This is a genomic window from Adhaeribacter rhizoryzae (assembly GCF_008629685.1).
In the GTDB taxonomy this organism is placed as follows: domain Bacteria; phylum Bacteroidota; class Bacteroidia; order Cytophagales; family Hymenobacteraceae; genus Adhaeribacter; species Adhaeribacter rhizoryzae.
This window is the reverse complement of the sequence record NZ_VWSF01000005.1, coordinates 230685-288355: the sequence shown is the minus strand read 5'-3', so window position 1 is coordinate 288355 and position 57671 is coordinate 230685. Positions and strand designations below refer to the sequence as shown.

Below are 57671 nucleotides of genomic sequence, written 5' to 3'. Positions count from 1 at the left end.
CCGCATAATCCAGGATTTTACCGCTTTTACGCAAGAGCAAATCACGTTATTCGGCGAGTTCCCGGTTAAAGATTATTACTTCCTGAACCAAATATTACCTTATAAGCACTACCACGGTGTAGAACACGGCAATTCTACGGTTATTACTTTGGGGCCCGGCGAATTACTGATGTACAATAGTTTGTATAAAGATTTTGTGGGCGTAAGTTCGCATGAGCTTTTCCATACCTGGAATATTAAAAAAATCAGGCCCGCCGGAATGATGCCCTACGATTACAGCCAGGAAAATTACTTCCGGACCGGTTTTGTAGCCGAAGGCATTACTACCTATTACGGCGATTATATTTTGGCCCGCTCCGGCGTATATACCGCCGAAGAATATTTTGAAGAACTAAACGGCGTTTTAAGCAAACACTTCAACGATTACGGCCACCTAAATTATTCCGTCACCGATTCTTCTTTCGATTTGTGGCTCGATGGCTATAAACCCGGCGTACCCGACCGCAAAGTTTCTATTTACCACAAAGGTGCGCTAGCGGCCATTATTTTGGATCTGGAAATCCGGCGCAGCAGCAATAATTTTTACAGCTTAGATACCGTAATGCAACGCCTGTGGGAAAACTTCGGAAAAAAAGGCGTAGGTTATACCGATGCCGATTACCAGCAACTGGTTCAGGAAATTGCCGGCACCGGCACCGAAAAATATTTTACCGAGATTATTTACGGCACCGCTCCTATTCAGCAATATTTAGATAAAGCTTTAAACTATGTAGGCTGCACCTTAATAAAAGAAGACAACCTAAATGCAACCGAAGCGCGTTGGGGATTTAAAACTAATTTCTCCAATAATTCGGCTTTAACCGTTAGTGCCATCGCCCCCGAATCGCCGGCCTATAACAGCCTTAGCCTGGACGATGAATTAATTGCCCTGAACGGCCGTAAAATAGAAGGTAATATTTCGGGTTTGCTGGCGAGCCAATCCGAAATTAGCTTAACACTTTTCCGGAATAAACAGCTCCGGGAAATAAAGCTACAGGCCGATGGCAAAAGCTACTTTCAAGAATATACCGTCCGGAAATTACCCGATGCCAAACTGGTAGATAAGGCAAACTTTTATTTGTGGCTGAAACAACGCTTTTAAAAACAATTTTAAAACAAAAGAGCCGGTACATAAATACCGGCTCTTTTGTTTTAAAACTAATCTTAGTTATGATTTTTATCGCTGGGCGGTTTGCTGCGGGCATTATTGCCTTGCAACGATTTACCACCCGAAACGGAATTATGCTGGGAAGAATCCCGCCCTACCGGGTTACCACCTTGCGGTAAAGCCCGGTTTACATCCTGTACTTTGGTATCGTCGGCTTGTGTAGTCGGACCTTCGGTATGAATTTTTATTTTTCCATCTTCACCCTTTTCTATATTCTTATTGCCAGATGCTGGAATATGATGATCTTCTACGCCTCTTTTATTACTACTCATAAAATATCCTCCTATTAAAGTTTATTTATTTGCTTCTATACGGGTGCCTTGGCCCGAAAGATTAATAAAATGAATATTTTATCCAGCGGTACTAGCAGCGTATCTTTTCTTTCAGGCCAATTCTAGTTATTTTTGATTTAACCCAAACCCTTTTGGAGCCAGGCATGTAGTTTATAAAAATATTCCTGCACCTTACCCCAGCAACAGCAAGTATGGCAGCACAGGCAACACAAAACCGTATTAATGTAAATTCCGAAATTGGTGATTTAAAGCGCATTCTTATTCACCGGCCGGATATTGGCATTGGCAAAATTATTCCGACCAAGTTTCAGGATTGGATGTACGACGATATTGTGCACCTGAACTCCATGAAAAAAGAATACGACGAATACATAAAAATTCTGCTGTACTTTCTGGACCCCGAAAAAATTAAAGAAATTGACGAACTGGAAGCAGCCTATAAGCATTTGCCCGAAGGCAGCGATTGCCTGAACCCCAGTAACCCGGAATATTTTAACTCCGATAAAGTACTGGATGTACAAAAGGTTTTAAGCAGTTTATTAAACAAAGAAACGTCCGATGGTCAGCCCAATCAAATTCGCAACCGCATCATCTCGGCCATTTGTGCCATTGAGGAATGCAGCTTCGAAACCGAGCAGTTGTTGCACCAACTCGAACCAAATCAATTATCTAAAACTTTGATAACCGGCTTGCTGCCGCAGGATTTAAGCCAACCCGATTTAAATAAATTTTTGTTCCCGCCCGTACCCAACCTGGTTTTTACCCGCGATATTGGCGCTGTAATTGGCGATAAATATTTACTGAGTAAAGCCTGCAAAAAGGCCCGTAAACGCGAATCGCTGCTGATTAAATTTATTGCGTACTACCATTTCTTTGCCGAAGATCACAATCAGGTACTGGAAATTATAGAAGACAGCGCTTACTTTTTGTTAAACGAAAACGATCAGCGGAAAAACAAAGTGACCCTGGAGGGCGGCGATGTGATGATACCCAGCCCGCGCCACGTACTTATCGGGTGCAGCGAGCGCACTTCGGCCAGCGCCGTAAACGGCTTTATTCACAAAATATTCTCCTTGGCCAATTCAGAGGTAGAACAAATAACGGTAGTAAAAATACCGCAACGGCGCGAGCAAATGCACATCGATACGGTTTTCACGCAGGTAAAACTGAATATATGGGTGCTGTACGGGAAGTTTTCGGAAGCCCTGCAAGAATTAAAAGAATCGAAACAAGTTGATTACCTCGATAAATTATATCACCACAAAGAAGATTCTTTTCTGGAGGAAACCGAAATTTATCAGTTCTATAAAAATAAATATCAGCAGCCTTACCACCCCGAACACAATTATTTATTGCAAACCGAAAAAGATTACGCCATTCTGAACCAAGGCTTGGCAGCCCAGAATTTACCGGCCGTTGCCCAGAAACCCAAAGGTCTGGAACACCTCTTGCGGCAGCTAAGCATCATAGAATTTAAGGTAGCGCCCGAAGATGTAATTATTATTTATTGCGGCGGCGGCAACTTCCCCGACGACGACCGGGAACAATGGACCGATGGTTGTAATTTACTGGCTTTGCGCGAAGGCGTGGTAATTGGCTACGACCGCAATACCATTACCAACCAGGAATTTCGGCAGGCTTACTTTAACCATTATAAACGGCGGGGCGAAGCATTACCGGCCGGTATGGCCGCGGGTTTCGAAGTAATTTCGGCCGGCGAATTGCTGCGGCGCTTTAAGGCTGGCGAAGCTACACCGGCTACCGTAAAAGACACGTTAATTGAGCTTTCGTCCGATGAATTATCGCGGGCCCGAGGCGGTTCGCGTTGTATGAGTCAGCCTTTACTACGCGCTCCTTTTAATTTTTAGGCACCAACTTTTTAATCTTTTGGGCTGAATTACATCTCCTGAGATAAACAATTTAAATTTATCCCGTACTTATTGCCAATTGTGAATTAATAATCGGTAATTACAGCCGGTAACTAAAATCAGCATGCAAACCACCAGCTCTATATTAATGGTAAGGCCCGTTTCTTTTGGTTTTAATCCCGAAACGGCGTCTACCAATGCCTTCCAAAACGAATTGCAGCACCACTCTCCTGCCGAAATAAGACAGCAGGCCATTGCGGAATTTGACAAGTTTGTAGCGATTTTACAGGAAAAAGGCATTAACGTAACCGTTATAAACGATACCGAAGTGCCGGCTAAACCCGACGCCATTTTCCCGAATAACTGGATTACCCTGCATCGCAACGGCACTATTGCGCTTTATCCCATGCATGCGCCCAGCCGGCGGCCGGAACGTCGCCAGGATATTTTAGATACTTTGGGCCAAGCATATCAGGTTAAAAAAGTAGTAGATTTTAGTCAGCACGAAGAAAAAGATAAATTTCTGGAAGGCACCGGCAGCATGATTCTGGACCACGACAACCGAATAGTTTACGCTTGTCTTTCTCCGCGCACCGATGCCGATTTACTCGAAGAATTCTGTCAGCATTTTGGGTATCAGCCCATTGTTTTTCATGCTTACGATCACAAAGGCAGCCTGGTGTACCATACCAACGTTATGCTTTCCATCGGCCACCGGTTTGCTATTTTATGTGCTGCTGCCATTCAAGACGAAGCTGATCGCCAGTTTGTAATTACAACGCTCACCCGCACGGGCCACGAAGTAATAGAAATTACCCCCGAACAACTGCGCCAATACGCCGGCAATGCACTGGAAGTAAGCAACAAAGCAGGCCAGCATTTTTTAGTTATTTCGGAACAGGCTTATCAATCGCTCCGCCCCGACCAGGTACAGGCTATTCAGAAATACGCCGAAATATTAGCCGTACCTATTAATACCATTGAGCACGTAGGCGGCGGCAGTGTCCGCTGCATGATGGCCGAAATATTCCTGCCCGAGAAAGCACAAGGTTAAGGCTTCAGTTAGCGGCAATAAATAATCCTTTTTTTCTCCGGAAGGATTTATTTGCCCATAGCATATTTAATGCCGGCTAACAGATGCTGCAGAAAGAGCGGTTCGCGATAACTTTCCGGGGTATGGCCGCCGGCGGTATAAAAAGCCCGGCCACCATCAAATTCGTGGTACCAGATTACCGGGTGATTAGTGCCGTTTTTACCGCCCTTATAACTGTTTTCGTCGAGCGTGGCTAATACTTTAACCTTTGGGTTAATATTTTTAAAGTTATACCATTCATCTACCCGCTCCCATTTATCCTGCAGAAAGGCCGTGGACGGATGCGTTTTATCTTTCACCAGAATGTTGGCTTTCTGCACAGCCGGGTGGCCATCAAAGTAAGCGCCCACCAGTTGGTTATACCAGGGCCAATCGTACTCCGTGTCGGTAGCGGCATGAATGCCCACAAAACCGCCACCCTTTTTAATATATCCTTCAAAAGCAATTTGCTCCTGCGGGTTCAGTACATCCTGCGTCGTACTCAGGAAAACAACAGCTTTATACTTTTTCAGATTATTTTCTGAGAATACCGAGGCATCTTTACTGGTTTCAACGGCAATATTATTTTCCTGCCCCAATTTTTGAATAGCCGCAATCCCGTCCGGAATTGATTCGTGGTAAAAGCCGGCTGTTTTGTAAAAAACCAAAATGGTGGGCTTTGCCGGATCAGTTTGGGCCTTGGCTTCCTCCTGTTGCATAGAGCAGCCAATCAACAGCATGGCTATTATTAATATTTCTCTAAAAAAAAGAACCCTGTTTTTCATAACCTTAATATTTTGGTTTAATTCTTTTGTATCCGCTCAATATTAATTTACGATATTCTGGATAAATAAGTAGCAGGCCCGTAAGTTAGCACCTCATTTCTACGGAGGCATAAAAAAAGCCCATCTTGTCGGATGAGCTTTTTTCTGAAAGAATAAATTATTTATTGCTGGCCATTAGCTGCTTTGGGACTTATAAGATTCCGTTCCAGGAAATCCGTCATTAGGGTAAAGCGGTGCATTAAAGTATTGCCGCCGCTGATGCCATGCGACCGGTTGGGATAGTAAAAGCTTTCGAACTGTTTGTTCGCGCTGATTAAAGCATCTTGCATGGCAACGGCATTCTGGAAATGCACATTGTCGTCGCCGGTACCGTGAATGAGCAACAGTTCTCCCTGCATTTTATCGGCAAAAAACAATGGCGAATTTTGGTCGTAGCCGGCGGCATTATCCTGCGGCGTTTTGAGGTAACGCTCGGTATAAACAGAATCGTAAAAGCGCCAGTTGGTAACCGGAGCTACCGAAACACCCGCTTTAAAAACGCCGTTGCCTTTGGTCAGGGCCAGCAACGTCATATAGCCGCCAAAACTATGACCATACATGCCAATACGGGTTTTATCTACGTAAGGTAAATTACCTAAATATTGAGCTCCTTCTATCTGGTCGGCAATTTCGTATTTGCCCAAGTTGGCGTAAGTAGCTTTCTTAAAAGCTGCGCCGCGTCCGCCGGTTCCGCGGTTGTCAATACAAGCTACTATTAAACCTTTGCTGGCCAAATACTGAAACCACAAATAATTCCGGGGCATCATATTCATTACTTCCTGCGAGCCGGGTCCGCCGTAAACGTACATCAGCACCGGATATTTTTTATTCTGGTCGAAATTGGCCGGTTTAATTAAGAAGCCATTAAGTTGAGTATTATCGGCGGTTTTAAAAGTAAAAAACTCCTGCTCCGTAATATTGTAGTTGGCTAGTTTATTTTTTAAAGCCGCATTATTTTCCAAAACTTTAATGAGCTTACCCCCGGGGGCGCCAAACAAGCTAACTACCGGCACTTCATTGGCTGCCGCAGCGTAATCGAGATAATATTTAAAATCCTGGCTCATGTTTATGGTGTGGTTGCCAGCAGCAGCCGTGAGCCGTTTTTTATCTTTACCAGTTAAGCTAATGCGGTACAAGTGGCGTTCCAGCGGCGAGACTTCGGTAGAAACGTAGTACAACGTATTGCTTTTTTCGTCGAGGCCAACAAACCGGCTAATTTCCCAGTTGCCTTTGGTAATTTGCCGCACCAGTTTGCCTTGCATGTTGTAATAATTCAAATGGTTATAGCCGTCTTTTTCCGAAGAAAAAATAAAGCCTTTGCCATTATTTAAGTAAGTCAGGTCGTCGGTAATATCAACGTAAGCTTTGTCTACTTCTTTCTGGACTACCTGGGCTTGGCCGGTGGTGGCGTTGGCGTGCAATATTTCTAAAGTATTCTGTAACCGGTTTAGCCGCTGAATAGATAATAAATTGGCATTTTGCGTCCACTTTACCCGCGGAATATAAATATCTTTCTCCGAGCCGGTATCCATGCGGGTTGTTTTCTTACCGGCCAAATCATACACCGAAATCGAAACTGCGGAATTAGCTTCGCCGGCCTTGGGATATTTAAACCGGTAATCCTGCGGATAAAGTTTGCCCCATAGTTGCATGTTGTATTCCGGCACATTGCTTTCATCAAAGGTGTAAAAAGCAATTTTAGCTCCGTCCGGCGACCAGAAAAAGCCCTGTGCAAAGCTGAATTCTTCTTCGTAAACCCAATCGGCAAAACCATTAATAATTTGGTTGTAACGGCCATTTTGAGTAACCTGGGTTTCCTTCATGGTAGCTAAATCTACGTAAAACAGGTTGTTGTCGCGGGCAAAAGCAACTTTGCGGCCATCCGGCGAAAAACTGGCGTACATTTGCTTGCCGCCTTTGCTTAGTTGGGTCAGTTTTTTGGTAGCCACTTCATACACAAAGAAATCCGCTTTAGACGACCGGCGGTATAGCTGCTCGCGCTCCGTAGAGAATAAAACTTTCTTTTCGTCGGAACTAAAGGTATATTCATCAAAAGCAATGGGTTTGGTTGAGCCGGCTATTTTCAGGTCTTCACCTTCTATAATGGTAGCAACCGGTTTACCCGTGGTAACATCAAACTTAAAAACATCTGTTACCTTATTTTTCTCGTCGGCTACTTCGGCGGTATAAAACTGGCCGTTTTTCATCCAATTTACACCGCTAACGGTTTTAGTAGCAAAGGTCTGGTTGCGGTAAATATCTTCGAGGGTAATGTCTTTTTTCTGCTGGGCTACAGCCGTCACTGTGTAAAAACAGAGCAACAATGCCACCAAGCCGGCTTTGGGTTTATAATACATGCTTCGATTTAGATTAAATCCTAAAATTACCTATTTTCTACACAAACTAAAGAGAAATAATTCCGCTTCTCATCAACTCTTATAATTCAATCCAAAAATATGCTGTCACTTCTGCCTACAGGTATTATAATCGGTTATAGATAATAGTTGAACAGATTTAAGCTTAATTCCCAAAAAGAATATTTCAAATGGCGCTTTATAATATTTTAATCCGGAGGTTATAACTTCGCTTATGGATTTAAGAGAAGCTTTGCTGCAAGAATATTCTAAAGCCCAGGTTTTAAAAATTGCAGCTTATATAGATAATAATCCCGAGCGATTCCGGAACTTGATGCAACTGTTTCTGGGAGAAGATTACCGCCTGACGCAGCGGGCGGCTTGGGTGCTTTCGCATTGCGCCGACCAACATCCGGCGTTGCTATTGCCGCATTTACCCGATTTAATTAACAATCTGCAGCAAACTAACCTGGCTGCCGTTAAGCGAAATACCGTACGGGTGCTGCAAAATATTCTTATTCCGGAAGCATTACAGGGTTTACTGGCCGATATTTGCTTTAAATATTTAGCTACCGATGAACCGGTGGCGATAAAAGTATTTGCGATGACGGTATTGGCTAACCTGGCCCAACAAGAACCCGACCTAAAAAATGAATTGCGTTTGCTAATAGAAGACCAGTTACCTTACGCCTCCCCGGCTTTTATGGCACGGGCCAATAAATTACTGCCACAATTAAAGGAAAATACCCCACCAATTACGCGTTTTACCAATAAGACCAATAAGTAACTAAATGAATGATAGATTAATATTAGGCACTTAAGGGTTAAAATTTAGAATTTGCCAACGAATTAGCAGCAATATTGGCGCAAGCACGTAAAACCGGTAAAGCACAACCAAATTATGAGTAAAGTATTTAAAATTCCGCAGCAGGTAATTTATGTTTGCGTCGGCGATAAGTGCAAAAAAAGGGGCGGTAAAGAAATAGGCAAGCTTTTCAGGAGCATGGCCAAAGCAGCGGGCTTAAAAGATACGGTTGTAGAAATAATTAAAACCGATTGTACCGACCGCTGCAAATTTGCGCCGGTTATGAGCATTCAGCCCCAGAATATTTGGCTGCACGATGTTACTGAAATCCAGGCTACCCAAATATTTAACCAGTATATTGGTATAAATAAAACCCCTAAAACAATAACTCCTTCAGATCCGGAAATCTGAAGGAGTTATTAATTTAAAAGAGTGTATTTTAGCCTTCGTATTCGATTTTGGGAATATTTTTGTCAATTTCCCAACGGCCGGTACCTTCTTCTCCAATTACTTCAAATAATTCGAGGGCGCGGCGGGCCACATATTCTTCTTCAATTTGTTCTTTCAAAAACCACTGAACAAACTGGAAGGTCATAAAATCTTTGGCCTTAAAGCAGCGGTCGGCGATGCGGTTAAACTGCTGCGTTACGTAAATTTCTTGTTGCAGCGCCGCTTCAAAAACACCCCGGAACGATTCAAACTCGTGGGGAATATTGGTTACCTCCGGCGAAATAGCCCGGCCACCCATATCGTTTACAAATTCAAATAATTTAAGCATGTGCTCTCTTTCCTCGCCAGATTGCTTCTGGAAATATTTAGCACTGTTATCATATCCATTCTGGTTGCACCAAGCCGACATGGCCAGGTATACCGAAGAAGAATGGGCTTCTACTTTTATTTGTTCGTTTAAAAGGGTTTCTATTTCTTCCGTTAAAGAGGTTCTTAAGCGAAGTAAATCTTTCATGGCAATTTCAGTTAATAAAAAAACCGGGATAGTTTTCCCTATCCTCAATCTAAATATAACTGAAAAAAAAATAAATGGTTTAGGCAGGCTGCATTTTTAGACTAATACATATCTAGTCTAAATTAAGTTGATATCATTAAGTTGATATTACAGTTGGCAGGTAAACGCGTTTAAACCGCCATAGCGTGCAGGCAATCGTGTATAATGCTATTCAGGTTCAGCATAACCTTAGTACCCTGCAATAATTCGCGCAAATTCAGCACATCGGTTAAAGTTAAAACAAAAATACGCTCCGAACGGTGAATATTTAAAATAACCACATCGGCGGTGCGGGCAGTATTGCTGGCCATTTCGGCTACATCAATTTGTTCAACTTTCTTCTTTAGTTGCAGCAGTTCGTGTATTTTAAAAGAAGATACCCCACCGGCAAACTCCAACCACAAACAATTATTACGATTGCACTGATAAACAACACCAGCCGCAGTGCGGAATATTTCTTCTGATTGGGGGAAAGATACTTTAGCCACAAATTAAGATTTAAGTATGCGTAATAAAGATTCGTGGCAAATATAACAGCTATTTAGAATTAGTCCAAATAAATTTGATTGATTAAAATCATCTTTCTCATTCCGGATGCTGTAGCTTAAGGTAATTACAGCACTTCCTCTATTTAAGTTTGTTGTTCTTTATCAGTAGCCAGAATAAATATTCACTATATGCTTGCTTACTCCTACTTACACTAAAGTATTAAATCTCCTGATTAGGCTAATTGCCTTGGGATATTCGGCCTAAAAGCAGACAGAACCTTACTTAAACAACCTAACTTGGTATACAACACAGCACTACCAAATCTACACGCGATACTTATTATAAAAATTACATTTACCTGTTGGTTGTTGAATATTGTGAAATAAAGTAGTTAAATGCATTATAAAAATTGACCATGGATAATGTTTATTACTTATACAAGGAATAATTTCAGCAATAACCAAAATACCAACCGCCATTTTATACAATAATATATTATAGTAAAAGCGTAAGATAATTATACATAATACAATTTCAGGTTTAACTCTGCATTATACAGCAAAAAACAGAAAAACCTTAAAGGCACTTGCCCGAAACAAGAGCAAACTTCTAATTCTACAAACTAATACTTAATGCAACTTCCAAATAATAGAATTTACAAAAGCGCAATTATTTAATAAAATAAATTGAACTATATCTACTAAAACAACCTTAAAACTGCACTTACAAAGCTTAAATAATTTTATAATAAAAAATAAATTGCATTTTATTGTAATTATTAAAATTTAAAAATACATTTACAGCCACAACTAATTCCAAATAATAGAAAATATAAAGCAGAGCGCATGAATAAATAATTACATTCCTAAATCTTGTGTGCATAATAACTTTGAGGTGGTTTACACAAACTTCCTGGAAATATTTACGCCTAAATTTATTTACTTACTTAAAATAATTAATCAACCAGATTAAATATTGCAATTCCTGCACCTTGAATAAATATAATTTAATTAAAATAAAAATTCATAACTAAATCTTCCGGTTAAAAATCTTAACCTAAAACCTTAATTTTTCTATTTATTAGCATTTATTTAAGACACACTCCTAAAACAAGTTTGCATTTTAATTAAGCAATCAAATAATATTTAAAAATTAAAACTTTTCATATTTCCCGTGTAGCGAAATATTGCGGGAATCAGGCCGGCGTATTTGCAACAACAGCTAAAACAACGCAGCTTTTTATTTAAATCAATTTTATACCCAACCTTAAACCAGTACAAGCAGGGATTTTAGCCGGGTTTTAATCCCAAACCCAGAGAAACAGATTATTTATGAAAAAAATTATTCTATTCACCTTACTCGTTTTTGGCTGCTCGTTGCCGATGCTGGCCCAATCGCAAAACGATTACGCGGCGGTATTGCAGAAATGCATCGATTTGAAAGCACTGCAAACTTATTACCCTCAACAACCTAATGGCTCGCCGGCTCAATTGTATGTAATGCAACACGGCATATCTTTTCCTGAAACCACTAATATTTTGAAGGGAGGTAAAAAGGTAGCTTTTGTATCTAAAGCCGACATTAAAGAAAATAAAATTAACGCTTATTTTCTTTTCTGGACTTTTAACCTAACCGCTAACAAAGCCACAGTTGCTTACAGCTACTACTATAATAAACAAACTGCCCCGGAGGGTGCTATGGTGGTAAACCTGGAATTAGAAAAAACCGGCAATACCTGGGAAATAAAAAAATCAACGGCAGAAAAAAGATAATTTATGAAGATAATAAGTACAAAATTTAATAAGCTATTAATTATAGCCTTATGCCTTTTACCGGCTGGCTTACTATTTACTCCTGTAAGCTTGCAGGCCCAAAGCATTACCGTGCTAGATAACGGCCAGTTGCGAGCCGGTAACGGATCTCAGAACTCTATTAATGGTTCGGGTAATTTAGAGCAGCTATTTTACTACAATGGTATCCAAAATATTTGGCGCCAGTTAACCTTTGGCAGCTACCCACTAGATAATGCTATTGCCGTAGGGGGCGCTAAAACAAACGAATGGAACATTAACGGTACCATTATAGAAAATCCGGTTCTTAGCAATCAGGTAATAGATAAATCGGGTTATGTAGCAACTAGCAGTAACAAGGGTTATGGAAAAATTATTTCGAAAGGAACCATACAAATTAACAACGCTACTTTAGAAGTAGAAAACACCTACACCTTACCACAAAACAGCGCCTTTGTTGAAGTTAAAGTTAAAATTAAGAACATAGGTTCTGGTTTGGCGGAGAACGTACGGCTTTGGATGGGTACCCGCGATGATTATGTTGGCGGAAACGACGGTCCTATTAAGCAGCGGGGCAATTTGGTTAACGGCGCCTTCGTAGGCATCACCAATCCTGCTACTAAAGCAGCCGCCATTAAAATTTCTACCGGCGCTGAAGGCGTATTATTTTATACCAATTCTACCCGTGCCAATACAGTTATTAACGGCTGTTGCAGTTTTAGAAATGTAATAAACCAAGACCCGCAAACGAGTGTGGTATACGTTCCGGACTACCAGAGCCATGATTTTGAGAATGATTATGATGGTAATTATTATTTTGATGGCTCGTATGGTTTTTACGTACGCATGAACGACTTGCCGGTAGGCGCCAGTGATGAGTTTGGCTGGTATTATGCTGCCGGTGAGTTAGCCAATTTAAATGAAATTATTAGCGATGTAGCCCAGGTAAGCGGTAGTATTTCGGATATTACGTCTAGTCAGGCCAAGTTTAAAGCAACTTCAAGTGTTGCGGCAAACGGTTATTGGTTGGTTACACCCCGTGGTGCCCAAGCCCCTACTGCCGCGCAAATTAAAGCCGGTACTAATTATGGCAATGTTGTTGTTGCAGCCCGTGGTTCGGGCAATATGCCGGCCAACGTAGAAACTGTTTTTAACTTAACCGGCCTTAATGCGGCAACAAACTATGATTTTCACTTTGTAAACGAAGACGGTACGCCGCAATTCTCAGATGTATACAGAACCCAATTCGCGACCAAAGCTTTACCTACCATTAGCAGCATAAGCCCGGTTTCGGTTTGCCAAAATACTACTTCTGCGGCTATACCTTTTACCATAGGCGATGCTGAAACGGCGGCTACCGCTTTAAACGTAACGGTAAGTTCATCTAACCCAAATTTGATTCCGGTAGCAAATGTAATATTAGGTGGTGCCGGCGCTAACCGGACGCTTACCCTTAGCCCAGCCGCCGGCCAATACGGTTCGGCAACCTTAACTATTACTGTAACCGATGCCGATGGAGATTCTAAATCTACTAACTTGGCAGTAAGTGTTACTTTAAACGATGTGGCGGCACCGGTAGTAACCAATGTTGTTTACAGCCAAAATGCCTCCGCTACCAGCTTAGCAGCCCAAGCTACCGGCACGAATTTATTATGGTATACAACGGCAACGGGCGGTAACGGTTCTGCAACCGCTCCTACCCCAAATACTACTCAGTTTGGTGTACAAGAATATTGGGTATCCCAAACCGTTAGTGGCTGTACTTCTGCACGGGCCAAAATAACAGTAACCATAGCCGATAAAATAGCTCCAACCGTGCGGACTAAAAACATTTCTGTTTCGTTAGATGCCGCCGGCCAAGTAACTATTACGGCCGCCAATGTTGATAACGGCAGCTCTGATGCGTCGGGCATTCAATCATTAGCTTTATCTAAAACAACTTTTGATTGCAGCAACGTTGGCGAAAATGAAGTTACTTTAACCGTAACCGATATTTATAACAATGTGGCAACCGCAACTGCTACGGTAACCGTTCAGGATAAAGTTGCGCCGGTTGCTTTGGCTAAAAATATTACCATTGCGTTAGATGCTGCTGGTCAGGCCACTATTACAACTGCCGACATTAACAACGGCAGTACTGATATTTGCGGCATTGCTTCTGTAGCCCTATCTAAAACAGCCTTCAATTGCAGCAATGTTGGCGCGAATACCGTTACTTTAACCGCCACCGATAACCACGGCAATATTTCTACTGCAACCGCAATAGTTACCGTAGAAGACAAAATTGCCCCGGTTGCCCAAGCCAAAAATATCACCGTTTCGTTAAATGCTGCCGGTCAGGCCGTTATTACCGCCGCCGATGTAAACAACGGTAGTGCTGATGTTTGTGGTTTGGCGTCTATCGTGCTTTCCAAAACAACTTTTAACTGCAGTAATATTGGCGAAAATGAAGTTACCTTAACCATAACCGATAAAAGTGGTAACAATGCTACGGCCACGGCCATAGTTACCGTGCAGGATAAAGTTGCGCCAACTGCAATAGCCAAAAATATTAAAGTTGCTTTAGATGCGGCTGGTCAGGCCACCATTACCGCTGCCGATGTAAATAATGGCAGTTCCGATGCCTGCGGCATTGCTTCTATAGCGCTTTCCAAAACTACTTTTGATTGCGGCAACGTTGGCGCAAATACTGTTACTTTAACTGTAACCGATATCCACGGCAATATTTCCACTGCTACTGCAACGGTAACTGTAGAAGATAAAGTTGCTCCAGTTGCAATTGCTAAGAATATTACAGTTGCTTTAGATGCTTCGGGCCAGGTAACCATAGCGGCCGCCGATGTAAATAATGGTAGTTCTGATATTTGCGGTTTGGCTTCTATCGCGCTTTCTAAAACAACTTTTAATTGCAGCAACGCCGGCACCAATACTGTTACTTTAACTGTAACCGACAAACATAATAATGTTTCTACTACTACCGCTATTGTAACCGTAGAAGACAATATTGCGCCCAGCCTGGTAGCACCGGCCGCCGTAGTTGTAAATGTTGATGCAAATAAAAATACGGCCGCAAATGTAACATTAGGTACTCCAGTATCTGCCGACAACTGTGCCGTAACCAGCGTGACCAACAATGCCCCGGCTGAATTCCCAACCGGTACTACAACCGTAACCTGGACCGCAACCGATGCTGCCGGCAATATTACTACCGCTACCCAAACCGTTACAGTACGCCGCAATATTATTGCAGTAGCCAGCCCTAATAATGTAAACGTGCCTATTCGCACCACTTTTACCCAGCTTAACAGCAAGCTGCCGGCCACCGCTGAGGTTACTTATTCCGATGATTCCAAAGAAATTATTGCGGTTACCTGGGCTACTGGTAGTTACGATGGTAAAGTTGCCGATAATTACACGCTAATTGGTACTTTAACAATTGCCTCCGAAACTACCAACCTGAACAATTTAGAAGCAAATATTACAGTAACCGTAGAGCCCAATAAAGTACCAACTGCACTCGCCTTTAGCAAAAATACTTTCAGCCCGAATATTATGCCGGAAGAAGCAGTAGGAACCTTTAATACCACTGACCCCGACGATACGGAATTTGTGTACACCCTGGTAACCGGTGCCGGCGACGCTGACAATAATTTATTCGAGATAAAAGAAGATAAATTATTCCTGAAATCACATAAAGGCTTATCTGGTAAAACCCAGTTTACCGTGCGGATTCTTACCACCGACCCTTACAACAATAAGTTAGAGCGGGAATTTAAGCTAACCAAAGCTGCTTACGACAAAGCACCTGCTGAACTGAAAATTGTAAATGCTTTTACGCCTAACGGCGATGGCGTAAACGACGAGTGGAGCGTGCCGGAGCTTAAATTCTACAACAAAGTTTCCATCGAAGTATTTGACCAATCGGGGGTGCGTTTATTCCAGACTAATAATCCGGAGAAAGGCTGGGATGGCAAAAACAAATACGGACAAGTATTGCAAGGCGCCTTCCTCTTCGTGATTCAGGTGGAAGATATTAAGCTGACGAAGAAAGGGGTAGTTACAGTTCTTAAAAAGTAATAACAAAATGAAAAAGTTTTCTTTAATAATATTCTTAATAATTGCTGCTTTGGGTGCTAATGCCCAAAGCAGAAAACACATCACTAATTTTGCGCTGTTTCAGCCGTATTTTAACCCCGCCTTTACCGGACACGAGGGCTCGGTACTGAAAAGTTTTTACCGCAACCAATGGACCGGCTTTGAGAATGCGCCCCGTACCGGCTTTATTGCGGGCGAGTTTGACCTGGCAGATTTAAAAGGAGCAGAAAACAGCAGTAATCAGCCAGCAGCCGGGTTAGAAACAAGCGCCCGCAACGCCATGGGCGTTTCCTTACTACACGAAACTTTTGGTCCGTTTAAAGAAGGCCAAGTTCAACTAAATTATGCTTCGCAGGTTAGGTTATCAGAAAAACTGAGTCTCCGGGCCGGCGCTGCCCTCACCTACGCTTTTGTTAAATTAGATTACAACATGCTTACGCTGGATCAGGCCAACGACCCCGAGTACCAGGATATTTTAATCAGCGATAACAACTCCGATAAAGTTGATGTGAACGTGGGATTGGTGTTAAATGCAGAAAATTTTTACCTGGGATACGCACTACAAGATGCCGCTAAAGGTAAATTGGTTTCATCGGGATATTACCTGCACAACGGTACCAATACCCAGCACTTGGTGCAGGCTGGCTTCCGGAAAAGTTTATCGGAGCAGTTTGGCTTTGTGGTTAACGGTATTTATCGCTACGATGCCATGTTAAAAGAAACCCTGGAAGGCCAGGTAAAAGGAGTATTTAACAATACTTTCTGGGCTGGCGCCGGTTACCGTAAAGATTTGGCTTATACCTTAACCGCCGGTGTGCAATTACGCCAGGTAAAATTTGGCTACGCCTACGAAACCGCTACCCGCAACGCCAATGCTTCAAACCGCAGCTCAAACGAACTCCTGTTAACCTATAACCTGTTTTCAGCTAAGGAAAGAAATGCTAACCGGCCAATTAGTATTTGGTAAGCCTGTTTTAAGTAAAACAAAAAGGCTTGGGCAATATTTGCCCAAGCCTTTTTGTTTTTAAATTCCGGCAAAACTGCTCTTAAATTATTAACTAATAATGCGCAATATTTTAAATAATGAGGGTTTAAGAAACCCATCCCTGTCATTCAGGAGGAAACTATGTAGTAGGCAGCCAAATAGGTTCCTCCTGAATGACAGAGATGAGTTCCAAAGACTAATATAAAGGTTAGCTTGCCGCTCTTAAATATTACTTTGGTTCGTGCAGCATTAAATCTTCAATTACTACAGCTACTTCTTCGGGTAGCATTTTCGGAACCAGGTAACTATGCTGTTTATTTCCCCCGTCAATCCATTCGTTGGTACCATCCTCGTTAATTTTTATCTGGCCGGTTACAACATCCCAGTAAGGTTCCGGGCCGCGTACGGCCGCTAATACCGCCGTTTGGTCCCAGCTCATGCGGCCATTTGGGTGCGTTTGGCCTTGATACGTTTTTAAGCAATAATCATAACTCTGCCGCACAGGATTATTAGCCGCGCCTAACTGAACTAAACGATTGCCCGTTAATATTTTATTCCCGATTTCGACCCCGCTGAACAGTACCGGCGTGGGCCAATGCGCAAAGGTATATTTAGAAGAAGGGGCATCGATGTGAATATTAAACTCTTTGCCTTGCGGGAAAGCCCCGCCCATTACCACCAGTTTCTTCACCTTTTTAGCCACCAATGCGGCACCATCTAGTTTACTATATTTATCCGGCCCCGATTGCAACAAATTTTTCAGGTTAGTTAAAAACCCAACCGTTACAATTATTGCGCTCTTGTTGGGTTGCTTTGCCAGTATTGAGCGGTAAACTTCCACCGCATCCGGTGCATCGTCGGTGGTTTTAAGCTGGTGCGGAAAGTTGGCTACTACTACTTCGTTCCACTTGTTTTTATCACCAAAATCAGCGCCTTCGTTTTTAACTGCCCCAATTGGAATATTTGGCTTATTGTAATAATTATTAATTACCTCCAGCAAAGGCGCACAACCCGCATAGCGGTTACAACTTATGGTAGCCAATATTTTAGCTTCGCCTTTATCGGCTAAGGCATGTAAAACCGCCATGGCACCAGCATCGTCAAAATCAGGAGCAATATCGGTATCCAGAATAATGGGCAATGGCTTTGGTTTATTTACTTCTTTCGGGCTGGTTTTATTATTGGCAACTGCCTTTGGTAGCAGTCCTTTACCTAAGTATCCCAATATTCCCAAAGCCAAAAAGACCAGGGCCGATTTTGTAATATTTTTCATTTAAGATTAATATTTAAAGCTTTACTATTTTCGCATTTTAATATTATAAGTTAAAGGAAATAGGTGCTTAGTTCTGTAAAATTTTTCTATCAGCCTTACACCTAACCTAAAACTTATTATTCCTGCTTAATCAATCAGTTTAAGATTTATTCCACTTTTTAGGAGCCGGATAATTTTTGGTCGCATCATCCAAAATTAAAACCCAATCGTTATCGCGGCCCTGGCTGGGCGGCGTAAATATTTGGGTGCCGTTGTTACGGAATTTACCGGCCGCAGTGCTTACGCCGGTGCGGGGGTCGTACCAGGTAGCGTTAACCTGTTTGCCCGATATTTTGCCCATGTTAACCGTAAAGGGCTTGCCGGCTGTACTGTAAACAAAAGCGTAATCTTTGCCCCGGGTACTTTGGATGCGCTCGCCTCCGCTAAAAGCTTCGGTTATTAAACTTTGGTCGGGCACCCGCTCTAAAATGGGCCGCGACTCTATTAAAGCCCTCACATGCGACATTTGGCCGCTGCCCGGCAAATTAATGGCTTCGTACCACGGCCCCAGTGGCGTATTTACGTTTTTACCTTTCGGGTTATTCATTTGCCAGATGCTGTGGCAACCGTACGTATGGCCGTGCGCCCCGGCAAACAAAGCCAGGTAGGCCGAGCGACGCACATCGTATGCCGCCGAGTAACCATTTTCTTTGGCGTTAAAACAAACCGGATGGTCTTCGTAAATGGGTTCGCCATCCATAGTGGGTTTGGTGTTAGCCAGGTTATAATCGTGCGAAATATTATCGTAAACGGGTAAGTTACGGCAATGCCCCGTCTGAAACATGTTAAAATCAAGCCATTTATCGTTATGAAACCAGGTAGAAGAACCGCCTTGCGCTTTTGGCTGCGGGTGGTAGGTCATCATAACTTTATCCGGGTTGCCGTCGCCGGCTCCGGCAACAACACCTTCGGCCATAGCGCGCCAAATGGCCACATCCTGTTCGTGCCGCGGATTCCGGTCGCCGCCCATTACCCAAATAATAGGTTTGTTTTTATAACGCCGACCCACGTACGCGCCAAAAGCGCGCGCATTTTGGGAGTTAAATATTTCGGGCCCCGTGCCCCAGGTGTTTTTAAATACTTTATCGCCCCAGGTAGGTAATAGGCCAATATACAAGCCCAACTGCTCGGCTTTATTTACAATATAATCAACGTGCTTAAAATATTCTTCGTTGGGTTTGGTGGGGTCTTCATTTATTAGCGGCAAGTGCCCATAAGGATTGGGATCGCGCAAGCCATCGAGTTCCGCCAGCACCACCGCCTGAATAACAGTAAATCCTTTATCGGCCCGATCCTTTAAATACCGGTCAGCTTCTTCGCGGTTTAACCGGTGAAACAATTCCCAGGCCGTATCGCCTAAATAAAAGAAAGGCTGGTTGTTTTCGCGCACCAGGTAGCGTTTGTTTTCGCTTACTTTTAGCAAGTGCTGGGCCGAAACTTTGGAAACAGATTGAACGAAAGCGAAACTCCATAAGGCCAAGGCAAGCCAAAGGTTGCGCTTTTTGTTTTTCAGTAAAAAGTTAAAGTGCATAATAGTAAATGTGGTGGCAAGTAAGTAATTCGCTAAACTTAATTTTTTATTTTCATTTTCCAGGCCCGGCGCTTTAACTTTAATTGAACGCTAACGGCTACCCTGGCTTCCTATTATCTGAATACTGGGTAGCCTTAAATATTGCCGATTTTGTGGGTTAAAGTAGGCGATAAAATTTCTCGTTAATTTTGGTTAGTTGCCGTATATTATTAAAAATTAAAATATTAGCTTACTTAATAAATTATTTTCGCTACTTAAAGTCAACCGGTTATGCCAGGCTGGAGTAATATTAATAACAAAATTTGCTTTATTTATTCCGGCACAAAAAAGCACTTGGGTTGGTTTAACACGTTAATAAGTAAGGTAAATAAATTAAAAGCGGCCTTCCTGTTTTTTACCTTAATATTTTTAATTTTTGTGTTCATACTAGCTGGCAATAACGTTCAGGCGCAAAAAAGAAATTTGGTAGAGCAGATTCTTCGTCAAACCTCCGATTCGTTGCTGCAAGAAATTGTAGTACACCCCGATAAATACCAGGTGCAAATATTGTATACCCAGATAAACCGCGACAAAAACAACCTTCCAAAATTTACTTCTTACGCTTACAACTTAAACTCCGAAAAATATTTTTACCCCGCCAGTACCGTTAAACTGCCCGGTGCCCTGGCGGCTCTCGAAAAAATTAATAACCTGAATATTCCGGGCTTAACCAAAGATACGCCCCTTAACATAGATAGCGCTTACCAAAAACAAACCCGCGTACGCTCCGACTCCACCGCCGCCAATGGCAAAGCTTCGGTGGCGCAATACATTAAAAAAATATTTTTAGTCAGCGACAACGATGCTTACAACCGGCTTTATGAATTTGTGGGCCAAGAAACTTTAAACCAAACGCTGCACCAGAAAGGCTATAAAGAAGTACGCTTACTGCACCGGCTCTCGGTAGGCGACAATGCGGCGCACGGCCGTTACACCAACCCCATAACTTTTTACCACGACAATAAAATTATTTACCAGCAACCCTTGGTTTTTAACCCTAATATTTACTCTAACAAGCTAAAAACTACGTTGGTGGGCAAGGGCTTTTACCAGGATGGTCAGTTAATAAACAGCCCCATAGATTTTTCGGAGCGGAATAATATTTCGATAAAAAACCTGCACGAAATATTACAGTCGGTTATTTTTCCGGAGGCTACCCCGGCCAAAAAACGCTTTAACCTGACACCCGACGATTATAATTTCTTGTATAAATATATGGCTATGCGGCCGCGGGAAAGTAGTTACCCCAGCTACAACCCCCAGGAATTTAATGATAGCTACGGCAAATTTTTTATGTTTGGCGGCACCAAAGAACCCATTCCCTCAAATATCAGAATATTTAACAAGGCTGGCTGGGCTTACGGCTACCTGATTGATAATGCTTATGTTGTAGATTTCGAAAATAACGTGGAGTTCTTTTTAACGGCCGTAATTCTGGCCAACGAAGACTTAATATTTAACGACGATAAATACGAGTACGATAACGTAGGCTTGCCTTTTATGAACAAACTAGGCAACTTAATATATAAGCACGAACTAATTCGTAAAAAGAAATACGACCCGGACCTGCAAAAATTCCGGATTACATTTTAATATTATTACTAACCTAAACTTCTTTTCTCCTCTTAATATTTTTAGTTGCTGCGCTTCTGAAAACCCTTGCAAAGATTTTTTGCAACCACTATAAATATTTTTTTGAGCGGAAGAAAACTATTATTAAAAAAATTAGTTACCCTAAAAATAAGGCTTACTTTTCTGGATTAAATGCTTCAATTTACTTAAATTAGTACATGGGAGGGTATATTTCGGTATGATGGTACAACATTACTCAAGAATACTATTTATAATATTGCTATCATTTGGCTTACTGTCGGCGAAGCCTCATGACCGGAAAGTGCGTCGGCTTTATGCCCATTCAAAAATTAATTTACACAGTGGCGCTCATAAACAAGCTTTAAAAAGTTTAAACAAATTATTACTGCTAAATCCGGCATACGACTCGGCTTATAACCTGCGGGCGGCCGTTAAAGTATCGCTAAACGACTATTACGGGGCTGTGGCCGATTATGAGCAAGCTTTAAGGATTAATCCTAAATATGCCATGGCTTATTTTAACTTGGGTACGCTGTATTTGCAGTACGGGCATTACAAACTAGCCCTGGAAAATCTGGATCGGGCTCTAACTATTCAACCCAATTTTAACGATGCCCTGAATAATAAAGCTATTGCTTTAACCACTACCCACCACTACTACGAAGCCATTACTGTTTACGACACCTTAATAACTCGCCAACCTAAAGTTAACCGGTATTACCTGAACCGGAGTTTTCCGAAAAGAAAAACCGGTAACCTGACAGGCGCGCTCGAAGATTTAGAAAAAGCCATTGACCTTTTCCCGTATGATTATACGGCCCATTATAATCGCGGGGAAGTAATGCTGGAAATGGGTTTGCACCGTATGGCTGTTTCTTCGTTTGAATCTGCCCGGCGGTTGCACCCAAAAGCTTTTTACGGTAACATGAGTCTGGCGCGCGCCTACCAGGTGGCCGGCCAGAGTTCTAAGGCTATTTCTCTTTTTAACCAAGCCATCCGTAAAAATCAGAGCAATGGCGAGGCTTATTATTTGCGCGGCAGCGAAAGAATAAAGCAGAGAAAACTACGGCTGGCTTACAGCGATTTACAGGTTGCGCAAATGCTGGGCTTTACCGGTGCCTCAGAAAAGCTGGCTGAGTTACAAAAGCAACTAGCCTCTTTGCAATAATCCTAAACTCTAATAAAATTAATAGCTGGCAAGCGCCTGCTTTGCCAAAGCAATTATTAATATCGTTCACCAGCATACTAAATTAAGAGCAGGCAGCCATCTATTTCCGGTATGGCTCAGTAGAACCTTAGTATTTGCTTTCTCAAAAGTAATCTCTCTTATCTTAAGTTATAAAAATTAAACCGCTGCGGCGTTAGCCTATAATTACACAATTCAATATTCTAAATAAGCAGGAAAACCCGAGCTAAAGTCTGAACCAGATTAACTATAGCCGGTTGTTTAGAAGCGTTACGCTAAATTATTGCTGATAAAGCCGGTTTATTCCCTTCAAAATTTAAACCAAGCACTAAAGGCAAAAGTAAACTTCTATATTTGTACCGGAAACAAGGTTTTTACCTCTAAAAATAACGAAAACAATGTATAATTTTCTATTACATTTCCACTCGATAAACCGTTGGTTGGTTTTAATTGCGGCCTTAATTGTTATTATTCAGAGTTTTTCAGGCTGGCGAAACCACAGCCCTTTCACCAAAGGAAATAATATTACCCACTCCGCTTTTGTAGGTTTTGTTCACCTGCAATTTTTAACCGGTATATTGCTTTACTTTGTTTTTAGCCCCATTACACAGCAAATATTTAATGATTTTGGTGCGGCTATGAAAAATTCAACGCTGCGGTTTTGGGCAGTAGAGCACATTCTGGGCATGTTTATTGGTACTGTATTGGCCCAGGTAGGCCGCACTGCTTCTAAAAAGGCTACTACCAACGAATTAAAACATAAACGTGCTTTTATATACACGTTAATTGCCCTTATTATAATACTACTAAGTATTCCGTTTGGTATTATTAACCCAGAAACACGTCCGTTGTGGCGCTAACAAACCTTTAAACTTTAACAGAAGCCTGCTACTTAAAAGTAAAGGCTTCTGTTAAGGAATTCCGTTTAATAACTAACTTCCGCAAAAGCACTTTGCAAAAGTATTAATTGTTTACTTAACAAGATTTTATCGCACCACGCATGCAGTTAATCTGCTAGGTTACAATTATCTGTAGTTTTGCAAAAGGTTTACTTCTGCTTTACTTTCAACTACCGTTCCTGGCACATTATTTTACCTTAATTTCTATTATTCCTTAATACAAGATGAAACGGGAAATAAAAAATCAGGCTGGTAATACTTTTCTCATGCTGGAATATGACCCGGAAAACAGATGGTTGTATTTGAACTGGATTGGTTACCAAAACCTAGATAATATAAAACAAGGGTTGAGAGAAGTCTGGACTATGTTCCGGAGATTTCGTTTTTCTAAAGTTTTAAACGATAACCGCGAACTTATTGGCCCGTGGGATAAAGCAAATGATTGGCTGCAACACGAATTAGGCCCGGAAACTACCCCCGTGCGTATAAAGCACGTTGCCCACGTTATCTCACCGGGCATTTTTGGGCAACTCTCTGTTCAGGACCTGCAAGCGCGGTTACTACACAAAATTGAGATAAAGCTATTTGAAGATATAAACCGGGCTCAGGATTGGCTAAAAACCAAGTAAAATTCTGGTTAGGCTACTTACCGGGTTAGTAACTTTAACTTTCAGATTAAAACAGAACCCTTACAATAAATAATAAGCCGCTTACCCGCTTGGTTTTAAAAATTTTATTAAGAATAGTAAACTTTTATAAAAATTTAAAACGCTCCAAATTCTTAATATTAGTAAGTACCGCTATAATTTACCAGCGCCTAACCCGCTATTTTATACCATTGTAACCTGCAAATAAAATTATTTATTGCCTGCATAAAGCAAAGTAATCAGGCACCATTTAAAACAAAAAAAGCCTTTCTGATGCACAGAAAGGCTTTTTGCTGTAGGGGAAGGAGTCGAACCTTCACGGAGTAGTTAGACAAGTAGCTTGCTTTATTCTATAATTCTCCACCCCCGAGAGAGGAGGGCTTGTCTGCCAGTTTCAACACCCTACAGTGTGTTTTTCTTTTTCAAAGATATAGCGCTTCCCGACATTTTCAAAATTTATTAAATATTTTCCTTAAAATTTATGTTATTTTAAATTTAATGTTACTTTTGTTAAAGCAAATCAAAAACACGGCAAAAATATGCTTAAAAATTTAGAAATTGATAATACAGATCTTCGAATTCTGTCTCTATTGATGGATGACGCGAAAATGGCTTACGCCGATGTAGGAAAAGAAGTATTTGTTTCGGGTGGCACCGTGCACGTCCGGATGAAGAAAATGGAGCAAATGGGTATTGTAACCGGTACGCAGTTAAAGCTTAATTATTCTAACCTGGGTTACGACATTAGTGCCTTCTTAGGTATTTATTTAAAGAAAAGCTCGATGTACGTAGAAGTACTGGAGCAATTAAAGAAAATACCGGAAGTTGTTAACGTAAACTATACCACCGGCGAGTGGAGCATGTTTGCCAAACTTATCTGTAAAGATACCGCGCACCTGAAAAACGTATTAACCGATAAAGTTCAGAAGGTACCTGGTATTCAGCGCACCGAAACTTTTATTTCGTTGGAAGAAAGCATAAACCGGCCGGTTCAGCTACTTTAAAATTTAAAAGGGGTTTGGCTATTTAGGTAATAAATAGCCAAACCCCTTTTAAATAATTAACTTAATATTTTATTTCTTTAACTGGAGCTGAATTTGTAATTCATCTAGTTGTTCCTGCGCAATCGGTGAAGGTGCATCAATCATTACATCGCGGCCGGAATTATTTTTCGGGAAAGCAATAAAATCCCGGATAGAATCGGCACCGCCAAACAACGAGCACAACCGGTCGAAACCAAAGGCAATACCACCGTGCGGCGGTGCCCCGTATTCAAAAGCATTTAGCAAGAAGCCAAACTGGGCCAAAGCTTCTTCGGGCGTAAAGCCCAATAATTTAAACATGCGCTCCTGCAAGGGCCGTTCGTAAATCCGGATAGATCCCCCTCCTACTTCTACACCGTTTATGACCATATCGTAGGCATTGGCCCGTACTGCACCGGGGTTGGTTTCAATTAACTCAATATCTTCGGGCTTGGGCGAAGTAAACGGATGGTGCATGGCAAAAAAGCGCTGCGCTTCTTCATTCCACTCCAATAGCGGAAAATCTAACACCCACAGCGGCGCGTATGTGGTTTTATCGCGCAGGCCTAAGCGTTCACCCATTTCTAAACGCAGCTCCGATAAAGCTTTCCGGGTTTTATCTGGGTTACCGGCCAGCACCAATATTAAATCGCCGGGCTTAGCGGCCATGGCAGTAGCCCAGGCTTGTAAATCATCCTGGTTAAAAAATTTATCAACCGAAGATTTTACCGTACCATCAGCTTCTACGCGGGCATATATTAAGCCGGTAGCGCCTAATTGCGGACGTTTTACGAAATCGGTTAATTCATCTATTTGTTTGCGGGTATAAGTGGCACAACCCTGGGCATTAATAGCTACCACTAACTCGGCTTCGTCAAAAACCTTAAAGTTTTTTCCTTTAACCAAATCGGTTAACTCCACAAACTTCATCTCAAAACGGGTGTCGGGCTTATCGTTGCCGTAATATTTCATGGCGTCGGCATAAGTCATGCGCGGGAAATCTGTTATTTCCAGACCTTTCACTTTCGAGAACAAGTGTTTTACCAGCCCTTCAAAAGTATTCAGAATATCTTCTTGCGAAATAAAGGAAAGCTCACAGTCTATCTGGGTAAATTCGGGTTGGCGGTCGGCGCGTAAGTCTTCATCGCGGAAGCATTTTACAATCTGAAAATATTTATCGAAACCCGAAACCATTAAAAGCTGCTTAAAAGTTTGGGGCGATTGCGGCAAAGCATAAAATTCGCCGGGGTTCATGCGCGAGGGCACCACAAAATCGCGGGCACCCTCGGGGGTAGATTTAATTAAAACCGGCGTTTCTACTTCTATAAAACCGTTGCCATCTAGGTAAGCACGGGCCTGCTGCATCATTTGATGCCGCAACTCCAGGTTTTTGCGCACGGCATTGCGGCGCAAATCCAGATAACGGTATTTCATCCGCAGATCATCGCCGCCATCGGTATCGTCCTCAATTAAAAAAGGCGGCAATTTGGCCGGGTTTAGTACAGATATGGCCTGCACCTGTATTTCTACATCGCCGGTAGCCAATTTATCGTTTTTAGATATACGCTCAATTACCACGCCACGGGCCTGAATAACATATTCCCGACCTAACTCGCGGGCAGCGGTTAATATTTCAGGGGCTGTAACACCTTCTTCCAGTTTAAGCTGGGTTAATCCGTACCGGTCGCGGAGGTCAATCCACATCATGCCGCCCTTATCGCGGGTTTTATGCACCCAACCGGCCAGCACTACCTCAGTGCCTACATGTGTTATTCTTAATTCTCCGCAAGTGTGTGTTCTAAGCATAAATCAAAAAATATTATAAATATTGTTTAAGCGTTTTATCCGATGGTTTTTTCTGGCAGTCGTGCCTGGCTACAACTTAAAATTAGTTAATGGTTGAGCCTTCTAAAATTAAAAATTTTTTAAATTTAAAAGGCTTAACTTTAAAAGCTACTTAAAAAATATCTGTTTTTTTGCTTAAGTAAGCTAAATAGCGGTTAAACTTAAATAAAATAAATAATATAGCCATAGCTAATTTACTAATAAGCTAAACATTTAGCATTAGCCGCTAAGCAGCAAAAAGCCGATAGACTAATAAATAGCAGAAGTTATTTGAAGAAACTGGAAAACTTGCCAGTGCAGAAGAAAGAGCTATTAATTACGGATGGGCACTGGCAAAAAAACGTTCGAGCGCTGTTTCGGTTTCTTTAGGCATTTGAGCCCCGCGAGCATTAGCTTGTTTTTTATCATCAGCATCGGTACCCAACGAAATCAGAAGAATAATAAACACCAGTAAGTGAAATAATAAAGAAGATAAACTGTAAAGTTCTTTTTTTTGTTTTGCACTAAACCGCCGCATGATCACCTAGTTAATTTAGCCCTCTAAAAGTTTAAAAGCACAATAAGTTGTACTTTCTCTAACTTTACCAAACATCAACTTCTTGTAAAGGTATTATTCCGCCTATATAACTCCAAAACAATTTTGATCAATTTTTCAACATTACACAAAATAAACAATATATAAAATTGAAAAACAATGCATTAATTAAATATATAAAAATACCTGCTCATACCTTTGTACAATTCAGGTTAAATTTGCATTTATAATTTTTTTTATATAAAGAACCAATTGCATTTTACGTTCCGAATTAAATAAGCAATAAATTAAAGTTCTCTTTAATTTTGTACAACTTATTAAACAGCTATGGCAATGTATTTGCCTGTAAGTAGTACTAGGTTACTAACTCATTTAACCTAGAATAAATTTTATAATATGAAGTATTTTTTCATTTTTTCTACTATTCTGGTTCTTTTTACCAGCTTTGCCGCGCCAAAATTCAAAACCGTAAATATCACTAAAGAAATTTCGGTAACGTTGCCGCAGGACTTTGGCGTAATGCCCGATGATGTTATTGCCACCAAATATCCGTCGCCCCGCAAACCGTTAGCGGCCTACACCAGCCCCAACCGGTTGGTAGATTTTGTAGTAACCGAACGGCCCAGCATGTTTCATAAAGACGACCTGAAAATGGTGCAGCAGTTTTATAAAACCAGCATTAACAGCAAATATTCTGATGTTAAATTTATTCGGGAAGAAATTAGCAAAATAAAAAAGCAGGATTTTGTTATTTTTGAATTTACCTCAACTGTGCGCGACGAAGACCGTAAGACTAACCGGCTGGCCCCTATCCGGCGCTATACCATAGTACAGTACGCTGTTTATAACGAGAAGCTTTATATTTTTACTATTAATGTGCCCATTGATTTAAAACCAGCCTGGGAAAAATCAGCTACCCAAATAATGGAATCGATTAAAGTAGGTTAAGCACTAAGGTTTATTATTGCCTATACAAGGCAACCTGCGGCCGCTCTTTTATTAAATAATTTTTTAATGATATTATCAGTTTTCAGCGACGAACATTTTATGAAAGAGGCTTATAAACAAGCCTTGTACGCCAAAGAAGAAGGCGAAATTCCGATTGGGGCCGTGGTAGTTTGTAATAATAAAATAATTGCCAGAGCCTATAACCAAACCGAAAAACTAAACGATGTAACGGCCCATGCCGAAATATTGGCCATAACCGCTGCTTCTAATAATTTAGGCAATAAATATTTAAAAGACTGCACCTTATACGTTACCGTAGAACCTTGTGTAATGTGCGCCGGTGCTAGTTACTGGGCCCAGCTTAAACGAATTGTATTTGCCACCACTGACCCAAAACGCGGTTACCGTCGCTTTGGCAATAATTTAATTCATCCGAAAACCGAAACCGAAAGTGGCATTCTGGCGCACGAGTGCGCCAACCTTATGACGGAATTCTTTTTGAATAAACGGTTTTAGACCCTATCTTTGAACTGTTACGTAAATTAATATTCAACCTTAAAAAAATAAAACTATGGCTTTTGAACTTCCGCAATTACCCTACGATTACGATGCCTTAGAACCGCACATTGATCGCCAGACCATGGAGATTCACCACACGAAACACCATCAGGCGTATACCACTAACTTAAACAACGCCATCCAGGGCACCGATCTGGAGGGTAAATCAATAGAAGAAATATTAAAGCAAGCTGGTCAGGCTTCTCCTGCCGTACGGAATAATGGTGGCGGTTATTATAACCACAACATGTTCTGGCAAATTCTGGCCCCTAATGGCGGCGGTGAACCAAACGGTCCGGTGGCTGAAGCCATTAACTCCGCTTTTGGCTCTTACGATAAATTTAAAGAAGAATTTACCAAAGCTGCTACTATCCGCTTTGGTTCTGGCTGGGCCTGGCTTTGCAAAATGGATGATAACTCGGTACAAATTTGTTCCAGTGCCAACCAGGATAACCCGTTAATGGGTGTTGATAGCTGCAATGGTTTTCCGGTACTGGGCTTAGACGTTTGGGAGCACGCTTATTATTTAAAATACCAGAACCGTCGCCCGGATTATATCTCGGCTTTTTTCAATTTAATTAACTGGGCCGAAGTAAACCGTCGGTTTACCCAAGGCAAATAATTATAGGGTTAAATAAACAAAAAAGCTCATCCTAACCGGATGAGCTTTTTTTTATGTCTTATGTCTATTGTTAAATAAAGTTAAAACTCAAATAAAATACCGGCTACTGTTGCGGTCATTAAACAAGCCACCGAAGCGCCCAGCAAAGCATATAACCCTAGCCTGGATAAATTACCTTGCTGATCGGGCGCCATACTGCCAATACCGCCAATTTGAATAGCAATAGAACTAAAATTTGAAAACCCACATAAGGCGTAGGTAGCCATAATAACAGATTTCGGACTCAGGCTACCCGCTTCCTTCATTTTAGCTAAATCTAAATAAGCGACAAACTCGTTAATAGCGGTTTTCTGCCCCAGCAAGCTACCCACCTGTAGGGTATCGGCCCACGGTATGCCAATTAAAAATGCAAACACCCGGAATATTTGTCCTAATAAATACTGAAAAGAAAGGCCATTGAACTGCCCGCTGGTACTGGTTACCACCAACTCGTTTAGCCCGGTTAAACTGCCAAACTTTATTAGAATATAATTTAACAAGGCAATAATGGCAATAAACGCCAGCAACATACCGCCCACGTTCAAAGCCAGGCGCAATCCGTCGGCCGCGCCAATAGACATAGCATCGATAAAGTTTACGCCCAGCGATTCTTTATTTACCTGCAAATTGGTGTTAATTTTATCAGCTTCGGTTTCGGGTACCAGCATTTTCGACATTACAATACCGGCCGGCGCGTTCATAACAGAAGCTGTAAGCAGGTGCGCCGCAAATACAGCTTGCTGTGCCGGGTCATCACCACCTAAAAAGGAAACATAAGCCGCCAGTACCCCGCCCGCCAACGTAGCCATGCCGCCGGTCATTAAACACATCAACTCAGAGCGAGTCATGTTGTTAATAAATGGCCTTACCAGCAAAGGCGCTTCGGTTTGGCCCAGAAATATATTGCCCGCCGCCGATAAACTTTCGGCCCCGGATAAGCGCATTCCCTTCGACATAATCCAGGCAATGCTATACACCACCTTTTGCAGCACGCCTAAATAATAAAGACCGGCCGACACCGTAGAAAAGAAAATAATGGTAGGCAATACGTTAAAAGCAAAAATATAACCTAAACCACCGTTAGCTGCCGGATTAGCCAGGTTACCAAAAAGGAACTCGGCCCCGGCGCTCGAAAAACTCAGTAATCGCACAAACGCGCGGCTTAAAAATTCGAAAATGCTCGTAATAAATGGCACTTTGGTTACCAGAAAACCAAATAATATTTGTAAGCCGGCCCCCACACCTACTAACCGCCAGTTTATTGCTTTTCTGTTTGTCGAGAATAAATACCCAATACTAATTAATACCACCAGGCCCAGCAAGCCTCTGATTATACCCATAATAATTAATTCCTATAAAGGTATCAAAAGTACTTCATATTATACTTAAAACAAACACGCAAGCCCCTGGCCTATATAAATAAAATTATACTTAAACACTTGCTTACAAATATTTGCAAAAGAAATTCAGGCTTTAACCGTATTATTTAATGCTGCATAAAATTGACTGGATAAAAAGATTTTAATTAAAAATAAGGACAAATTCTGGTAAAATTATTTACTTTGCACCCATAATACGCTTTCCTGCTTTTAGAAGGATTGATTTATAAAGAAGAGGCGAGAGAATAGGCTCCGCGACCCTCTGGCAACCTCATCCAATTGAAAGGTGCCAAATCCTATCCCAGCAATGGGAAATATAAATTAATTAAAAATGAAAAAAACAACTTTTACAGCCCTGTTGTTTGCTGCACCCGAATCGGGTGGGCGCTTTACTTCTGTTCTCAATATTTTTGGTTCTGGCTATTGTTGTTGCTGTTGCAGCCTTAGTAGCTAGTTATTTTCTGCATTTTTCAGGTGCCCGGTGTTATCCCGGTTTTTCTAAATCAAAATAGTATGTATTATTATAACCGAACTTAAAAAATATAAAAAGAATGTCCACGCAAACCTTAAATTTTGAAACGCTTCAGTTACACGCCGGCCAGGAAGTAGACCCTACCACCGGTTCCCGGGCTGTGCCGCTTTACCAAACTACTTCTTACGTTTTTAAAAACGCCGAACACGGAGCTAATTTATTTGCCCTGAAAGAGTTTGGCAATATTTATACCCGCATTATGAACCCCACTACCGATGTTTTTGAAAAGCGCGTGGCGGCTTTAGAAGGCGGAGTAGCGGCCTTAGCGGTAGCATCTGGGCAAGCGGCGCAATTTATTGCCCTGAATAATATTATGCAGCCCGGCGATAATTTTGTAACCAGCTCTTACCTCTACGGCGGTACTTACAACCAGTTTAAAGTATCGTTTAAACGCATTGGTATTGAGGCCCGTTTTGCCGAAGGCGATGCCGTAGAAAACTATGCCCGCTTAATCGATGAAAACACCAAAGCTATTTACCTCGAAACCATTGGCAATCCTGGCTTTAATGTTCCGGATTTTGAAGCCTTTGCGGCCTTGGCCCAACAGCACGATTTACCTTTAATTGTAGATAATACTTTTGGTGCGGGTGGTTATTTATTCCGGCCCCTGGAGCACGGCGCGAACATAGTAGTAGAATCGGCTACCAAATGGATTGGCGGCCATGGTACCAGCATTGGCGGTGTTATTGTTGATGGCGGTACGTACGATTTCAACAAACCAAAATTCCCGCAGTTCTCACAGCCTTCCGAAGGTTACCACGGTATGGTTTTCGGCGATGTTTTTGGTCCGAATGGTCCGTTTGGCAATATTCAGTTTATTATCCGGGCGCGCGTAGAAGGCTTACGCGATTTTGGTCCGTCTATTAGCCCTTTCAACTCTTTCCTGTTATTGCAAGGTCTCGAAACGCTATCGTTGCGGGTACAACGGCACGTCGAAAATTCGCTGGAATTAGCCAAATGGCTGGAGCAGCATCCGCAGGTAGAAAGCGTGAATTATCCGGGTCTGGAAAGCAGCCCGTACCATGAGTTAGCCAAAAAATACCTGAAACGCGGCTATGGCGCGGTATTATCTTTTAATTTAAAAGGCAGCAAAGAACTGGCTACCAAATTTATCGATAACCTGAAACTGATTAGCCACCTGGCTAACTTAGGCGATGCCAAAACCCTGATTATTCAACCATCGGCTACAACGCACCAGCAATTGAGCGAGCAGGAACAGAAAAGTGCCGGTGTTACCCCTACCCAGTTGCGGGTTGCGGTGGGCATTGAGCACATAGATGATATTAAGGCCGATATGGAACAGGCTTTTCAAAAAGTGAAATTATCGGAAAAAGAATTTTTATTTGCCGACGATTTAAAATAGACGCCCTTTAAATTTTTAACCAGATAAATTACCCGGCATTATTCCGGTAAATAATTTGCCGGAATAATGTTTCTAATACAGAATTGAAGAATAGCATGCCGCAGGAAATATTTAAGTACCCGTACCCTTTTGTGGTAGAAAATGGGCAAACTTTACCCGAAATCCAGATTACCTACCATACTTACGGGAACTTGAATCCTGCAAAAGATAATGTAGTGTGGGTGTGCCATGCGCTTACAGCTAACTCCGATGTGCTGGACTGGTGGAAGGGATTATTTGGCGAGCAAAATTTATTTAACCCCGAAGAACATTTTATTATTTGCGCCAATGTGTTGGGTTCCTGTTATGGTACCACCGGCCCTTTGTCGCTTAACCCCATTACCGGTCAGCCCTATTACCAGAATTTCCCAAACATTACCATCCGCGATATGGTAAAGGCCCACGATTTATTGCGGCAGCACCTGGAAATAGAACAAATTTATACCGTTATCGGCGGCTCGCTGGGTGGCCAGCAAGCACTGGAGTGGGCCATTCAAAAACCCCAGCACATTCAAAACCTGATTGTAGTAGCCACCAACGCTTACCACTCGCCGTGGGGCATTGGCTTTAACGAAGCCCAGCGCCTGGCTATTTTTGCCGACGAAACTTATTACCAAAATAAACCCGATGGCGGCAGTAAAGGTTTAAAGGCAGCCCGGGCCACGGCCTTGCTTAGCTACCGCAATTACGATACTTACTCCAAAACCCAGTTCGAAAACGATTTATCTAAAACCGATAAATTCCGGGCCAGTTCGTACCAGAATTATCAGGGCGAAAAACTGGTAAATCGCTTTAATGCGTACGCTTACGTATCGTTAAGTAAAACCATGGATTCGCACAATGTAGGCCGGCACCGGGGCAGCGTGGAAGATGGGTTGGCGCTAATTAAAGCCAAAACATTAGTTATTGGCATTAGTTCCGATGTATTATTTCCGGTTTCGGAGCAGCGGTATATTGCTCAGCACGTTAAAAATGCCGAGTACCGCGAAATAGATTCGTTTTACGGCCACGATGGTTTTTTAATTGAAACCGGCCAGCTTACCCAAATAATAGAAGCTTTTTACGGCGTACCCGTAGAGAAATAATTTAATATGCATAAAGACTTAAATATTGGTTTGTTTGGCTTTGGCGTGGTAGGCCAGGGCTTATACGATGTGTTGCGGAACAGCCGCGGCATAAAGGCCAGCATTGCTAAAATTTGCGTAAAAGACCGCACCAAAAAACGCAAACTACCCGCCGAAGCATTTACCTTCGATAAATACGACCTGCTGAATAACCCCGACATTGATATTATTGTGGAATTAATAGACGATGCCGAGGAAGCGTTTAAGATAGTATCCGAAGCCATGAAAAAAGGCAAGAGCGTGGTTACAGCCAACAAAAAAATGGTAGCCCAGCACCTGGAAGAATTGGTTCAGTTACAAGAAGAAAACCATGTTTCGCTCCTCTACGAAGCTTCCTGCTGCGGCAGCATTCCCATTATCCGCAACCTCGAAGAATATTACGACAACGAGCTGCTTTACTCGGTAAGCGGTATTTTTAATGGTTCTTCGAACTATATTTTATCTAAGATTTTTAACGAAGGTTTGGCTTACGACTTGGCCCTGAAACAAGCCCAGGAATTAGGCTTCGCCGAAACAGATCCAACTTTAGACGTGGGCGGTTTCGACCCGAAATACAAGGTAACCATTATTGCGGCGCACGCTTACGGCTTATTCCTGAACCCCGATGATATATTTAACATTGGCATTCAGAATTTATCGCAGCACGATATTCAGTATGCCAAAGAAAAAGGTTATAAAATAAAACTGGTACCGCATGTAACCAAGATAGATGCCGCTACGATTTCTTTACTCGTAATGCCGCAGTTTGTAGATCGGCACCATCCATTATACAACGTCGAGAACGAGAACAACGGCGTAATTGTAGAAGCAGCTTTTTCCGAAAAACAATTCTTCTCGGGTAAGGGCGCCGGTGGTTACCCTACTGGTTCGGCGGTATTATCGGATATTTCGGCCCTGACTTACGGCTATAAATACGAATACAAAAAGCATTTACAGCACATCGAAGTCCGCTCGACGAATAATATTGAAGTAGAAGTTTATTTGCGTTACACCAATAAGCATTTGCTGCAGCAAATTCCGTTTGTAAGCATCTCAGAGAAGTTCAGCGGCAAAGATTTCCGCTATATTATTGGCTACGTAAACCTGGAAACACTACTGCAAAACCAGGATTTGCTACGGGCTTCAGATGCTTTCCTGGTGAGCACCGGCAATTTTAAATCAATAACAGCCCAGGAAGAACACGCTGCTAAAGAAAATATAGTTCTTACGAAAGAAGCGCTTGCCGACTAATATTTTTGCGGGCATCTTTGCTTTTATGCCTGACTTTTTAAATAAATATTCCAAACTGGCTCTCTTTATTTTCCTGGCGACAATATTGAGGGCCGGTTTGCTTTATTACAACAGCCATACGCTGGACTTAAACCCCGACGAATACCGGAACAAAGGCCAACGTTGTAGTTAAACAATTCTGATAAATTTTTTAGTAGCTTTGGCCTTCTTTTAAGCTTTATTTACCATGATAAATTCCTTACAGGCCGGCGATAAAGTAGCCATTGTGGCTTTGGCCCGTAAAGTTGATTTTGCTGATCTGGAACCCGGCATTAATATACTGGAAAGTTGGGGGCTGCAAGTTGTGCTGGGCAAAACCCTTTATGAAAGCTTTCACCAGTTTGCCGGACCGGACGAAATTCGTTTGGCAGATTTTCAAACAATGCTGGATGATCCCGAAATTAAAGCAATATTTAGTGCGCGCGGCGGGTATGGTACAACCCGCCTTTTAGACCAAATTAATTTCACCAACTTTCGGCAGCAGCCCAAGTGGCTGATTGGCTTCAGCGACATTACCGCACTCCACAGCCACATCCATAATTTCGGAATAGAAAGCATCCACGGCACCATGCCGGCCCTTTTTGCTAAAACTGGTGCCGAAGAAGCGGTAGAAAGCCTGCGCAAAATATTATTCGGGGAAAATATTACCTACCAAAGCCCGGCCCATGATCTTAATATTTTAGGTCAGGCCGAGGGGCCGTTGGGTGGCGGCAACTTAAGTTTACTCGTTACCTGTATTGGCACCACTTCGGATATTGATACCTCGGGTAAAATATTATTTCTGGAAGATTTAGACGAATATTTGTACCACATTGACCGCATGATGGTGCAACTGGACCGGGCCGGTAAATTAAAAAATCTGGCAGGTTTAATCGTGGGCAGTATGAGCGATATGAAAGACAACGCGGTGCCTTTCGGAAAAAATGCTTACGAAATCATTAGCGAGCACGCAGGTAAATACGGTTATCCGGTTTGTTTCGACTTTCCGACCGGCCACGAGCCTAAAAACCTGGCGCTGGTTTGCGGCCGGAAATCAATTTTAAAAGTAACAGATGCTGGCACTAGCCTGGAATATTTTCAGACAAGCCTGTAATATTTATTGGTTAGTAGAAAAGCAAAACCACCCGTAATAAATGATTAAACTATTGCTTAATCGTTTATGCTGGGTGGCTCTAATATATAATAGAATATAGCCGCTAATTTATAATTTATCAGGTAGCTAATTGATTATAAAGCACCTGCAACACCGTTTGCCCAACTGCTTTTAAGGTGTTTTTATCAATTATTGCCATATTATCGGTGTGGCGGTGGTGATATTTGCCAAAAGTACCATCGGGGCTGGTGGGGTCATACTCAATAATATCAATACTGGGTACGCCGCCCTGGGTCATATACACGTGGTCGTCGGTGATAGCCCCGTTTTCGGTGTAAATAAAATAATCGGAGAAACCCAGTTGGCTGGCCGTTTTCCAAACATTGTTTACTACCTGGGGTGCATTTTGTTTCGAATAAGCTTCCTGGGCAAATTTGGCTCCATTCGCACCTACCATATCCAGCAATATACCAAAGTTGGCATTATAGCCATTCTGATGCTTGTTTTTGGCCCAATATTGCGAACCCAAACACCAGGATTCTTCGGTGCTGCCATTAGCGTCGCCGTAATCTTCGCCGTCGAAGAATATTATATCTACACCAATACCCGGATTGTTCCGTGTTGTTCCTAATACCCGCGCCATCTCCAGCAACACACCTACGCCACTGGCACCATCATTGGCACCATCATTAGGCTTAGTAGGGTTGGTTGCATCTTTATCGGCGAATGGTCGGGTATCCCAATGTGCTGCCAATAAAATGCGATTAGCTGCACCGGTATTAAAAGAACCTACAATATTGCGTAGTTTCAGTACTTTGCCATCGTAAGCAGTACTTTGGAAGTTTTGCACCACTACCCGGGCGCCAACACTTTTTAATTTACTAATTAAATAATCGCCGCAGGCCTGATGCGCCGCCGTATTAGGAACCCGTGGCCCAAAGCTTACCTGCTTGGCAATATAAGCGTAAGCTGAGTCCGGATTAAACTCAGGAGCATTAATGGTGGCTACGGCCGGAGTTTCTGCTTCTACCACCGTTTCGGTTTTTTTATTAGAATCACAACTACTTATTAACCCAACGCCAAGCGCTAACAGGGCTACCCAACACCTAAATTTATTCTTCATAAGCCCAGTCAATACCATTCTTCATATCTTTTATTACAATGCGCTGCTTTTTAAATTCAGCCCGAATCTGATCTACCCGCGCATAATCTTTGGTTGCTTTGGCCTCTTTGTAAAAGCCCAGCAATACTTCCAGTAAATCGTTGGTATCTACCGGTTTTTCTTCTAGCAAGCCTAAAACATCGGTTACCAAAGCAATATAAGTTTTCTTTACGTACGCAAAAGTTTCCGCGCTGATGCTGCCCAACAGAATAGCTCCGGTATGGATGCTGTTTATTTTCTTTAACAGATTAAATAACGAGGCAATGGTCCGCGCAGTATTTAAATCATCGTTTAAACCGTTAAAGCAATCTTGGGTTAGTTTTAACAGTTCGGCGTCCTGGCTTGCGTCTACGGCTGTTTCGGTTGGATAATTTAGTTTATCCAGTATGTTTAAGCCGTTAATTAATTTAATATAGCCTTTGCGGGCTGCTTGTAAGGCTTCGTTCGAAAAATCGAGGGTGCTGCGGTAATGCGCCTGCAAAATAAAGAACCGCACGGTCATGGGGGTGTAAGCCTGCTGCAATAACTCGTGCTTGCCGTTAAACAACTCCGATAAGGTAATAAAGTTGTTCAGCGATTTACCCATCTTTTGCCCGTTAATGGTAATCATGTTATTATGCACCCAATATTTAGCGGTATCGGTGTGGCAACTGGCTTGCGATTGCGCAATTTCGCATTCGTGGTGCGGAAACAATAAATCTAAACCACCACCATGAATATCAAACTCCGGACCTAAATATTTGCGACTCATAGCCGAGCACTCTAAATGCCAGCCCGGAAAACCATCGCTCCACGGCGAAGGCCAGCGCATTATATGGGTATCGGAGGCTTTCTTCCAAAGGGCAAAATCCAGTGGTGAGCGTTTTTCTGATTGCCCTTCCAGTTCGCGGGTGTTGGCTAATAAATCTTCGATTACCCGGCCCGATAATTTACCATAACGCTGGCCTTGGTTATAAGCCGGCACATCAAAATACACCGACCCGTTTATTTCGTAAGCCAGCCCGTTGGCTATTATTTCCTTTATTAATTCTATCTGCTCAATAATATGGCCCGATGCCCGCGGCTCGATAGAAGGCGGCAACACATTCAGCGCTTTTAAATCTTCGTGGTAGCGGTTGGTAAAGTGCTGTACCACTTCCATAGGTTCTAATTGGGCAGTACGAGCTTTCTGAGCAATTTTATCTTCTCCTTCGTCGGCATCATTTTCCAGGTGGCCTACGTCGGTAATATTGCGCACGTAGCGCACTTTATAACCTAAAAATTGCAGGTACCGGAAAAGCACATCGAAGGTAATAGCGCTGCGGCTGTGGCCCAGATGCGCCTCGCCGTAAACGGTAGGCCCGCACACATACATGCCCACAAAAGGCGCGTGCAGTGGCTGAAAAACTTCTTTCTTACGCGTTAAGGTATTATATAAAGATAAAGTCGATTGCATGGGCGCAAAAGTAATACTTTCTTTTTAGAAATTAGAGGTAAGCCAGCCAGAGAAAGATTAAGTTAAGTGGCGCAAGAACGCCCGGGAAGCATTCACCAAAATTATTAAAAGCATACTTTATTTATTAACTAATTTAAAGGTAGCTGTTATCGGGAAATGATCGGAGTACGGAATAGTATCGTGCAGGGAATAATTTAAAACTTCCCAGCGGTCGTCACAAAACTGGTTATCGATGCGCACAAAAGGCAATTTACCATTATAGGTGGCACCAATGCCCCAACCTTTGGCCTGAAAGGCGTTAGTATGCTCACTTTTTAATCGCTGATAAGTATAACTGTAGGGTAAATCGTTGGTATCGCCGCACAATATTACCGGGTATGGGCTGGCAGCGGCGTGTTCGAGCAATAAATTCACCTGATCAGCTCTTTTAACCACGCCTCTTTTAAACTGTCGCAATAACTTCCGTCCGCCTACTGTTAATTTATCCTGATCCTGGTAAGTATCCACAATATCTTTTTCTTCAATGCTCATCGACTGGAAATGGAAGTTGTAAACACGCACCGTATCCTTTTCTAATTTCACATCGATAAACATGGCCAGGTTATTTGTTTTTTCGCGAAACCGGATAATACCTTTGCCTACAATCGGGAATTTAGAAAATATTGCCAGTCCAAATTGCGCCCCAACGCCGTTAACCAAGGTTTCAGCAATGTAAAATCGCTTCTGGTGCTGTTTCCCTATTTTACTGGTTGTGTTATATACCGGCGACCTTGTTTCGTTGTAAAACTCCTGCAGGCAAAAAATATCGGCCGGGTGGCTGGCAACCCACTTTATCATTTTTTTAGACGATTGCTGGTTCTCGTCTTGCAGGTGCGCATACGTGTTAAAGATGCGCACATTGTAGCTGAGTACTTGCAGCATTTGCGGTTCTACATCCAGTAACTCATTGTTCGGGCTTAAATTAATTGCAAAACCCCGTTCGTAATAATTCCAGCTAAAAACAATTACCAACAAAGGCAGAATAGCTTTAAAGGAGCGGTTAAAAACCCAAATCAGCAGAAATAGAATATTCAGCAATAAGGCACCGGGCAGCGTAAGCGCGATGAAGGCAGCCGGCCAGAACGTTTCCGGCGACACGTACAAACAAAATATTGCTAACAAAAGCCAAAGGAGAACGAGACTATATAATCCCAGGAAAAATTTACTGCGCACGTTTTGGTAAGCTATAAAACAAACTTACTAATTAAGTTTTTATGGTACTACCCGAACCAGGAAGAATTTTGACTTAATAATAACTTGATAATTTTGCCAGCTTGGCTTAATAATTTAATTTATTTACATTTTTTATTCCAAAAATGAGGGTTGGTTGGATATAACATAATTTATTCGTAAATTTGTGGCGTAAACAATGAAGATGAGGGGACTGCAGTCCCCTATTTTGTTTTGTTTTTATCCAGCTAAATGATTTTCACTAAACAAGATATAGAAAAACTAGCCGCCGACACCCTGCCCGATAAAGATTTATTTATTGTGGGAATTAATGTATCTGATTCTGCGGTTAAACAAAAGGTAACAGTTATTGCCGACGGCGACAATGGCATTAGCATCGACCAGTGCGCTACCATAAGCCGCCGCTTAGGCCGGCGCATAGAAGAAACTTACGGCGAAGAAGTAAGTTATACGCTGGAGGTAACCTCGCCGGGCGCCGACCAGCCTTTGCTGTACCCGCGGCAGTATAAACGCCACGTGGGCCGCAAACTAAAATTGGTATTGCAGGACGGCTCTGAAAAAACCGGCACTTTAGAAGCTGTTTCGGAGACCGGCATAAATTTATTAGAAGAAATAAAAGATAAAAAGAAAATAACGACCACGCCGGTGCAGCTTAACTATACCGATATAGCCAAGTCGAATATTGTAATATCATTTAAATAAAATAAAATGGATAGTTCTATTCTGATCGAATCGTTCGCGGAGTTTGCCAAGTTCAAGAATATTGACCGGCCAACGATGATGCGTATTCTGGAAGATGTATTTCGGACGATGATTCGCAAAAAGTGGGGCACTGACGAAAATTTTGATATTATTCTGAACGTAGAAAAAGGTGACCTCGAAATCTGGCGAAATCGGGAAATTGTAGACGATAACTCCGAAGATATCTGGGATCATGATAAAATTAGCTTATCGGAAGCTCAGAAGATAGAACCTGATTTTGAAATAGGCGAAGAAGTTGCCGAAGAAATAAAATTAGAAGATTTTGGCCGGCGGGCGGTATTAACGGCCCGGCAAACCTTAATTCAGCGGGTAAAGGATCTCGAAAAAGATTTAATGTACCAAAAATACAAAGATTTGGTAGGTGAAATTATTTCGGGCGAAGTTTATCAAATCTGGAACCGTGAGGTAATGCTGGTTGATCCGGAAGATAACGAATTAATATTGCCAAAGGCGGAACAAATTTCGAAAGACCGTTACCGTAAAGGCGATGTGGTAAGAGCCGTAGTACACCGGGTAGAAATAGTAAACGGTACGCCGCGTATTATTTTGTCGCGTACTTCGCCGGTATTTTTAGAACGCTTGTTCGAAAATGAAGTACCGGAAATTTATGATGGCTTAATCATCATTAAAAATATTGTGCGCGAACCCGGCGAGCGCGCCAAAGTAGCGGTAGAATCTTACGACGACCGCATTGACCCGGTAGGAGCTTGTGTGGGAATGAAAGGTTCCCGCATTCACAGCATTGTGCGGGAACTCGAAAACGAAAATATCGATGTAATTAATTATACCGATAACCTGGAGCTTTATATTCAGCGTGCCCTGAGTCCTGCTAAAATTAGCAGCATGAAGATTAACGAAGAAGAAGGCCGCGTTTCGGTGTTTTTAAAGCCCGATCAGGTTTCGTTGGCTATTGGTAAAGGTGGCCAGAATATTAAACTCGCCAGCCGCTTAGTTGGCTTGGAAATAGATGTATTCCGCGAACAAGAAGAGTACGAAGAAGATATTTCGATTGACGAATTCAGCGATGAAATTGAAGATTGGGTATTGGACGAACTGAAGCGCATTGGTTTAGATACGGCCAAGAGTGTGCTGGCCGTAACCCGCGAAGATTTGGTTCGCCGTACAGAGTTGGAAGAGGAAACCGTTGACGAAGTACTTTCTATTATCCGGCAGGAATTTGAATCGGATAACAGTTAATCTTATGAGGAATTGGTAATTAATTCACCAAGTCCTTTGTTAATATATTTAAATAAATCCATAACCATATAATTGCTATTGATTTACTCATTAGTAATTATAAATAACATAATAAAGAAAACAGCATATTTTGAGCATGTCAGAAGAAAAAACGATGAGGCTTAAACAGGTAGCAACAACCCTGAACATTAGTACGTCCACGGTTGTGGATTTCCTATCGGGTAAGGGTTTTGATATCGAAAATAAACCTACTTCAAAAATTACATCGGAGCAGTTCAGTATGCTGATGAAAGCATTTGAATCTTCGGTGCAAGCCAAGATTGAAGCCGCTGAACTTAATATTGGTAAAAAACACCCTGCTCCGGAGCCAGAACCTATCAAAGCCCGGGAGCCGGAAATACATAAACCGGAGCCAGTTGCCCCGGCACCAAAACCCGAACCAACGCTGGCTCAGCAGCCGGCAGCGGTTAAAGAAGATACTACAGGAACCCGGTTACCTGGCTTTAAGGTAGTGGGCAGAATAGAATTAGATGCGAAAGGCAGACCTATTCCTAAACCAGCTACGCCGCCAGTTCAAACGCCGGCTCCGGCTCCGGTGCCAGCCGCAGTGGCAGCGCCGCCGGTAGTAAGTAAACCAGAGCCTGTTGAAGCACCAGTGGCCGATAAACCTATTGAGCGTGCCCCTGAACCTGCACCAGCAGTTGCAGCACCGGAACCTGCGCCAGTACCTTTAGTTCAGGAAACAACTGCACCAATAATAGCAGTACCAGAACCTGCGCCGGTAGCAGAAACAAAACCAGAGGTGCCCGAACCAACACCGGTTGAAGTGCCTAAGCCAGTGCCGGCCCCTGAACCTGTAGCCGAAAAGCCTGTAGTAGAGGAAACCCCTGAGCCGCAGCCTAAGGTTGAAACGCCAATAGATACGCCAAAACCAAGCCCGGCTCCCGCAGCTCCGCAAGAACCAACCGAAGAAGAAGTAGAAACTATTGTTGCTCAGGCCGATAAGCTAAAAGGCTTAACTGTGTTAGGTAAAATAGAGTTACCTACTGCCGGTGGTCCTAAAACGGCTAGTGGCCCTAAAAAAGGTTTCAAAAACGATTCTGCTGCCGACCGTAACCGGGGGAATAATCCACCGCAACAAAATCGTGACGGAAATGCGAACCGGGATAATGCCAACCGTGATAGTGCCAACAAGAAGAAGCGCAAGCGTATTATTGTACAAAATGCGGCACCAGACACAAACGACCGGCCGGTAGTAGTACGCGGCGATCGGAAAGACTTTTCGCAAAATACGCCTGGTAATCGGCCTAACTTTAATAAAGGCCAAGGTGGCAATCGGCCTAATGTTGCGGCAGGTGCGCCTAAAGCAGACGTAACCGATAAACAAATACAAGAGCAGATTAAAGCTACGCTGGCCCGCTTAAGTGGCGGTAAAGGCAATCAGGCTAACCGGGCTAAGTACCGTCGCGAAAAACGTTCGGCTATTGCCGATGCCGATGAGCAACGCCGCGCATTAGAGCAATCAGAGTCTAAGACCTTAAAGTTAACCGAATTTATTTCGGCAAACGACTTAGCTGCGCTCATGAATGTATCGGTAAATGATGTTATTAAGGTGTGTTTAGGCCTGGGAATGTTCGTTTCTATTAACCAACGCCTCGATGCCGAAGCTATTACCATTATTGCCGACGAATTTAGTTACGATGTAGAGTTCTTATCAGCCGAAGATGAAGATATTGAAGTTGAAGAAGAAGATAGCGACGAAGATCTGATAGAACGCGCGCCCATTGTTACCATTATGGGTCACGTGGACCACGGTAAAACTTCCTTGCTCGACTTTATCCGGAACTCTAAAGTAACTGCCGGTGAGGCCGGGGGTATTACCCAGCACATTGGCGCGTACGATGTATTAACAGAGACCGGCAAACGTATTACGTTCCTAGATACACCGGGTCACGAGGCGTTTACAGCCATGCGGGCCCGGGGTGCTAAAATTACCGACGTGGTAATTATTGTGGTTGCAGCCGATGATGATGTAATGCCCCAAACCAAAGAGGCTTTAAATCACGCGCAGGCGGCTGGCGTACCTATTGTAATTGCCATTAACAAAGTAGATAAACCATCGGCCAACCCAGACCGGATAAGAGAGCAATTAGCCGCTATTAATATTCTGGTAGAAGAATGGGGTGGTAAATACCAGTGTCAGGAAATATCAGCTAAAACTGGCGTAGGTATTCCGGATCTATTGGAAAAAGTTTTACTGGAATCAGAATTATTAGAACTGAAAGCCAATCCGGACCGCCGGGCCACTGGTAGTGTTATTGAAGCCTCTTTGGATAAAGGCCGGGGTTACGTAGCTACCATTATGGTACAAACCGGAACCTTACACATAGGCGATATAATGCTGGCAGGTTCGCATTATGGCCGCGTAAAAGCCATGACCGATCACCGGGGCAAGAAAATGAAAACGGCTGGTCCGTCTACACCGGTGCAGGTATTAGGCTTGGATGGGGCCCCGCAAGCGGGCGATAAATTTGTGGTATACGAAACCGAGCGTGAAGCCCGGGAAATTGCTTCCAGCCGTTCGCAGTTACAACGCGAGCAGAGCATGCGTACCAAAAAGCATATTACCCTCGACGAAATTGGTCGTCGTTTGGCTATTGGTTCGTTTAAGGAACTGAACGTAATTGTAAAAGGTGACGTGGATGGTTCGGTAGAAGCGCTTTCGGACTCATTACTGAAACTGTCTACGAACGAAGTACAGGTAAATATTCTTTCTAAGGGTGTTGGCCAGATTTCAGAGTCGGATGTGTTGCTGGCTTCAGCTTCCGATGCGATTATTATTGGTTTCCAGGTACGGCCTTCGGGCAATGCCCGCCGCTTGGCAGAACAGGAACAAATAGATATTCGTCTGTACTCTATCATCTATAACGCCATTAATGAAGTGAAAGATGCGATGGAAGGTATGCTGGCACCAACTTTACAGGAAGTAATAATTGCCAACGTAGAGGTACGGGAAGTATTCCGGATTACCAAAGTTGGTACTATTGCCGGCTGTATGGTTACCGACGGCACTATTGCCCGTAACTCTAAAATAAGAGTAGTACGCGATGGTATTGTAGTGCATTCGGGCGATATTTTAGCGCTGAAACGCTTTAAAGACGATGTTTCGGAAGTTAGAACCGGTTACGAATGCGGTATCAGCATCAAGAACTTTAATGATTTAGAAATCGGCGACATTATTGAAGCCTACGAAGAAAAAGAAGTGAAGCGAACTTTATAAGTTGCTATAGCTTAACAGAACAAAAGGCCGTAACTATTTACGGCCTTTTGCTTTTATAATACTTTGGTAAACTTGCTTTTTGTATAAATCTCGAACATCGCCAACCTTAGTATTAAATATTTAGAATATTATGGTTTATACGTGAAATTGCTTTAAATCTAATTTCTAAAAATACCTGAATAGCCCGCTGTTTATTCTTTCCTGCTCACAAGGCACCTAGGTTTTGCTTATTAATAAACCTATTTACGTATATTTGCCTCCTAATTTAAACAGCTAGTAGTCTGAATTTTGATGATGACATTTAATAACCTGAAACTTGACCTGGAGGGTGGTATTTTAACCATTACAATTAGCCGGGTTTCTAAACTGAATGCCCTGAATACCGAAACGGTAGAAGAAATTGGGGCAGCTATGCAGGAAGCGTTTGACAATGATGATGTGCGGGGGATTATTTTTACGGGCGAAGGCGATAAAGCTTTTGTCGCCGGAGCAGATATAGCTGAAATAACGAACTTGAATGAAGTAGTAGGTCGCCGTTTTTCGGAACGTGGGCAGGATATATTCAGCATGATCGAAGAATCTCCTAAACCGGTAATTGCGGCCATAAATGGCTTTGCCTTAGGTGGTGGCTGCGAACTAGCCATGGCTTGCCATATTAGAATTGCCAGCGAAAATGCCCAGTTTGGGCAGCCCGAAGTAAAATTAGGTTTAATACCCGGTTACGGCGGCACCCAACGCTTAACCCAATTGGTAGGCAAAGGTAAAGCCATGGAACTTATGATGACCGGCGACATGATTTCGGCCCAGGAAGCGCTTCGTTTAAGGCTGGTAAACCATGTAACTACGTTTGCCGACCTCATGTACAAAACGCGCGAAATAATGGGTAAAATTATTACCAAAGCGCCGCTGGCCGTTGGCTTAATTGTAGATTGCGTAAACGCCTGGTACGACAAAGAAGAACACGGCTACCAAACCGAAGCCAACTCCTTTAGCCGTTGTTGCGGTTCCGAAGACTTTCTGGAAGGTACCCACGCTTTCCTCGAAAAAAGAAAACCAAATTTCCAGGGCTATTAATCTAGTTAATTGCTTTTACGCTCCTATTTTTTTCTTTTCCAGCAAATATTAATCGCTGCGCATGAGTAGTGTTGCCAAAAAACTGGTAGGGCAAACTGCGGCCTATGGTATCAGCAGCATTGTTGGGCGCTTACTAAATTTCCTGCTTTTTTTTGCGATCCATTCGGACGTTTTTAAACCCGAAGCTTACGGTGTTATTGGTAGTTTGTACGCGTACGTAGGTTTTTTTAATGTGCTGTACACCATGGGTCTGGAAACCGCTTTCTTCCGGTTTGCCAACCGGGCCGATGTAAATTTTCAGCAGCTATACAACCGGGTACTGAGTTTTATTATTTTCACCAGCCTCGTTTTTACTGGTTGCATTTTAATATTTATTAATCCTATTGCCGAAGCCATTGAGTTTCCGGACCAGCAATTATACATTAGTTGGCTGGCTATTATTCTGGCCGTAGATGCCATAACGGCTATTCCGTTTGCCCGTTTGCGTCTGGAGAACAAAGCCATTAAATTTGCCAGCCTGAAAATGGCTAATATTTTTATTACCATTGCGGCCAATATTTTCTTCTTCTGGTTCTGCCACGGCATTTATTTCGACCAGTTTTTACCTTCTTTAAAACCGCTGGTTTCAACTATTTACGTGCCTGCGTGGGGCGTGGGGTATATTTTCCTGATTAACCTGGTTGCTAATCTTTTGTTAATTCCCATGCTTTGGCGGGAGTTCCGGGGTTTCCGGTTTAACCTCGATTTTACTTTTATGAAGCCGCTGCTCCAATACGGCTATCCGCTCATGATAATGGGTTTTGCGGGCATGGTAAACGAGCTGCTCGACCGGATTTTATTGCTGGAGTTTCTGCCAAAAAACTTCTACCCGAATTTAAGTACCAAAGGCGCGGTGGGCGTTTACAACGGCTGCTACAAATTGGCTATGTTCATGACTTTGGCTGTCCAGGCTTTTCGGTACGCTGGCGAGCCTTTTTTCTTTTCCCAAGCTAAAGAAAAAAATTCGCCGGCAACTTTTGCCCTGGTTATGAAATGGTTTGTGCTGGTCTGTACTTTTATTTTCCTGTTTGTTAGCGTTAACCTCGAAGATTTTAAACTGCTAATCCGCGACCCGGATTATTACCAAGGCTTAGGCATTGTACCCATTTTGCTGCTGGCTAATTTATTTTTAGGCGTATATTACAATCTTTCTATCTGGTTTAAGCTTACCGATAAAACCCATATAGGTACCTATATTAGTTTTGGGGGCGCGGCCATTACCATTATTTTAAATATTTTGCTCATACCTGTATTAGGTTATATGGGCAGTGCCTGGGCTACTCTGGCTTGTTACTTTAGTATGGCGCTCGCGTGTTATTTGTTAGGCCAACGCTATTATCCGGTTCCTTACCCAATTTTAACAATTACAGCTTACCTGCTGGTAGCAATTCTAATTGTTTTAGCGGCCTTGTATGTACCGATTGCCGATACGCTCTGGCGCCATTTGTATCATTTAGGTTTATGCGCTGGGTTTCTGCTGCTCGTATTTTTAGTAGAAAAGCCTAAGTTCAGCCTTAAAAGATAGTTTAATCGGAGCCTTATATTTTCCCTTTAAATTAAAAAAGGATTATTGTATCGTTACTTGCAACTAGAATAGTATATTTCCAGTAAGAAATTTTTAGTACATGAAGGTAAATATTATTAATCAGTCTAAACACGCGTTGCCCTCTTACCAAACACCCAGTTCGGCGGGTATGGATTTACGGGCAAATCTGGATAGCAGCGTGGTTCTTAAACCTTTACAACGGGCCTTAATTCCTACAGGTTTATTCCTGGAGTTACCCAATGGCTACGAGGCACAAATCAGGCCCCGCAGCGGTTTAGCTTATAAACACGGTATTTCTATCGTAAACAGCCCCGGCACCATCGATGCCGACTACCGGGGCGAAATTAAAGTGCTGCTGGTAAATTTATCGGACCAGGAATTTGTGGTAGAAGACGGCGAGCGCATTGCCCAAATGGTAGTGGCCCGGCACGAAACCGTAGCGTGGCAGGAATCTTTATCTTTATCGGATACCCAACGCGGCGCCGGCGGTTACGGTAGTACGGGCGTTAAGTAATGTGCTAATTATTTAATGTGCTGCTACACTAATTTGCTGATGTAAAAATGTATTGCTGTACTATTTAGGAAATGGACATCCGGAAGAATAAAATCAATATTTTGCCGTAGAAAAAACGCTTTCTAAAACCGTACTACTGTTTACAACATTTTTGCCAAAAATCTAACGTCTAATATCTAGTATCTAACATATAATATCTAACTTATAAACTATGAAAATAATAGTTCCAATGGCGGGTATGGGCAAACGGATGCGTCCCCATACGCTTACTGTTCCAAAACCACTGGTACCCATTGCAGGAAAACCTATTGTGCAACGGCTGGTAGAAGATATTGCCAAAGTATGCCACGAACCCATTGAAGAAGTAGCCTTTATTATTGGCGATTTCGGCAAAGACGTAGAAAACCGCTTGTTAAAAATTGCCGAATCGGTGGGTGCCCGGGGTACCATTACGTACCAGGATAAACCGCTGGGAACGGCTCACGCCATCTTGTGCGCCAAAGAATCGCTGGAAGGCAACGTGGTAGTAGCTTTTGCTGATACTTTATTTAAAGCTGATTTTACTTTGGATACTTCGGCTGACGGCACTATTTGGGTGCAGCAGGTTGAAGATCCGCGGCCTTTTGGGGTGGTAAAACTAAACGATAACGGCGAAATTACCGACTTCGTAGAAAAACCAGAACACTTTGTTTCGGATTTAGCCATTATCGGAATTTATTATTTTAAAGACGGTGCTTACCTGCGCGAAGAACTGCAATATTTATTAGATAATAATATCCTCGACAAAGGTGAATTCCAGTTGACCAACGCGTTGGAAAACATGAAAAATAAAGGCACCCGCTTTATTCCGGGTAAAATTTCGGAATGGCTGGATTGCGGTAACAAAGACGCCACAGTTTATACTAACCAGCGCTACCTTTCTTACCTCCAGGATTCAGAAGATTTAGTAGCCGGTTCTGCCCAAATAAATAATTCCGTAGTTATTCCGCCGGTATTTATCGGCGAAAATGTTATATTAGACAATGCGGTAGTAGGTCCGTACGTTTCTATAGGCAATGGTACGCAGGTTTCCGATTCGGTTATCAGCAATTCTATTGTGCAGGAAAATACGGTAATAAAATTTGCCAACATAACAAACTCAATGTTGGGCAGCTTTGTTAGCTACAAAGGAACCCAAGCCGATTTAAGTTTGGGCGATTATAACGCGCTGAAAGAATAAATTTTAATTAAATGATTTCGACTAAATCCTTTATCTGGCCTTCAATCTGCCTGTTACTACTGGTGGCTGGGCCGGTTTTTGGCCAGAAACAAGGGAGAAAAGAAAAAAAGCAGCGGCAACAGGAGCAAGCTACGGCTGCCCTGGCCGCTAAACAAGAAGATCCCCGAGATAAAGAAGCCAGCGAATCTTTTTTTATTGACGGTCTGAAATTTATGATGCTGGAGGACTATCCCAAAGCCCTGGAGCGTTTTCAGAAAGCTTATACCATAAATCCGGTAAATGCTGCCCTAAATTACAAATTAGCCGAAACCATTATGATGATGGGTCGGCCCAACGATGCCGTTTCTTTTGCGCAGGCCGCCGTTAATTTAGATGCCGCCAACCCGTATTATTATTTATTGCTGGCACAGCTCTATAACGGCCAGCAACGCTACGACGATGCCATTAAAACCCTGACGAAACTCACCAAAGATATTCCGAACACCGACCAATATTTGTTTAACCTGGCCGATATGTACATGGCGCAGAAACGTTACGATGACGCGCTGAAAACTTACGACCGGATAGAAAAACAATATGGTTTCTTAGAAGAAATTGCTTACAAAAAACAACAGATTTACCTGCGCCAGAACAACCTGGATAAAGCCTTGCAGGAAGGTCAGAATTTAATTGCCAGCGACCCATCGGAAGCCCGCTACACGCTGGTGCAAGCCGAAATGCTGGCCAATAATAAAAAAACCGAAGAAGCTATTGCCTTAATAAACAAGGTACTGCAACAAGAACCGACCAATGCCCAGGCCCGCCTGATGCTCGCCGATTTATACAAACAAAAAGGCAACTTAGGCGAATCGGAAAAAAACCTGAAGCTAGCCTTTAGCTACCCATCAATGGACGTAGATACTAAGGTTAAAATATTGGTAGAATACATTCGGCAATTACCCATGCCGCCGGCGCAGCCCAACCCTGAACTGGAAAGTATGGCCCTGGAATTAGCCAACATGACAGTGAAAGCGCATCCGCAAGAAGCCAAAGCTTATGCCGTTGCCGGCGATGTGCAAGCCATAGCGCGCAAAAAGAACGAGGCGCAGGCCAGCTACTTAAAGGCGCTCCGGTTAGATAATTCGCATTTTAAAATCTGGCAGCAAATAGTATTTATTGATGCCGAATTAATGCAAACCGACTCCATGATTGTGCACACCGAAAAAGCGCTGGAGTTATTCCCGAACCAGGCCATGCTTTGGTTTTACAACGGTACCGGTCATTTATTAAAGAAAAACCCGAGCAAAGGCGTAAAATCTTTAGAGTACGGCAAAAAATTAGCTGTTGATAATGCCGATCTGCAAACCCAATTTAATATTCAGTTAGGCGATGCGTACCAGGCCATGAAAGATTATCCAAAATCAGATGCTGCTTACGAGAGTGTACTGGCTGTAGACCCGAATAATGCGCACGTGCTAAATAATTACAGCTATTATCTTTCTTTGCGCGGTGCTAACCTGAACAAAGCCAAAAGCATGTCGGAGAAGCTTGTAAAAGCTCACCCCAAAGAAGCCACTTATTTAGATACGCACGGTTGGGTATTGTATAAATTAAAAGATTACGCCGGAGCCCGCAAATATTTAGAAGAAGCCATTGCGCTTAAAAAAGATGCTGACCTGCTCGAACATTACGGTGATGTTCTTTTCCAGTTAGGTGAAAAAGACCAGGCCGTACAACAATGGGTGAAAGCCAAGAGTTTAGGCAAAGGCTCTGAACTGATCGACAAAAAAATAAAGGACAAACAATTATATGAATAGCCGCCATTTTATTTTTGGGGCGTTAAGTTTGCTGCTAGCTTTTTCTTCCTGTAAAAAAAATATTACCCCAGTAAGTTCTTCGACCCCAACACCCGGTGAAACAACTGCCCCGGCTAACCTGGAGTTTAAATATTTTAATGCCCGGGGCCGCATGCAGGTAGAAGACGAAGGCGATAAAATATCTACTAATATCAACATCCGGATGCGCAAAGACAGCATTATCTGGATTTCCATAATACCGGCTTTAGGCATTGAAGCGGCCCGTATTCGCCTGACCCAAGATTCGGTTTATATGCTGAACCGGCTCAAAAAAGAATATTTTGCTGGTGATTATTCTTATATCAAACAAAAATATAAGGTAGATGTAACCTTCGATTTGTTGCAGGCCATTTTATTGGGCAATTACTTACCAACCACCGAAGGTAAAGAGAAAATTATTGATGAAAAGCCTTTGCAACATTCGCGACAGGAACAAGCCAACCTGCTGATAGATCAATTTGTAGATCTTGATTCGAATAAACTGAAAAAAATTACCATTAAAGATCAGGATACCAAAAATTCTATTTCGGTAGATTATTCGCAGTTTGAACAAATAGAAAACCGGCATTTTGCCAAAGCCGCCCTGATTGTGGTACAACAAGGCCAAACCGAAAAAGCAAAAAATAAAGATCAAACCAAAGGCGCTATTGCCTCTATTGACTATAACCGCATAAACCTGAACGAAGGCACGTTAGCTTTTCCGTTTTCGGTGCCCAGTGGGTATAAACGACAGTAATTTTTAATTTATTCCGTCGTTAAGTTTTTGTTAGCCATTAGAATTATAATCTTTGCAAGTCTAATGGGGTTATCAGGTTATTAATGCGTAGGTTTTCCAGATATTTTCTTTTCATATTTTTAATTGTTTTAAGTTTGGCTGCCAGCGCTCAGCAAAGTAGCAAAAGCAAGTCCAAAGCTAAAACGCCTCCCAAATCTAAAGCCCAGTTAGAGCGCGAAAGAGTTGAAAACCTGAAACGCATTCAGGAAGCGAACCGCATTTTGCAGCAAACCAAAGAAAAGAAAGAAGTTTCTATTGGCCAGCTCAACGCCATTCAGGAAAAAATAACGGTTCAGAAAGGCCTCATTACCAATATTTCGTCGGAGTTGAAATACATTAACCGGGATATGCGGAAAACCGAAACGACCGTAACTTCCCTGAAAATGGATTTGGACAAAATGAAAGCCGAATACGCTGCCATGATTTACGGGGCGGCTAAAACCACGAACAGCTATAATAAAATGATGTTTTTGTTTGCGGCCGAATCGTTTAACCAGTTTGTGCGCCGCCTAACGTACCTGCACCAATACTCGGAAGCCCGTAAAAACCAGGTACGCCAGATTAATGCGGTGCAGGAATCGTTGCAGCAAAAAATAAATGTATTATCGGGGGCCAAACGCCAGAAACAAAACCTACTGCATACCCAATTGCAGGAATCTAAAAACCTGGATAACCTGCGCAACCAGCAAAATACCGTAATTACCCAACTAAGTCGGCAAGAAGAAGAATTACGCAAAGAAGTAGAAAGGCGCCAACTGGCCGTACGGCAATTAAATAACCGGATAGATGCCATGGTAAGAGCCGAGATTGCCCGGTCGGCGGAACTGGCCCGGAAACGGGCGGCCGCAGCTGGAACTGCTGAAACGCGTACTTCCACTAACCGGGTTACCTTAACGCCCGAAACGGCGCTCCTCTCCTCTTCTTTCGGCGGCAATAAAGGCCGGTTTCCGTGGCCGGTAGAACGGGGTTTTATTTCCCAGCGCTTTGGCGTGCACCCGCACCCGGTACTCCGCAACGTAAGCGTTCAGAATAATGGCATTGAAATCCAAACCAACGATGGCGAAAATGCCCGGTCAATATTTGCCGGCAAAGTAACCAAAGTAATCAATATTTCGGGCATGAATAATATTGTAATGATTCAGCACGGCGAATATTTTACCGTTTACGGCAAGCTAAAATCGGTGAGCGTAACCGAAGGCCAAAACGTAGAAGCCCGGCAAAATATTGGCAGTATTTACACCAATAGCGAAGGCACCACCGAACTGCACTTCGAAATTTGGCGCAACGTAAACAAAATGAATCCCCAAAGCTGGCTCGTGCCTAAATAAATATTTAATGTTGCCAAACATTAAATCCAAAACGCCTTTCGGTTTCGTAAATACTTAATATTTAAATTATTTTACCACCTCCGGAACCGGAATGTAACTTTTCAACTTAAAATACGGTTCCGGATTTCTTTTCTAATACTCTAAATAATCTTACCTTTAAGTTAAGCGAAGCTGCGCGTGCGCTATTTAATATTTAAGTAATATTTTTTCTGCTTTTTAAACTTTAAAGACTTTCTTTACCTTATATAAAAAAATAACCTATTTTTGTAATTCTCAACTTTAACCTTTTAGATTATGGAACTGAATAATGTTCTTGCTTTTATTGGTGGCCTGGGCACCTCCGAAGTTTTAGTTATCCTGGTAGTAATATTATTGCTTTTTGGTGCTAAACGCATTCCTGAACTGGCTAAAGGCCTGGGCAAAGGTATCCGGGAGTTTAAAGATGCTACCAAAGAAATTAAAAGCGACATCGAGAAAGCCGCCAACGACGAAACACCTAACCGGTAATTTATTTTGACGCTGTTCTTAACCGTGCTTGCCTTTTTAGGCATGGGCGAAGCGCTTTTAATTATTGCGGTTTTACTATTATTTTTTGGAGCCAGCCGCATTCCGGTTATCTCGCGCAATTTAGGGCGTGGTATCCGGGAATTTAAAGATGCTACCAAAGAAAAAAAAGAAGATAACAACAAGCCTAATACCAACTCTAAATAAGTTTTGAAGCGATATAATAGTCTGGAAGAAGTACGTCAGGATATAGATACAGGTGTCGTTACCTGCCGCGACTTAGTAAATTATTATCTGCAAAATATTGAGAGAAAAAAACATCTGAATGCTTACCTCGAAGTGTTTACGGAAGAAGCCCTGCAACGGGCCGATGAAGTAGACCAGAAAATAGCCGCCGGTACGGCTGGCCGCCTGGCCGGTATGGTTATCGGAATTAAAGATGTACTTGCTTATAAAGATCACAGTCTGCAATCTTCCAGCAAAATTCTGGAAGGCTTTAAGTCGCTTTATACTGCCACGGCGGTACAGCGCCTGCTCGACGAAGATGTAATAATTATTGGCCGGCAAAATTGCGACGAGTTTGCCATGGGCGCTTCAAACGAAACATCGGCCTATGGTCCTGCCCTGAACGAAATAGATAACAGCCTGGTACCCGGTGGTTCTTCGGGAGGTTCAGCGGTTGCGGTACAAGCCGATTTGTGTTTGGCTTCCATTGGTTCCGATACCGGCGGTTCGGTGCGACAACCGGCGGCATTCTGCGATGTTGTTGGTTTTAAACCCACCTATTCCCGTATTTCGCGCTACGGACTTATTGCCTACGCTTCTTCCTTCGACCAGATTGGTACGCTTACCCGTAGCATCGAAGATGCCGCGTTGTTATTAGAAGTAATGGCCGGAGCCGATGAGTTTGACAGCACGGCCAGTCAACGCCCGGTAGCTCCCTATTCCCAGCAATTACAAACCGACAAAAAATTCCGGATTGGTTATATCCGCGATACCCTGGAAAGTGAAGGCCTGGACCCTGAAATCCGGGAAACCATGCTGGGCGTTATTGATCGCTTAAAAGCCGAAGAACATACTGTAGAAGCAGTAGACTTTCCTTACCTCGATTTTATTGTTCCGTCGTACTACATTTTAACTACTGCCGAAGCCAGCTCTAATTTATCGCGTTACGACGGGGTAAAATACGGCTACCGCAGTCCCGATGCTACTGACCTGGGATCGATGTATAAAAAAACCCGGACGCAAGGTTTTGGGCACGAAGTAAAAAAACGGATTATGCTGGGCACTTTTGTGTTGAGCGCCGATTATTACGATGCCTACTACACCAAAGCCCAACGGGTGCGCCGTTTAATTAAAGAAAAAACCGAAGAACTGCTTCGGGAATATGATTTCTTAATTTTACCTACTACCCCTACTACTGCCTTTCCGCTGGGCGGCAATGATGCCGAACCATTGGCAATTTACCTGGCCGATATTTTTACGGTACAAGCTTCTTTGGCCGGGGTACCCGCTATTTCGGTGCCGGTTGGTTACGATGCCAAAGGTTTACCCATTGGTTTACAGGTGCTCACGCGTTCGTTTGAGGAGGCGCAGCTATTTGCATTTTCGAAGGTTGTTAACGAGAAAATAATATTGGCATAGGATATGAAGCATGCTTTAAGATCTGTTTTAGTTTTATTTCTTTTTACCACCAGTTCATTTATCCTGCAAGATGCAGTAGCTGGCACAAAAAAAATAAACCCGAAACAGATCTTAACTGATACCATACCCTTATTTACCGTTGATACCACCCATTACCTGACACTGCCTTTAGTGGTACGCCAGGATACGGTTCCCGTAGAACCCGACGAATTAATTAAAGATCGGTTGGCTTGCTTGCAGCGCGAAATTCCGTTGCATTTTAATGCTTACGTCCGGGCCCACATCGATTATTTTACCATCCGCAACCGCAAATATTCCCGCCGGGTATTAGAGCGCCAGAATGTATATTTCCCCTTATTTGAGAAATACCTGGCCCAATATAACCTGCCCGAAGAGTTTAAATATTTAGCGGTGGTAGAATCAGCTTTGTTGCCGCGGGCAGTTTCATCGGCGAAAGCTGTGGGCTTGTGGCAATTCATGACACCTACTGCCAACGATTTCCGGTTAAAGCAAAACGAATATGTGGATGAACGGATGGACCCAGAAAAGGCTACGATTGCGGCCTGTAAATTTCTGAACCAGCTATACCGCATTTTTGGCGATTGGGAAATGGTGATGGCTGCTTACAACTGCGGGCCTGGTAATGTAAAAAAAGCGATTGCCCGGGCCGGCGGCGGCAAAAAAACTTTCTGGCAAATATTCCCTTATTTACCGAAAGAAACCCGCGGTTATGTGCCTTCATTTACGGCTATTACGTACATGATGAACCATTCGCGGGAACACGAAATATTTCCAAACACGTTGCTTTTTCCCGCTCAAACCGATACTATTCTGATTAACCAATCGCTGGATTTAGAAAGATTAGCTTTACAACTGGAACTTAGCAAAGACGAGATAACCAAGCTGAATCCCGAAATCAGGAAAGCCATGCTGCCCGAAACCATCCGGAATTATCCGTTGAAAGTACCGGCGCAAAAGCGGGAAATATTAGCGATGAACCGGACCGCCATTCTGGATTCCAGCCGCATATCGGTTTATGTAGCGCCAACGCCTCCCATCATGCTGGCCTCCGCTAATCTGCTCAAAAAGAATGCAGCCCCAGATTCTGCCGCTACCGACTCGCTGCAGTTAACCGAATATATTGTACAGAAAGGCGATTTTCTGGAACGGATAGCCCAGAAACACCAGGTTTCCATTGCGCAGATTAAAGGCTGGAACCATTTGAGAAATAATACCGTGGTTCCGGGCCAGAAACTAACCTTAATAATTGCAACTCAACCAGAAGAACTAGCGGCAAAAGAAGCAGCAACCGAAACAATAGCGGAGGCGAAAAAACCTGCTACCCAATATGCATCTGCCAATACTACCCGCCAGGAAGCGCGTAAAAAACAAATTGAGCAGGAAGTAAGACTTATTCACGCCGTTCAGCAAGGCGATACCCTCTGGAATATTTCAAAACGCTACAATAATATTCCCGTAGAAAAAATCAAGAAACTAAATAAATTAAAAACCGACGAAATAAAACCTGGTCAGAAACTGGTTATTAGTTAGTTATAGTTTATTCCAAAATTTAATATTTAATTAAACAGAATCTCAGGCAGCGGCCTGAGTTTTTTGTTTAATCCACTACCCAATATTCTAAAGAAAGCAGGAGCAGCATGATTAAAATTAACAAACAAGAAGCGCTAAATTACCACATGCAGGGTCAGCCGGGGAAGATAGAAGTAGTTCCTACTAAAATGCTGAGTTCGCAGTACGATTTAGCGT

The 57671-nt window shown here is 42.7% G+C and carries 49 protein-coding genes and 1 riboswitch (2 of these 50 cut by a window edge); of the genes, 36 read left to right on the top strand and 13 right to left on the bottom strand.

The window, feature by feature from the left end; all coding sequences use genetic code 11:
- Window positions 1-1141, top strand: partial view of a M61 family metallopeptidase gene (locus tag F0145_RS09720; RefSeq protein ID WP_150088203.1) — the 3' portion only. 584 nt of this gene lie to the left of the window's left edge; only the last 1141 of its 1725 coding nucleotides appear in the window; its start codon lies off the left edge, out of view; its stop codon occupies window positions 1139-1141.
- 62 nt (window positions 1142-1203) lie between these two features.
- Here the strand turns inward: F0145_RS09720 and F0145_RS09715 are convergent, their stop codons facing one another.
- The gene (locus F0145_RS09715; protein ID WP_150088202.1) at window positions 1204-1479 is read right to left on the bottom strand and encodes a hypothetical protein; all 276 of its coding nucleotides are present in this window, start codon (window positions 1477-1479) and stop codon (window positions 1204-1206) included.
- A 212-nt stretch (window positions 1480-1691) separates the two neighbouring features.
- Here F0145_RS09715 and F0145_RS09710 point away from each other — a divergent pair, with 212 nt between their 5' ends.
- Complete coding sequence (locus tag F0145_RS09710) at window positions 1692-3368, top strand: arginine deiminase family protein (RefSeq protein WP_150088201.1); 1677 nt, start codon at window positions 1692-1694, stop codon at window positions 3366-3368.
- 124 nt (window positions 3369-3492) lie between these two features.
- Window positions 3493-4422 (top strand): citrulline utilization hydrolase CtlX, encoded by a 930-nt coding sequence (gene ctlX, locus F0145_RS09705; RefSeq protein ID WP_150088200.1) that lies wholly within the window; start codon window positions 3493-3495, stop codon window positions 4420-4422.
- Window positions 4423-4469: 47 nt separating this feature from the next.
- Here the strand turns inward: ctlX and F0145_RS09700 are convergent, their stop codons facing one another.
- Together F0145_RS09700 and F0145_RS09695 are read right to left on the bottom strand one after the other, a co-directional pair.
- Window positions 4470-5225, bottom strand: a complete 756-nt coding sequence (locus F0145_RS09700) for a ThuA domain-containing protein (protein ID WP_150088199.1) — start codon at window positions 5223-5225, stop codon at window positions 4470-4472.
- Between the two features lie 161 nt (window positions 5226-5386).
- The gene (locus tag F0145_RS09695) at window positions 5387-7621 is read right to left on the bottom strand and encodes a S9 family peptidase (protein ID WP_150088198.1); all 2235 of its coding nucleotides are present in this window, start codon (window positions 7619-7621) and stop codon (window positions 5387-5389) included.
- Window positions 7622-7853: 232 nt separating this feature from the next.
- On the opposite strand from F0145_RS09695, the gene F0145_RS09690 reads away from it, so the two are divergent.
- Both F0145_RS09690 and F0145_RS09685 read left to right on the top strand, forming a co-directional pair.
- A complete protein-coding gene (locus F0145_RS09690; RefSeq protein WP_150088197.1) occupies window positions 7854-8405 on the top strand; it encodes a hypothetical protein in 552 nt (183 codons plus the stop codon).
- 114 nt (window positions 8406-8519) lie between these two features.
- The gene (locus tag F0145_RS09685) at window positions 8520-8834 is read left to right on the top strand and encodes a (2Fe-2S) ferredoxin domain-containing protein (RefSeq protein WP_150088196.1); all 315 of its coding nucleotides are present in this window, start codon (window positions 8520-8522) and stop codon (window positions 8832-8834) included.
- A gap of 28 nt (window positions 8835-8862) precedes the next feature.
- On the opposite strand, the gene F0145_RS09680 is transcribed toward F0145_RS09685, so the two are convergent.
- Both F0145_RS09680 and F0145_RS09675 read right to left on the bottom strand, forming a co-directional pair.
- Entirely contained in the window at window positions 8863-9387 is a 525-nt protein-coding gene (locus F0145_RS09680; RefSeq protein WP_150088195.1) for a ferritin, read from the bottom strand.
- A gap of 170 nt (window positions 9388-9557) precedes the next feature.
- Complete coding sequence (locus F0145_RS09675) at window positions 9558-9914, bottom strand: hypothetical protein (protein WP_150088194.1); 357 nt, start codon at window positions 9912-9914, stop codon at window positions 9558-9560.
- A 1332-nt stretch (window positions 9915-11246) separates the two neighbouring features.
- Here F0145_RS09675 and F0145_RS09670 point away from each other — a divergent pair.
- From F0145_RS09670 to F0145_RS09660, 3 genes are all read left to right on the top strand, one after another.
- Window positions 11247-11687: a hypothetical protein gene (locus F0145_RS09670; RefSeq protein ID WP_150088193.1), complete on the top strand. Its 441-nt coding sequence runs from the start codon at window positions 11247-11249 to the stop codon at window positions 11685-11687.
- A gap of 90 nt (window positions 11688-11777) precedes the next feature.
- Window positions 11778-15782, top strand: a complete 4005-nt coding sequence (locus F0145_RS09665; protein ID WP_190277515.1) for a T9SS type B sorting domain-containing protein — start codon at window positions 11778-11780, stop codon at window positions 15780-15782.
- 7 nt (window positions 15783-15789) lie between these two features.
- On the top strand, window positions 15790-16767 hold the full coding sequence (locus tag F0145_RS09660) for a PorP/SprF family type IX secretion system membrane protein (protein ID WP_150088191.1): 978 nt from the start codon (window positions 15790-15792) through the stop codon (window positions 16765-16767).
- A 247-nt stretch (window positions 16768-17014) separates the two neighbouring features.
- Here the strand turns inward: F0145_RS09660 and F0145_RS09655 are convergent, their stop codons facing one another.
- Together F0145_RS09655 and F0145_RS09650 are read right to left on the bottom strand one after the other, a co-directional pair.
- Window positions 17015-18058, bottom strand: a complete 1044-nt coding sequence (locus F0145_RS09655; RefSeq protein ID WP_150088190.1) for a nucleoside hydrolase — start codon at window positions 18056-18058, stop codon at window positions 17015-17017.
- Window positions 18059-18197: 139 nt separating this feature from the next.
- On the bottom strand, window positions 18198-19628 hold the full coding sequence (locus tag F0145_RS09650; protein WP_150088189.1) for a glycoside hydrolase family 140 protein: 1431 nt from the start codon (window positions 19626-19628) through the stop codon (window positions 18198-18200).
- A gap of 417 nt (window positions 19629-20045) precedes the next feature.
- Between F0145_RS09650 and F0145_RS09645 the strand changes: the two genes are divergently transcribed.
- The 5 genes from F0145_RS09645 to F0145_RS09625 all read left to right on the top strand — a co-directional run bounded on the left by F0145_RS09645 (window position 20046) and on the right by F0145_RS09625 (window position 24996).
- Window positions 20046-21260, top strand: coding sequence for a serine hydrolase (locus F0145_RS09645; protein ID WP_223815933.1), 1215 nt, complete (start codon window positions 20046-20048; stop codon window positions 21258-21260).
- 217 nt (window positions 21261-21477) lie between these two features.
- Window positions 21478-22428, top strand: a complete 951-nt coding sequence (locus F0145_RS09640; RefSeq protein ID WP_150088187.1) for a tetratricopeptide repeat protein — start codon at window positions 21478-21480, stop codon at window positions 22426-22428.
- 416 nt (window positions 22429-22844) lie between these two features.
- On the top strand, window positions 22845-23306 hold the full coding sequence (locus tag F0145_RS09635) for a hypothetical protein (RefSeq protein ID WP_150088186.1): 462 nt from the start codon (window positions 22845-22847) through the stop codon (window positions 23304-23306).
- Window positions 23307-23569: 263 nt separating this feature from the next.
- Window positions 23570-23974 carry a hypothetical protein gene (locus F0145_RS09630; RefSeq protein ID WP_150088185.1) on the top strand — a complete coding sequence of 135 codons (405 nt, stop codon included), beginning with the start codon at window positions 23570-23572 and terminating at the stop codon, window positions 23972-23974.
- A gap of 557 nt (window positions 23975-24531) precedes the next feature.
- On the top strand, window positions 24532-24996 hold the full coding sequence (locus F0145_RS09625; protein WP_146896507.1) for an Lrp/AsnC ligand binding domain-containing protein: 465 nt from the start codon (window positions 24532-24534) through the stop codon (window positions 24994-24996).
- Window positions 24997-25065: 69 nt separating this feature from the next.
- Here the strand turns inward: F0145_RS09625 and aspS are convergent, their stop codons facing one another.
- Both aspS and F0145_RS09615 read right to left on the bottom strand, forming a co-directional pair.
- Window positions 25066-26820 carry an aspartate--tRNA ligase gene (gene aspS / locus F0145_RS09620; protein ID WP_150088184.1) on the bottom strand — a complete coding sequence of 585 codons (1755 nt, stop codon included), beginning with the start codon at window positions 26818-26820 and terminating at the stop codon, window positions 25066-25068.
- A gap of 355 nt (window positions 26821-27175) precedes the next feature.
- Window positions 27176-27376 carry a hypothetical protein gene (locus tag F0145_RS09615; protein ID WP_150088183.1) on the bottom strand — a complete coding sequence of 67 codons (201 nt, stop codon included), beginning with the start codon at window positions 27374-27376 and terminating at the stop codon, window positions 27176-27178.
- Window positions 27377-27790: 414 nt separating this feature from the next.
- Between F0145_RS09615 and F0145_RS09610 the strand changes: the two genes are divergently transcribed.
- The 3 genes from F0145_RS09610 (at window position 27791) to F0145_RS09600 (ending at window position 29522) form a co-directional block, all read left to right on the top strand.
- Complete coding sequence (locus F0145_RS09610) at window positions 27791-28342, top strand: hypothetical protein (RefSeq protein WP_150088182.1); 552 nt, start codon at window positions 27791-27793, stop codon at window positions 28340-28342.
- 66 nt (window positions 28343-28408) lie between these two features.
- Complete coding sequence (locus F0145_RS09605; protein WP_150088181.1) at window positions 28409-28858, top strand: nucleoside deaminase; 450 nt, start codon at window positions 28409-28411, stop codon at window positions 28856-28858.
- A 55-nt stretch (window positions 28859-28913) separates the two neighbouring features.
- Window positions 28914-29522: a superoxide dismutase gene (locus F0145_RS09600; protein WP_150088180.1), complete on the top strand. Its 609-nt coding sequence runs from the start codon at window positions 28914-28916 to the stop codon at window positions 29520-29522.
- A gap of 80 nt (window positions 29523-29602) precedes the next feature.
- On the opposite strand, the gene F0145_RS09595 is transcribed toward F0145_RS09600, so the two are convergent.
- Entirely contained in the window at window positions 29603-30901 is a 1299-nt protein-coding gene (locus F0145_RS09595) for a NupC/NupG family nucleoside CNT transporter (RefSeq protein WP_150088179.1), read from the bottom strand.
- Window positions 30902-31161: 260 nt separating this feature from the next.
- A riboswitch (SAM riboswitch) is annotated at window positions 31162-31263 on the top strand.
- A 228-nt stretch (window positions 31264-31491) separates the two neighbouring features.
- Here F0145_RS09595 and F0145_RS09590 point away from each other — a divergent pair.
- From F0145_RS09590 to F0145_RS09570, 5 genes are all read left to right on the top strand, one after another.
- Window positions 31492-32835, top strand: a complete 1344-nt coding sequence (locus F0145_RS09590) for an O-acetylhomoserine aminocarboxypropyltransferase/cysteine synthase family protein (RefSeq protein WP_150088178.1) — start codon at window positions 31492-31494, stop codon at window positions 32833-32835.
- A gap of 95 nt (window positions 32836-32930) precedes the next feature.
- On the top strand, window positions 32931-33959 hold the full coding sequence (metX, locus tag F0145_RS09585; protein WP_150088177.1) for a homoserine O-acetyltransferase MetX: 1029 nt from the start codon (window positions 32931-32933) through the stop codon (window positions 33957-33959).
- A 6-nt stretch (window positions 33960-33965) separates the two neighbouring features.
- Window positions 33966-35228: a homoserine dehydrogenase gene (locus tag F0145_RS09580; RefSeq protein ID WP_150088176.1), complete on the top strand. Its 1263-nt coding sequence runs from the start codon at window positions 33966-33968 to the stop codon at window positions 35226-35228.
- Window positions 35218-35400 carry a hypothetical protein gene (locus tag F0145_RS09575; RefSeq protein ID WP_150088175.1) on the top strand — a complete coding sequence of 61 codons (183 nt, stop codon included), beginning with the start codon at window positions 35218-35220 and terminating at the stop codon, window positions 35398-35400. Before F0145_RS09580 ends, F0145_RS09575 begins: the two co-directional genes overlap by 11 nt.
- Window positions 35401-35454: 54 nt before the next feature.
- The gene (locus tag F0145_RS09570; protein ID WP_150088174.1) at window positions 35455-36360 is read left to right on the top strand and encodes a S66 peptidase family protein; all 906 of its coding nucleotides are present in this window, start codon (window positions 35455-35457) and stop codon (window positions 36358-36360) included.
- 118 nt (window positions 36361-36478) lie between these two features.
- Here the strand turns inward: F0145_RS09570 and F0145_RS09565 are convergent, their stop codons facing one another.
- From F0145_RS09565 to F0145_RS09555, 3 genes are all read right to left on the bottom strand, one after another.
- Window positions 36479-37483 carry a M28 family peptidase gene (locus F0145_RS09565; RefSeq protein ID WP_150088173.1) on the bottom strand — a complete coding sequence of 335 codons (1005 nt, stop codon included), beginning with the start codon at window positions 37481-37483 and terminating at the stop codon, window positions 36479-36481.
- The gene (cysS, locus tag F0145_RS09560; RefSeq protein WP_150088172.1) at window positions 37473-38957 is read right to left on the bottom strand and encodes a cysteine--tRNA ligase; all 1485 of its coding nucleotides are present in this window, start codon (window positions 38955-38957) and stop codon (window positions 37473-37475) included. The genes F0145_RS09565 and cysS overlap by 11 nt, the downstream gene beginning before the upstream one ends.
- Before the next feature lie 117 nt (window positions 38958-39074).
- On the bottom strand, window positions 39075-40118 hold the full coding sequence (locus F0145_RS09555; RefSeq protein WP_150088171.1) for an endonuclease/exonuclease/phosphatase family protein: 1044 nt from the start codon (window positions 40116-40118) through the stop codon (window positions 39075-39077).
- Window positions 40119-40418: 300 nt separating this feature from the next.
- Here F0145_RS09555 and F0145_RS09550 point away from each other — a divergent pair, with 300 nt between their 5' ends.
- The 15 genes from F0145_RS09550 to F0145_RS09480 form a co-directional block, all read left to right on the top strand.
- Window positions 40419-40889: a ribosome maturation factor RimP gene (locus F0145_RS09550; RefSeq protein WP_150088170.1), complete on the top strand. Its 471-nt coding sequence runs from the start codon at window positions 40419-40421 to the stop codon at window positions 40887-40889.
- A 6-nt stretch (window positions 40890-40895) separates the two neighbouring features.
- Window positions 40896-42146 (top strand): transcription termination factor NusA, encoded by a 1251-nt coding sequence (gene nusA, locus F0145_RS09545; protein ID WP_150088169.1) that lies wholly within the window; start codon window positions 40896-40898, stop codon window positions 42144-42146.
- A 136-nt stretch (window positions 42147-42282) separates the two neighbouring features.
- The gene (gene infB, locus F0145_RS09540; protein ID WP_150088168.1) at window positions 42283-45426 is read left to right on the top strand and encodes a translation initiation factor IF-2; all 3144 of its coding nucleotides are present in this window, start codon (window positions 42283-42285) and stop codon (window positions 45424-45426) included.
- Between the two features lie 291 nt (window positions 45427-45717).
- A complete protein-coding gene (locus tag F0145_RS09535) occupies window positions 45718-46500 on the top strand; it encodes an enoyl-CoA hydratase/isomerase family protein (protein ID WP_150088167.1) in 783 nt (260 codons plus the stop codon).
- Window positions 46501-46561: 61 nt separating this feature from the next.
- Entirely contained in the window at window positions 46562-48064 is a 1503-nt protein-coding gene (locus F0145_RS09530) for a lipopolysaccharide biosynthesis protein (RefSeq protein ID WP_150088166.1), read from the top strand.
- A gap of 100 nt (window positions 48065-48164) precedes the next feature.
- A complete protein-coding gene (dut, locus tag F0145_RS09525; protein WP_150088165.1) occupies window positions 48165-48599 on the top strand; it encodes a dUTP diphosphatase in 435 nt (144 codons plus the stop codon).
- A 211-nt stretch (window positions 48600-48810) separates the two neighbouring features.
- Window positions 48811-49818 carry a sugar phosphate nucleotidyltransferase gene (locus tag F0145_RS09520; protein WP_150088164.1) on the top strand — a complete coding sequence of 336 codons (1008 nt, stop codon included), beginning with the start codon at window positions 48811-48813 and terminating at the stop codon, window positions 49816-49818.
- A gap of 11 nt (window positions 49819-49829) precedes the next feature.
- Window positions 49830-51614, top strand: coding sequence for a tetratricopeptide repeat protein (locus F0145_RS09515; protein WP_150088163.1), 1785 nt, complete (start codon window positions 49830-49832; stop codon window positions 51612-51614).
- Window positions 51607-52389 (top strand): DUF4292 domain-containing protein, encoded by a 783-nt coding sequence (locus tag F0145_RS09510; protein WP_150088162.1) that lies wholly within the window; start codon window positions 51607-51609, stop codon window positions 52387-52389. The genes F0145_RS09515 and F0145_RS09510 overlap by 8 nt, the downstream gene beginning before the upstream one ends.
- Window positions 52390-52523: 134 nt before the next feature.
- Window positions 52524-53756, top strand: a complete 1233-nt coding sequence (locus F0145_RS09505; protein WP_223815932.1) for a murein hydrolase activator EnvC family protein — start codon at window positions 52524-52526, stop codon at window positions 53754-53756.
- Between the two features lie 294 nt (window positions 53757-54050).
- Window positions 54051-54263, top strand: a complete 213-nt coding sequence (locus tag F0145_RS09500; protein WP_146896557.1) for a Sec-independent protein translocase subunit TatA/TatB — start codon at window positions 54051-54053, stop codon at window positions 54261-54263.
- Window positions 54264-54305: 42 nt separating this feature from the next.
- The gene (locus tag F0145_RS09495; protein WP_150088222.1) at window positions 54306-54467 is read left to right on the top strand and encodes a twin-arginine translocase TatA/TatE family subunit; all 162 of its coding nucleotides are present in this window, start codon (window positions 54306-54308) and stop codon (window positions 54465-54467) included.
- Between the two features lie 3 nt (window positions 54468-54470).
- Complete coding sequence (gene gatA / locus F0145_RS09490) at window positions 54471-55904, top strand: Asp-tRNA(Asn)/Glu-tRNA(Gln) amidotransferase subunit GatA (protein WP_150088160.1); 1434 nt, start codon at window positions 54471-54473, stop codon at window positions 55902-55904.
- A 3-nt stretch (window positions 55905-55907) separates the two neighbouring features.
- Entirely contained in the window at window positions 55908-57455 is a 1548-nt protein-coding gene (locus F0145_RS09485; RefSeq protein WP_150088159.1) for a lytic transglycosylase domain-containing protein, read from the top strand.
- Window positions 57456-57562: 107 nt separating this feature from the next.
- On the top strand, window positions 57563-57671 hold the 5' portion of the coding sequence (locus tag F0145_RS09480; RefSeq protein ID WP_150088158.1) for an NADP-dependent malic enzyme. The gene runs 2162 nt beyond the window's last position; only the first 109 of its 2271 coding nucleotides appear in the window; the start codon lies at window positions 57563-57565; the stop codon falls past the right edge of the window.

Excerpts from the sequence above, each read along its gene's own strand:
- F0145_RS09715 (WP_150088202.1), bottom strand. The coding sequence starts at position 1,479 with ATGAGTAGTAATAAAAGAGGCGTAGAAGATCATCATATTCCAGCATCT.
- F0145_RS09710 (WP_150088201.1), top strand. The coding sequence starts at position 1,692 with ATGGCAGCACAGGCAACACAAAACCGTATTAATGTAAATTCCGAAATT.
- ctlX (WP_150088200.1), top strand. The coding sequence starts at position 3,493 with ATGCAAACCACCAGCTCTATATTAATGGTAAGGCCCGTTTCTTTTGGT.
- F0145_RS09700 (WP_150088199.1), bottom strand. The coding sequence starts at position 5,225 with ATGAAAAACAGGGTTCTTTTTTTTAGAGAAATATTAATAATAGCCATG.
- F0145_RS09695 (WP_150088198.1), bottom strand. The coding sequence starts at position 7,621 with ATGTATTATAAACCCAAAGCCGGCTTGGTGGCATTGTTGCTCTGTTTT.
- F0145_RS09690 (WP_150088197.1), top strand. The coding sequence starts at position 7,854 with ATGGATTTAAGAGAAGCTTTGCTGCAAGAATATTCTAAAGCCCAGGTT.
- F0145_RS09685 (WP_150088196.1), top strand. The coding sequence starts at position 8,520 with ATGAGTAAAGTATTTAAAATTCCGCAGCAGGTAATTTATGTTTGCGTC.
- F0145_RS09680 (WP_150088195.1), bottom strand. The coding sequence starts at position 9,387 with ATGAAAGATTTACTTCGCTTAAGAACCTCTTTAACGGAAGAAATAGAA.
- F0145_RS09670 (WP_150088193.1), top strand. The coding sequence starts at position 11,247 with ATGAAAAAAATTATTCTATTCACCTTACTCGTTTTTGGCTGCTCGTTG.
- F0145_RS09660 (WP_150088191.1), top strand. The coding sequence starts at position 15,790 with ATGAAAAAGTTTTCTTTAATAATATTCTTAATAATTGCTGCTTTGGGT.
- F0145_RS09655 (WP_150088190.1), bottom strand. The coding sequence starts at position 18,058 with ATGAAAAATATTACAAAATCGGCCCTGGTCTTTTTGGCTTTGGGAATA.
- F0145_RS09650 (WP_150088189.1), bottom strand. The coding sequence starts at position 19,628 with ATGCACTTTAACTTTTTACTGAAAAACAAAAAGCGCAACCTTTGGCTT.
- F0145_RS09640 (WP_150088187.1), top strand. The coding sequence starts at position 21,478 with ATGATGGTACAACATTACTCAAGAATACTATTTATAATATTGCTATCA.
- F0145_RS09635 (WP_150088186.1), top strand. The coding sequence starts at position 22,845 with ATGTATAATTTTCTATTACATTTCCACTCGATAAACCGTTGGTTGGTT.
- F0145_RS09630 (WP_150088185.1), top strand. The coding sequence starts at position 23,570 with ATGAAACGGGAAATAAAAAATCAGGCTGGTAATACTTTTCTCATGCTG.
- F0145_RS09625 (WP_146896507.1), top strand. The coding sequence starts at position 24,532 with ATGCTTAAAAATTTAGAAATTGATAATACAGATCTTCGAATTCTGTCT.
- aspS (WP_150088184.1), bottom strand. The coding sequence starts at position 26,820 with ATGCTTAGAACACACACTTGCGGAGAATTAAGAATAACACATGTAGGC.
- F0145_RS09615 (WP_150088183.1), bottom strand. The coding sequence starts at position 27,376 with ATGCGGCGGTTTAGTGCAAAACAAAAAAAAGAACTTTACAGTTTATCT.
- F0145_RS09610 (WP_150088182.1), top strand. The coding sequence starts at position 27,791 with ATGAAGTATTTTTTCATTTTTTCTACTATTCTGGTTCTTTTTACCAGC.
- F0145_RS09605 (WP_150088181.1), top strand. The coding sequence starts at position 28,409 with ATGATATTATCAGTTTTCAGCGACGAACATTTTATGAAAGAGGCTTAT.
- F0145_RS09600 (WP_150088180.1), top strand. The coding sequence starts at position 28,914 with ATGGCTTTTGAACTTCCGCAATTACCCTACGATTACGATGCCTTAGAA.
- F0145_RS09595 (WP_150088179.1), bottom strand. The coding sequence starts at position 30,901 with ATGGGTATAATCAGAGGCTTGCTGGGCCTGGTGGTATTAATTAGTATT.
- F0145_RS09590 (WP_150088178.1), top strand. The coding sequence starts at position 31,492 with ATGTCCACGCAAACCTTAAATTTTGAAACGCTTCAGTTACACGCCGGC.
- metX (WP_150088177.1), top strand. The coding sequence starts at position 32,931 with ATGCCGCAGGAAATATTTAAGTACCCGTACCCTTTTGTGGTAGAAAAT.
- F0145_RS09580 (WP_150088176.1), top strand. The coding sequence starts at position 33,966 with ATGCATAAAGACTTAAATATTGGTTTGTTTGGCTTTGGCGTGGTAGGC.
- F0145_RS09570 (WP_150088174.1), top strand. The coding sequence starts at position 35,455 with ATGATAAATTCCTTACAGGCCGGCGATAAAGTAGCCATTGTGGCTTTG.
- F0145_RS09565 (WP_150088173.1), bottom strand. The coding sequence starts at position 37,483 with ATGAAGAATAAATTTAGGTGTTGGGTAGCCCTGTTAGCGCTTGGCGTT.
- cysS (WP_150088172.1), bottom strand. The coding sequence starts at position 38,957 with ATGCAATCGACTTTATCTTTATATAATACCTTAACGCGTAAGAAAGAA.
- F0145_RS09550 (WP_150088170.1), top strand. The coding sequence starts at position 40,419 with ATGATTTTCACTAAACAAGATATAGAAAAACTAGCCGCCGACACCCTG.
- nusA (WP_150088169.1), top strand. The coding sequence starts at position 40,896 with ATGGATAGTTCTATTCTGATCGAATCGTTCGCGGAGTTTGCCAAGTTC.
- infB (WP_150088168.1), top strand. The coding sequence starts at position 42,283 with ATGTCAGAAGAAAAAACGATGAGGCTTAAACAGGTAGCAACAACCCTG.
- F0145_RS09535 (WP_150088167.1), top strand. The coding sequence starts at position 45,718 with ATGATGACATTTAATAACCTGAAACTTGACCTGGAGGGTGGTATTTTA.
- F0145_RS09530 (WP_150088166.1), top strand. The coding sequence starts at position 46,562 with ATGAGTAGTGTTGCCAAAAAACTGGTAGGGCAAACTGCGGCCTATGGT.
- dut (WP_150088165.1), top strand. The coding sequence starts at position 48,165 with ATGAAGGTAAATATTATTAATCAGTCTAAACACGCGTTGCCCTCTTAC.
- F0145_RS09520 (WP_150088164.1), top strand. The coding sequence starts at position 48,811 with ATGAAAATAATAGTTCCAATGGCGGGTATGGGCAAACGGATGCGTCCC.
- F0145_RS09515 (WP_150088163.1), top strand. The coding sequence starts at position 49,830 with ATGATTTCGACTAAATCCTTTATCTGGCCTTCAATCTGCCTGTTACTA.
- F0145_RS09510 (WP_150088162.1), top strand. The coding sequence starts at position 51,607 with ATGAATAGCCGCCATTTTATTTTTGGGGCGTTAAGTTTGCTGCTAGCT.
- F0145_RS09500 (WP_146896557.1), top strand. The coding sequence starts at position 54,051 with ATGGAACTGAATAATGTTCTTGCTTTTATTGGTGGCCTGGGCACCTCC.
- F0145_RS09495 (WP_150088222.1), top strand. The coding sequence starts at position 54,306 with ATGGGCGAAGCGCTTTTAATTATTGCGGTTTTACTATTATTTTTTGGA.
- F0145_RS09485 (WP_150088159.1), top strand. The coding sequence starts at position 55,908 with ATGAAGCATGCTTTAAGATCTGTTTTAGTTTTATTTCTTTTTACCACC.